The following is a 57671-nucleotide window of genomic DNA, read 5'->3' as shown; positions in this document are numbered from 1 at the left end:
CTGAGGAAAATACGGAAGAAACTGCCGGTGAAGAAGAACAAGGCAGAAAAAGCGACATGGCATCAGCTGACTTAATCGACAGCGCTGTGGCAAACAGTGAAGGCATTTCATCATACGTTGCCCAGCAATCGTTTAAAACCACAAAGCCGGATGAAGAAAGTACAATCCGTACGATTATGACGTTCGGCGGACAGAACGAATTCAAACTGTCTGTGAACAACAACGGCGACATCGTTACACACTATGTCGTCGAAGGCGATCACTTCATGTATGCCGGCAACGAAGTCGTACAGACAGAAGAAACGATGGATATTGAAGGCAACGATTATCAGACCATCGTCGCTGAACTTAAAAACTATCCGGAAGGCGAAGTCAGCGAACTCGACGAAGGCTACGCAATAACGATAAACGTCGAAAATTCTGCGGCACTCGGCGGTTTAATTGATGAAGAAACGCTGAAGCAGGTTGAAGCGGCTGACAGTATTAACGGCACAATTCAGCTTTACTTCGACGGTAAGTACAAATTTACGGGCAGTGAACTGAAAGCTGACATCGTAAGTGAAGGCGAAGACATCGCGGTACATTCTACAGTCGATTACACAAATATCGACGACGTTGAAATGATTGAAAAACCGCTGAATATGTCAGAAGAACAATAATATTAATGAGCTTGAAATCCTCCGGAGACTGCGCTGATGCAGTTTCGGGGGTTTTTTTTGTTTGTGCGGGTCTGGATGACAACAGAGAACCGCTGTTGTAAACCGGGATACCCTCCAGTAACAGCATCACAGTCTCAACCAAAACCATAACCATAACCCTTAGCTATCAACATCTACACCTATACATAACATATACTTATGATATAATATAAGATAATTAACTGATTCTTATTACACAGTACTTTATCGGTTAATTCATACGGGAATACAGCAGTATCAAAGGTTACGCTTACATTATGTATTCTTATTCACAAACATCGCGTTCAGGTAAGGGCAAACATATTTGTGACAATTTTGTTATACTTGGTTTAAAGATTCTGTTACATAACTAGGAGGGGGATTTATGACTGGAAACAGCGGTTTAGAAGGTGTTGTAATTGGGGAATCAAGAATCAGCTCAATTATCGGCACACAGCTGACTTATTGCGGTTATGAAATTGACGATTTAGCAGAAAATGCTGAATTCGAAGAAGTGGTATTTTTATTATGGCATGATCACCTGCCAAACAAAGAGGAACTGAAAGCTTTCAAACAGGAGTTATTTGACCATGCATTTTTAACTGATGAAGCTAAAGGTTTTTATACAACTTTTGTAGATAAATCAGTTCATCCTATGAGCGCGCTGCGTACTGCAGTGTCACTGCTTGCACACACGGATGCGACGGCTGAGGATCAGTCTGAGGAAGCGACATTGCGTAAAGCAATCCGCATTCAGGCGAAAATTCCTTCAATCGTAGCGGCTATCGCACGTACTCGTGAAGGTAAAGAAGTAATCGACCCGAATCCGGAGTACGGTTATGCTAAAAACTTCCTGTACATGATGAACGGTGAAGAGCCGACTGACGTTCAGGTTGAAGCAATGAACACGGCACTTGTTTTACACGCCGACCATGAAATCAACGCATCAACATTTGCTGCACGTGTTATCGTAGCGACTTTATCGGATGTATATTCGGGAGTGACAGGCGCTATCGGAGCACTTAAGGGGCCATTACACGGCGGAGCGAATGAACAGGTCATGGCTATGCTTGAAGAGATTGGTTCTCTTGAAAATGTCGAAAGCTACATTCAGAAAAAATTCGACAACAAAGAGAAAGTCATGGGAATCGGACACAGAGTTTATAAAGAGGGAGACCCGCGTGCCAAGTATCTTGAAGATATGGCCCGCCGCTTAACTGAAGAAAACGGTCAGCCTGAACTTTACGAAATGTCTGTGAAGATTGCGCAGATTATTGAAGAAGAGAAAGGCTTACTGCCTAACGTTGACTTTTTCAGTGCATCGGTTTACCATTCACTTGGAATCGCACATGACTTATTCACACCAATTTTTGCAGTCAGCAGAACTTCAGGCTGGATTGCACACATTTTCGAGCAGTATGAAAACAACAGACTGATCAGACCTCGTGCGGAGTACAACGGCCACACGAACATGAAATACGAACCAATTGAAAACAGATAATTTTTAAAAAATTAACGGGGGTTTTTACAAATGGCAGGAGCAAAAATTCAAACTAACGATGGTGTACTAAGCGTACCTAACAATCCGATTATTCCTTTCATCGAAGGTGACGGAATTGGTCCGGATATCTGGGCAGCAGCAAGCAAAGTTATCGATGCAGCTGTAGAAAAAGCTTACAACGGCGAGAAAAAAATCGACTGGCTTGAAGTATACGCGGGTCAGAAAGCATTCGATAAAACAGGCGAATGGCTTCCGCAGGATACTCTTGATAAAATCGATGAGTATTTAATCGCTATTAAAGGTCCTTTAACAACTCCAATCGGCGGCGGTTTCCGTTCATTAAACGTTACACTTCGCCAGGAACTGGACCTTTTCGCGTGCTTGCGTCCGGTAAGACACTACACAGGTGTACCTTCACCGGTTAAACATCCTGAGCACTGTGATATGCAGATCTTCAGAGAAAACACTGAAGACATCTACGCTGGAATCGAATTTAACGAAGGTACGCCTGAAGTTAAAAAAGTTGTAGACTTCCTGCAGGATGAAATGGGCGTTAAAAACATCCGTTTCCCTGAGTCTTCTTCAATTGCTATCAAACCTGTATCTAAAGAAGGTACTGAGCGTTTAGTTCGTTCTGCTATCAACTATGCAATCGAGCACAAAAAACCATCAGTTACTTTAGTACACAAAGGTAACATCATGAAGTTCACTGAAGGTGGATTCAAGAAGTGGGGCTATGAACTTGCCCGCAACGAATTCGCTGACCAGACTTTCACATGGGCTGAATACGATGAAATCGTTGAAAAAGACGGTAAAGAACAAGCTGATGCAGTACAGGACAAAGCTGTTGCTGACGGCAAAATCATCATCAAAGACTCTATTGCGGATATCTTCCTGCAGCAGATTCTTACACGTCCGAAAGAATTTGATGTTGTTGCAACAATGAACTTAAACGGTGACTACATCAGTGATGCTTTAGCAGCACAGGTTGGCGGAATTGGTATTGCACCAGGTGCAAACATCAACTACGAAACCGGCCACGCTATCTTTGAAGCAACTCACGGTACTGCACCGAAGTACGCCGGACAAGATAAAGTTAATCCTTCATCTGTATTACTATCAGGCGTATTAATGCTTGAACACCTTGGATGGCAGGAAGCTGCTGACCTGGTGAATGGCGCTATTGAAAACACAATATCGAAAAAAATCGTAACATATGACTTTGCCCGCCTGATGGACGGCGCTACAGAAGTTAAATGTTCTGAATTTGGTGACGCATTAATCGAAAATATGCAATAATTCAGATTGTAATCTGATCAACTAAATATTATAATAGTAAAAGTCGCTCTTTAAGAGCGACTTTTAATTTTGTACATATTGGGAGGACGTTTAAGCTGTGGACGAGAGTAAAAAGAAACATGGATTGTTTCAAAGGTTTTTAGATTTTGTAGAATGGCTGGGTAACAAACTGCCGCACCCGGTTACGCTTTTTGCTATTTTGGCGGTATTGACTTTAGTTTTATCATCAATTTTCGGAATACTTGGAATTTCAGTCACACATCCAGGCGAAGGTAACGAAGAAGTTGCAGTAAAAAACTTATTAAATGCCGAAGGTATTAGTTATATATTCGAAAGTATGACGGATAACTTCATTAACTTCGCACCGCTTGGCGTTGTACTTTTAACAATGCTCGGTATCGGAGTAGCGGAGCGTTCCGGTTTAATCGGCGCTGCTTTAAAAGCGTTTGTACTTGCAATTCCAAAAAACCTGATCACTGCAGGTCTCGTATTTGCAGGGATTATGTCATCGGTAGCATCTGATGCAGGTTACGTAGTATTACCGCCGCTTGGTGCACTTCTGTACCTGGCACTTGGCAGACATCCCCTTGCGGGTCTGGCTGCAGCATTCGCCGGTGTATCTGCAGGGTTCTCTGCGAACTTACTGCTGAGCGGAACGGACGTTATGCTTGCTGAACTTACTGCTGCAGGCGCGGCATTAATCGACCCTGCATATGCAGATTCAATTAACGTTGCAATGAACTGGTACTTCATTATGGTCAGTGTATTCCTGCTGACATTTGTCGGCTGGTTCGTATCTGCTAAAATTGTTGAACCGCGTTTAGGTTCATTCAAAATGTCTAAAGAACAGGAAGAAGATTTATCAGGTGAAGATGTTGAAGGAATTCAGACACTTGAGCCTGTAGAGAAGAAAGGTCTGATTCTGGCGTTTATTTCTGTTATTATCGGACTAATACTTGCAGCACTGTTAGTAGTGCTTCCGAACTCGCCGATGCGCGGATCTGACGACATCGGATCTTACATGGATACGATTATTCAGTCACCGTTCATGAGTTCACTTGTACCGATTATTGCGATTTTATTCTTTATTCCGGGTATTGTTTACGGTATTGTAACAAAATCAATTAAAAACGATAAAGATGTCGCAGGACAGATGTCTGACACAATGGCTTCTATGGGAATGTTTATCGTCTTAGCATTCGCAGCAGGTCAGTTCGTCGCTTACTTCACTGAGTCTAACCTTGGTCTTGTAATCGGGGTTTACGGTGCGCAGCTTCTGGACAGCATGAGCTTAACCGGTGTACCGCTGTTAATCGGCTTTATGCTTGTAACTGCTGTAATCAACTTATTCATCGGTAGTGCGAGTGCGAAATGGGCTTTAATGGCTCCAATTTTCGTACCGATTCTGATGCAGCTTGGATACTCTCCGGAGCTGACGACGATGGCATACCGTGTAGCAGATTCAAGTACGAATATTATTACACCGCTCATGACTTACTTTGCAATCATCATTGCATTTGCACAGAAATACGATAAAAACATCGGTATCGGTACACTGATTTCAGTAATGCTGCCGTACTCAATTTGTTTCTTTATCTTCTGGGGCTTAATGCTTATTATCTGGAGCCTTCTTGGAATTCCATTAGGTCCGGATTCACCAGTTCATTATTAAGAGAAAGTAATGGATGTAATTTTACAACACCTGACTCCCCGGATGAGTCAGGTGTTTTTTGTTTTAGGATTTTACAGGAATAACTCATCGGCCTTTTTTAATTGGCTAATATTCACTGGAACTGTATAATTTAAAGTAAGAATGAATGACTGACTAAGGAGAGTATTATGGCTAAGTTAATTCTCATGGATGGAAACAGTATTGCGTTCCGCGCATTTTACGGACTGCCGCTGTTAACGAATCAGAGCGGACTGCACACGAATGCGATTTTCGGTTATGCACGGCTGCTTGAAAAAGTAATTAAAGAAGAAGAGCCCGATTATTTTTTAGTCGCGTTTGACGCGGGTAAATCGACGTTCAGACATAAGCAGTACAAAGAATATAAAGGCGGCAGACAGAAGACTCCACCGGAGCTCGGGGAACAGTTTGCACCGATCAGAAAGTTAATCGATGCATACGGCATTAAACGTTTTGAGCACGAAGACTACGAAGCCGATGATATTATCGGTACGTGGACGAAGCTTGCTGACGAAGAGAAGTTTGAAACGATTGTTATTACAGGCGATAAAGACTTAACGCAGCTTGCAAGTGAACATACGAAAGTGTACATTACAAAAAAAGGTGTGACGGATATTGAAGTCTTTACACCTGAACACGTGGCTGACGTTTACGACGGTCTTGTGCCAAACCAGATTATCGATTTAAAAGGTCTGATGGGCGACAAATCGGATAATATTCCGGGCGTACCCGGTGTCGGTGAAAAAACAGCGGTTAAACTATTGAAGGAATACGGCAGCGTTGAAAGCGTGCTGGATAATCTGGATAAGATTACTGCAAAAAAATTAAACGAAAACCTGACGAACAATCAGGGGATTGCGCTGATGAGTAAAGAGCTTGCGACAATTTACCGCGATATGACGTTTGATTTTAAACTCGGGGACCTTAAATTCATGAACGAGGATTCTGAAGAGAAGTACGAACTGTTTAAAGAACTTGAGTTCAACTCGCTTCTGAATAATATGGAAGCAGCGGAAGTGGAAGAGGCTGCGTCATTTACAGCTGAACGTACTGATTCATTAAATGACTTCGGGGACGATATCAGTATTTACCTCGAAGTGCACGATGAAAACTATTTAAAAGCAAAACCTGAATTTATCGGTATTGCCGATAAAGATTTTGTGCTGGTTAAAGAAGCAGCTGAATTTGATGCAGACGAACTCAGCCAGTTTTTAAATACGCGTACTTCTGTAACGACATACGATCTGAAACGTCAGGTGGCACTGTTAAATCATCTGAATGTCGGGTTCGATAACTTTACAGAAGATATTATGCTCGGCAGTTTCCTGTTAAACCCGTCGAAGAAAATAATCGATGTGGCTGAAACAGCGGCCGACTTTAACGTATCGATTAACAGCGACGATTTCCATTACGGTAAAGGACGCAATAAGAAGGACCCGGATGCTGAAGAAACAAAAGATTTCGTTGCCGGTAAAGTGCAGGCCATTGAAAGAGTTGCAGAACCGATGGCGGAGAAACTACGCGCTGACGAAATGTACGGTTTATGGCATGACCTTGAGATTCCATTATCGAGAGTACTCGTTCAGATGGAACTCAAAGGAATTAAAATTAAAACAGAGCGTCTGAAAGAGATGGAAGAAGAACTCAGCGGACGTCTGAAAGAAATAGAAGAAAAGATTTATCGTCTGGCAGGGGAAGAGTTCAATATCAACTCTCCGAAACAGCTCGGTGTGATTTTATTTGAGAAGCTTGAACTGCCTGTTATTAAGAAAACGAAGACCGGCTACTCAACAGCGGTCGACGTGCTGGAACAGCTCGAGGACAAGCATGAAATTATCGAACATATTTTAACATACCGTACGATCAGCAAACTGCAGTCGACGTATGTTATCGGCCTGCAGGGTGAAGTGACTGAGGATTCGCGTATTCATACGCGCTTTAACCAGACACTTGCCCAGACGGGACGTCTATCGAGTGTGGAACCGAACCTGCAGAACATTCCGATCAGACTTGAAGAGGGACGGAAGATTCGTCAGGCATTCGTTCCTTCAAAAGAAGGCAACGTGCTGCTCGGACTCGACTATTCGCAGATCGAGCTGCGTGTACTCGCAGCAATTACGCAGGATGAATCGATGATGGAAGCATTTACGAACGATATCGATATTCATACGAAAACGGCGATGGAAGTGTACGGCGTTGAACTCGATGAAGTCACACCGTTAATGCGCCGCAACGCGAAAGCCGTTAACTTCGGTATCGTCTACGGAATCAGCGATTACGGACTCAGCCAGAACTTAGGCATTACGCGTAAAGAAGCGGGTCAGTTTATCAATACGTATCTCGAATCATTTAAAGAAGTGAAACAGTTTATGCACGACATCGTGCAGGATGCTAAACGCGACGGTTATGTCACGACAATGCTGCACCGCCGCCGCTACGTGCCTGACGTCAACAGCAGAAACTTTAATGCGCGTTCGTTCGCAGAACGCACAGCGATGAACTCGCCAATTCAGGGGAGTGCCGCTGATATTATTAAACTCGCTATGGTGAAATACGCCGGGAGCGAAGAAGCACAGAAATTCAATGCAGAATTACTATTACAGATCCACGATGAGCTGATCTTTGATATTCCGGAAAGTGAAGTGGAAGCCTTCATTCCGGTTATTAAAGATATTATGGAGCAGGCGATAGACATCGACGTACCGCTGAAAGTAGATGCAGGGTACGGTACGGACTGGTATGAAGTGAAGTAGGTGGAATAAATGCCGGAACTGCCGGAAGTTGAACTCGTTAAGCGCGAACTCACGCCCGTAATCAATTTAAAGATTACGGACGTTGAGCTGTCGCAGCATATATATAACGGACATAAATTAAATAAACGTACGATAGTAAAAGATGATCTCGACGCATTTAAGGAAATTGTAACAGGCAAAACAATTACCCATATCGGACGCCGCGGCAAGTATTTATATTTCCTGATTAACGATGAATACAAAACGACGCATCTCGTCAGCCATCTCGGCATGTCGGGTGCGTATTTTATCGTGTCGGATTTTGAAGATATTAAAGAGCATAATTTTAAGAAACACTGGCAGGTTATATTCTCGCTCGATAACGGGCAGAAGCTGGTGTATTCGGATATCCGCAGATTCGGAGAAATGCATACGCATGAGAGCCTGCAGGATTTCCCGCCGTTTCAGCGTATGGCACCGGAGTATACGGATGAGCTGGGTTTTGCGCATTATATGAAGATGCTGCGTACGAAAAAATATGAAGAGAAACCGATTAAAGCCGCGATTATGGACGGTGAGGTTATTCCCGGTGTAGGTAATATATACGCCGTTGAGGCCTTATACCTGTCGCATATTCTGCCGACTAAAAAAGTTGGTAATGTTTCCGATAAAAGGCTCCGTGAACTGTTCGACCGGATTACTGAAGTGTTCGAGCTGTCATTATCACACGGCGGCTCGACGATTTCCGACTACCGGAGTGTCACGGGCGGCAAAGGTGAAATGCAGAACAGTTTTAACGTGTATCAGCGGAAAGAATGTCCGCTCGGTCACGAACTGAAGACGAAAGTAATCAGTACACGCAATACATTTTATTGCACAATATGCCAGAGGTGATGTCCATGTATAAAATAATCGGATTGACAGGCGGAATCGCGAGTGGTAAAACAACGGTGAGCGACTATTTAAAAGAGCGCGGCTATACGGTGCTCGACGCAGACGCCTATTCAAGAAAAACGACAGCGAAGAACGGTCCCGCAATTCCTGCGATTATCGAAGCGTTCGGGAAAGATATTATTGATAACAACGGCGAGCTCGACCGCAAAAAGCTCGGCAGCATTATTTTTAACGATGCCGGTAAACGCCGCGAGCTGAATGAGATTGTCCATCCATTAATCAGAGAAATGATGAACGCGGATGAGCAGAAGTTTATCAAAGAAGGCCATGTGTTTCTGGATATTCCGCTGCTGTTTGAAAACGGGCTGGACGAACGCTGTGATCTGGTAGTGACAGTGTTCGTCGACCGCGATACTCAGGTGAAGCGGCTGATTAAAAGAAATGACCTGACTGCCGGAGAAGCAGAAGCGCGCATTAACAGCCAGATGCCGCTCACGGAAAAGGTGCAGAAAAGTGACTGTCATCTTGATAACAACGGTACTGTAGAGGAATTATATGAACAGCTTGACCGATTTACAGAAGAGTTGGAAAGTCTGTGAAAACGTGTTCAAACTTAAAGTGAACTATGGTACAATATTAATTGAAAAAGAACTTTCAAAGGAGCTCTAGTCATGAAAAAAGTTGCTATTAATGGTTTAGGTAGAATTGGAAGAATGGTGTTCCGTATTGTTGCAGAATCAAAAGAACTTGATCTTGTTGCAGTCAACGTGACATCACCTGCGGAAACAATCGCACACTTAATTAACTACGATACTACACACGGTACGTGGGATAAAAAAGTTGAAGTTAAAGGGGACAACATTGTCGTAGACGGTAAAGAAATTACTGTGACAAGTGACCGCAACCCTGCGAATTTACCATGGGCTGACCTTGGCGTCGATATCGTTATCGAAGCTACCGGTGTATTCAACCACGGTGACAAAGCACAGGTTCACCTCGATGCCGGTGCGAAGAAAGTATTATTAACAGGTCCGTCAGGCGGCGGCAACGTACAGACAATCGTACGCGGCGTTAACTGTGCAACACTGGACACGTCTTCATATGATGTATTCTCAAATGCATCATGTACGACAAACTGTCTTGCACCTGTAGCGAAAGTATTAAACGATGAGTTCGGAATTAAAAATGGTCTTGTTACGACTGTACACGCGTACACTAACGACCAGATGAACCTCGACAACCCGCACAAAGACCTGCGTCGTGCGCGTTCAGCTGCAGAAAACATTATACCTACTTCAACAGGTGCTGCAAAAGCGACAGCATTGGTACTACCTGAACTTGAAGGCAAATTAGACGGTATGGCATTACGCGTACCGGTATCAAACGTTTCATTAGTTGACCTTGTAGTAGACCTTGAAAAAGAAGTGACTAAAGAAGAAGTTAATGAAGCATTCAAGAAATTTGAAAGAGATGCAATGAAAGGTATTTTAGGCGTTAGCGATGAGCCGTTAGTATCGAGCGACTACAATACTGACCCGCGCAGCTCTATCGTGGATTCAGCATTAACAATGGTTATGGATGACAACAAAGTTAAAGTACTGTCATGGTACGACAACGAGTGGGGTTACTCTGTAAGATGTGTTGAATTAGCTGAAATGATCGCTAAAGATATTTAACAATACAGTCACAGGAGGATAGTTGATGCTATCCTCTTTTTTGATACAATAAAATTAACAATACGAACGAAGGAGTGCTGACATGAAATTAGTAAACAGCGACGGACAAAACACAGAACTGATTATCGAAGGCAACACAGCGGCGTTTAAAGGAGAAGAATACGAAATCCTGATTCACGACGGAGACGTATCAGCTGCCGGGCACGTTGCAACAAACAACTTCATCGTAAAAGAAGAGTACTTAAAAGAAATGGAAGAAAGATTTAAGAGCCGTAAAGGAAACGTCGATCAGTACGACGGATTTAAAGGCTTTATGCTGGTTAAAAAAGACAACAAAATGTCAGTGCTGACAGGCTGGGCAACAACAGGAGACTTCACGGCATGGGTGGAATCAGAAGCATTCCAAAACTCCCACGTTAAAAAAGAACAGCGCGTTAAATCACAGGGCAGCGACTACCTGGAAGCAATGCCGGTACGTGAAAGCTACAGCGTTGAAGGATAAAATTTGATTTCCGGCCGGCCGCGCCGTCTCTTACAGGGATGGGGCGGCTGTTTGTTTTGGCTGTGAGGTCCGGACGGGGTCACTGTGATTTTTACAATGACCCGGGAGAAAGATTTTCGGATACTTGTACAGATCACAATGACCCGTTATAGTCCGTCGCGGGTACTTGTGAATAGGACAATGACCCGAAAAATGATTTGCCGGATACTTGTGAATACGAGAATGACCCGGGAGCCGCGCTCCCGGGTCATTGTGGATTCCAGCACGCCGCCGGAATCAGAAACGACCCAAACATATCCCGGGCAACTGCGGAGTTTATCTCCAAATCCGCTTTCTTTTTTTATGTTTGGTGCTTTCGATGTTATAATAATTGAAACTAATCTATTACTGAATGAGGTGAACATCACATGAGATGTCCAAAGTGTCAGCATACGAATTCGAAGGTTGTGGATTCGCGTCATGCAGATGAGATGAATGCAATTCGCAGACGCCGTGAGTGCGATGATTGCCAAACGCGTTTTACGACGTTCGAGCGGATTGAATTATCACCCCTTGTCGTTATAAAAAAAGATGGAACTCGTGAAGTGTTCGACAGATCGAAAGTACTGGACGGTCTGTTAAAAGCTTGTGAGAAGCGGACAATTCCATACGATGAAATTGAAAAGCGCGCGGATAAAATCGAAGCGGCGCTGCGCAATTTAAATAAAGCGGAAATTACATCCAATGATATCGGAGAGTCGGTCATGAATGAATTAATTACTCTCGATCAGGTGGCATATGTACGTTTCGCATCGGTGTACAGAGAGTTTAAAGATATCGATCAGCTGATGGATATTCTGCAAAATTTAGAAAAAGGTAAGGCTTAACATGAAATTTAATGAACGTTTAAAACCGAATACGGAGTTTATCGTCTACCAGCCTGGGACTTTGTCGAACGATAATTACGAGATTCTGAATGCATTGTATTTACCCGTAATCGGCACAGAGGCCTTTGGTATTTACTTGTATTTGTGCGAGTCGACGAAGGTGCAAGATAAGCTTGCGGTCCGTTTCCACCGCGAACTGATGGACGAGCTGTCGCTGAACCTGACAGGTTTTGAATCGTCACTCGACAAGCTCGAGGCAATCGGTCTCGTGCGCACTTACGTATCGAACAAAGCGCACGATGACTTATTTATATACCGGTTACTGCAGCCGCTGCCGGCGGAAATGTATTTCAAGGATCCGATGCTGTCGATGTACTTATATTCGCAGGTCGGCTCGGCAAAATTTAACGATAAAAAAGACCGTCTCATATATCCGGAACTGCCGGAAGATATTACCGAAGTCACGAAGAAATTTACCGAGGTGTTTTATCATTCGAGAGATGCATCATTCCGCACGCCGAATGAGAAATTTAAGCAGGATGATGTCTCGAGAGGGCCGTCGGTTGACCTTGATGATTTCGATTTCGAAGTGCTGTTCACACATTTAAAAGGCACGCGGATCGACAAGCAGTTCTTTACGAAAGAAGTGAAGATGCTGGTCGTGCAGCTGAGCCAGCTGTTTAAACTGAACGCGTATGACATTAAACAGATTCTGCTGCAGTCGTCGAGTCCACAGTTCGGAATCGATAAAGACCGGTTGAAAACTGAAGCACGCAAGTACTATCAGAAAGAGTACGGCGAAGTGGTTCCGAGTTTCACAACTGCCGAAGAAGCGGTGAAACCGGCGGGGGATGAATCATATCTTGAGAGTCTTGATAAGGCGAGCCCGCTCGACAGAATTAACGATCTCCGCAGCTACAAACCGTCGGAGAACGATTTAAAAGTCGTGACGGAACTTATCGTAAAAACAGGTCTCGAAAACGGCGTTATCAATGTGCTGCTTGAGTACGCAATTCAGATGAAAGACGGCGAACTGCCACTCAGATACGTCATGACTATCGCTGAAAATTGGGAAAAAGAAGGCTACCGCACAGCTTCTGAAGCGTACCAGTCCATTATGGAGTTCCGTGAAGCCCAGGAAGAAAATCGCCGGAAACGCCAGTTTAAATATGCAGGTCCCGGTGAAGAGCAGCCGGCATGGCTGAAAGAAAAATCGGCTGAAAAACAGCCGCAGCAAAAAGCAGCTGAGCCGAAAGCGCCCAAAAAGAAAAACAAAGAGCCGATGAAGACGCTGAAAGATGACGAAGATTTCAGTGAACTGATTAATAAATTTAGAGAAAATTAGGTGAGGCGATGGAACCGATAAGCAGTTTCGTTAAAAATAACGAACGAATCAGAGAAAACAACGAACGTATTTATAACGAGATTATCAGTCATCCGAAGATGAAGGCGTTTATGGATGCGCATGAAGGTGAAGTTACCCGCTCCATGATTCAAAACGATCTGATGATTTTAAAACATTATATTAACCAGCCGGCGGAATGTGAAGCAGCCGGTGAGGGCAAGTGTCTGAGCCATCCGGACGGTTTCATTATTAATCTTGAAATCCGCCAGGGCCGTTTCAACATGATTTATTCGAAATGTCCGATCAAAGCGAAGCACGAAGAGTTCGTAAAACGCGAAAGTCTGATTCAGAGTTTCCACATTCCGCGGGATGTGCGTGAAGCGACATTCGATACGATATTCCTGAACGATGACCGGAGAGACATTTTAAAAAATGCGATTCAGAAAGCCGGTAAAATTGCGCGCGGTGAAGATCACCGCGGACTGTATATTCACGGTGAATTCGGTATCGGTAAATCGTACATTTTAGGATGTATCGCAAACGAGCTGAAAGAGAAATCCATTTCTTCGATGATGATTTACGTACCTGAAATACTGCGTGATTTAAAATCCGGATTTAACGACGGCACGACGAACGAGCGCTACGATGCAATCCGGAGCGCAGAAGTGCTGATTCTCGATGATCTCGGTGCTGAAGACGTGACTGCGTGGAGCAGGGACGAAGTGATTACGAGTATTTTAAACTACCGCATGGTCGAACAGCTGCCGACGTTTATCAGTTCAAACTTTGCAATTAACGAACTGAAAGGCCGCTACAGCTACACGAAAACAAACGGCAAGGAAGAAACGAAAGCGCTCCGCATGATTGAAAGAATCCGTGCGCTGTGCGAGGAAGTTGAGCTTTCCGGCGACAATTTAAGAAACTCATAGCTTGATTTTAAGGAATTGCTGGTGTACTATATAGCTATATTTCATTAATAATCCAATGGACAATACAATTTCTAAAAGTTTATTTAAGAGAGTGCATGATTTGCTGGAACATGCATATAAACCGCGGATTGTTACTACCTGATGACGGATGCTTTCCTAATCGAAAGCCGGATGGACCGATATCTCCAACTTGAGACACGGAACATTTCTGTGTAAATCAGGGTGGTACCGCGGTAAAGTCGCCCCTATTTTAATTAATAGGGACGGCTTTTTTTATTTAATTGTTATTGAAAATTGGAAACTGAGAGGATGTTCAGCATGGTTGAAAAAATCGAAGTAAGATTCCCGGACGGGAACGTAAAAGAATTTGATTTCGGTGTGACTCCGGAAGAAATCGCAGGCTCTATCAGCCCGGGACTTAAAAAAGCATCACTGGCTGCCAAAGTGGACGGGGAATATTACGACCTGACACGCCCGCTTGAAACTGACAGCGAAGTTGAACTGATTACAAACAAAAGTGAAGAGGCCATCGAAATTCTGCGCCACTCGACTGCACACTTAATGGCCCAGGCGTTAAAACGTCTATACGGCAACGTGCACTTCGGTGTCGGCCCGGTTATCGAAGAAGGGTTCTACTACGACTTTGATATGGACGAGAGCATCTCTTCTGAAGATTTCCCTAAAATAGAAAAAGAAATGAAACGCATTGTCGATGAAAACATCGAGATCGAAAGACGCGTTCTTTCACGCAACGAAGCTAAAGAATTATTCACAGATGATCCGTACAAACAGGAATTAATCGAGGCGATTCCGGCTGACGAGCAGGTGACTGTGTACTCGCAGGGCGAGTTTACCGATCTCTGCCGCGGCGTGCACGTGCCGAGAACGTCCAAGATTAAAGTATTTAAATTGTTGTCAACAGCAGGTGCTTACTGGCGCGGAAACTCTGACAACAAAATGCTGCAGCGTATTTACGGTACTGCATTCTTCGATAAAAAAGAGCTTGCAGCCTACATGCAGCTGCTGGAAGAACGCCGCGAACGTGACCACCGCAAGATCGGTAAAGAGATGAAACTCTTTGAAAATAACCAGCTGATCGGTGCAGGTCTGCCGTTATGGCTGCCGAACGGTGCGACAATCCGCCGCGAAATCGAACGTTATATAGTAGATAAAGAAATTTCGCTTGGATACAATCACGTGTATACACCGATTATGGCAAACGCTGAGCTGTACAAAACAAGCGGACACTGGGAACACTACCAGGACGACATGTTCCCGCCGATGGAAATCGGTAACGAAGAATTAGTTCTTCGTCCGATGAACTGCCCGCACCACATGATGATTTACAAAAACGAACGCCACTCATACCGTGAGCTGCCGATCCGTATCGCGGAACTCGGTACGATGCACCGTTACGAAGCGAGCGGTGCCGTGAGCGGCCTGCAGCGTGTACGCGGCATGGTATTAAACGATGCACACGTATTCGTCCGCCCGGATCAGATTAAAGAGGAGTTTATCCGCGTAGTGGAACTCATTCAGGAAGTGTACAAAGACTTCGGTCTTGAAGACTACTCATTCCGTTTAAGCTACCGCGATCCGGAAGATAAAGAAAAATACTTCGATGACGATGAAATGTGGCAGCGCGCTGAAAGCATGCTTAAAGAAGCCGTTGATGAAATGGGCCTTGAGTATGTTGAAGAAGAGGGCGAAGCAGCATTCTACGGGCCGAAACTTGACGTCCAGGTTAAAACGGCGCTCGGCAAAGAGGAGACTTTATCGACTGTACAACTGGACTTCCTGCTGCCTGAACGCTTTGACTTAACTTATATCGGAAAAGACGGCGAAGAGCACCGTCCGGTCGTAATTCACCGCGGCGTTGTATCTACAATGGAACGTTTCGTTGCATTCCTGACTGAAGAATACAAAGGGAACTTCCCGTTATGGCTTGCACCAAACCAGGTGGAAATCATTCCGGTAAACCTTGACCTGCACTACGATTACGCTCGTGAAATTCACGACGAAATGAAGAGCCAGGGCATCCGCGTTCATATTGATGACCGCAACGAGAAGATGGGTTACAAGATCCGTGAAGCCCAGATGAAGAAAATCAAGTATCAGGTCGTTGTCGGCGATAAAGAAAAAGACGAGTCGCTCGTTAACGTCCGCAAGTACGGTGAAGAGAAACAGGAAAGCTTTGACAAAGAAGACTTCCTGTATCAGCTGATCGATGAAATAAGATTGAAGAAATAAGTTTGACAAAAGATATTTAGTGCTGTATAGTATTAAGAGTTGAAAGAAACGGACAAGTTGAGGCTCCCGCTTCACACCCGCGAACGCTTTTAGTTGTGACCGGGTAAATTGGGAAATGCTGGCTCAGTAACTATTGAGCCGGCAACTTCTAAGGCGGGTGCAGTAATGCTCCCGCCTTTTTTGTTCGTTAAATATTTTTGGAGGTGCTAAACATAGCTAAAGATCAAACATTGATCAATAATCGTATTCGCGCAAAAGAAGTTCGTTTAATCGGAGAAGATGGTTCACAGCTAGGTATTAAAGCAACGAGAGATGCAATTGAGATGGCAGAAAATGCCAACTTGGATGTAGTGCTTGTTGCACCGAACGCTAAGCCGCCTGTTGCACGTATTATGGATTACGGTAAGTTTAAGTACGAGCAGCAGAAGAAAGATAAAGAAGCTCGTAAGAAACAAAAGGTTATCAGCCTTAAAGAAATTCGTTTGTCACCGACAATCGAAGAGCATGACTTTAACACTAAGTTAGGTCACGCTAAAAAATTCCTGTCTAAAGAAGACAAGGTAAAAGTATCAATTCGCTTTAAAGGCCGTGCAATTACGCACAAAGAAATCGGACGTAAGGTACTTGAGCGTTTCGCTGAAGCCCTTAAAGAAGATGGCCAGATTGAACAGCGACCGAAGATGGAAGGACGTTCCATGTTCCTTGTTGTTGCACCATTTGCAGAGAAAAAATAAAAATTAATCGGAGGACTTTATCATGCCAAAAATGAAGACGCATAAAGGTTATGCTAAACGAGTTAAAAAAACTGGTACAGGCAAATTCAAACGCTCACAAGCGTTCACTAGCCACTTATTCGCTAACAAAACTACTAAACAGAAACGCCAATTAAGAGGATCAGCTTTAGTTGCTAAATCAGATGCAAGAAGATTAGTTCACTTATTAGCTAAATCTGCTAAATAATATAAAAGGAGGAGTTAGAAATGGCTCGCGTAAAAAATGGATTAACATCTCGTAAGAGACGTAAAAAAGTATTAAAACAGGCAAAAGGTTATTTTGGTGCCAAGAGCACTTTATATAGAACAGCTAAACAAGCTGTAATGAAATCAGGTCAGTACGCATACCGTGACCGTAAACAGAAGAAACGTGAATTCCGTAAATTATGGATCTCACGTATTAACGCTGCTGCACGTCAGCACGACATCAGCTACAGCCGTCTGATGAACGGACTTAAAGTTGCAGGAATCGATATCAACAGAAAAATGCTTTCTGAAATTGCTATCGCTGACGACGCTGCTTTCGGTCAAATCGTAGACCAGGCTAAAAAAGCTTTAGACAAATAAGTTATTTTGAAGGGCACCCATAAAGTTGGGTGCTCTTTTTTTGTTTTTACGCTTCGGAAATTTATTCCAGTTATTTTCGTTTTGTTAAGTATATAAAATAACTTGTACAATAAAAAAATAAAACGGCGATTTTCCCTATATATAGGTAAAGAGGTATTTTATTCAGGGAGATGAAAACCATGATTCTGAGTGAAAGATTTATTGGCGGCGAATTAGCATATTATCGTGCGTTGGGATTTAGAACAAAACTCAGCAGTTCAGACGCGAGAAGTCTGGCTGTACAGGAAAAAGGATTTAGCGGTGAATGCGAATACGATCGGGTATTCGACGAAGCTGGCCACGGTTCGGTGCTCGTATTCCGCGATATTTACCTGCGGATTGACGGGAGGACTGCACAGTACGATTGTTTGATCGTCAGCGATGACGGGATCATCGTCAATGAAATTAAAAACTACTCCGGTCTTTACCGGTACGAAGGAGGAAAATGGTTTATAGGACAATCCGAAGTTTCTGAAGACGCGCTGTCCCAATTGCGCCGGGCGATTGGCGGCTGGTCAAGATGCGCTACGATGTGAGGGGCGCGTTCGATATCTCCGGGAAAATCATATTCCCGAATATCGAGTTCCGACTGCAAAGCGCAGACGACGAACTGTGGAACAACATAATCATGCGGGCCGGCCTCCGGAATTACCTCATGCAATTCAAGAATATGTATGCCGGCCGCGACGCTGAAAATATCGCTGATGTAATCCGCCGGCATATCATCCCGAATCCGTTTCTCGATAAAAGTGCTGATTTTGATACGGTGCGTAAAGGCCTGTATTGCGGCGGGTGCGGCAGATTTGATTTGGAGAACCGCAAGTACCATCTTGTCTGCGAATCGTGCGGTTCCAAAGAAACAAAAGAAACGCATATCATCCGGGCGATTAGTGATTATAAAGCATTGTTTTTAAATGAGAAGCTTACGAAACGAAGATTTCAGGAGTTTATCGATTACCAGGTCAGCCGGAAAACAGTATTCCTGCTTCTGAATAAATATTGCAATCGGCATATGAACGGATCTGGAAGTTATTACACATTTAAATATAGAAGCTTTGAAGATGCTTATAATCAAAGCGAACGTTTATGGAGGTATAAGGACTATCCAGCTGAGTAATTGCAGTTAATAGATAAAGAATTTTTCTACAATGACCCGATAATTAGCTTTCCGGGTCATTGTGACTTCCACAAGTATCCGGTATGCAACCTCCCGGGTCATTGTGGCATCCACAAGTATCCGGCACGTAAACTCCCGGGTCATTGTGGCATCCACAAGTATCCGGCACGTAAACTCCCGGGTCACTGTGAGTTCCACAAGTATCCGGTACGCATCCTCCCAGGTCACTGTGAGTTCCACAAGTATCCGGCAGGCATCCTCCCGGGTCATTGTGACTTCCACAAGTATCCGGCAAAGCTCCTCCTGGGTCGCTGTGCAGACGACAACGACCCGGGAACGGAATCCCCGGGTCATTGTGGAACACACCAATCACAAAACCCGATAAACACCATTGCTCCTCCCCAAAATTACCGATACAATATTAACAAAAGGGGCGTGTAAACTATGACTCCACAGTCGGAAATTATAATTATGGCAGTAACGGGCATACTGGCGGTGCTGCTGCCGTTTATTTTTATGTTAATACTGAGCAGAAAGTTTAAAATCAGATGGATACCGCTGATTCTGGGTATCGCGGTCTTTATTTTGTTCGCATTAATACTGGAACAGCTGATGCATCTTTTCGTGCTCAAACCGCAGCCGGACGGATCAATCGCACTGATCAGCAGCGCACCGTGGCTGTACGTGCTGTACGGGGTTTTCGCAGCGGGGATATTTGAAGAAACCGGCCGCCTGCTCGCATTCCTGATTACAAAACGTCATTACAAAGATATCGACAGTGCCGTTTCGTACGGCATCGGACACGGCGGCATTGAGGCTGCGGCAATTGTCGGGCTCGGCATGCTGAACGGTATCATATTCGCAATTCTCATCAACTCGGGAGCGGAGGCACTCGATGCTATCCCGGTTCCGAAAGAGGAACTTATCGCCAGCCAGCCGTGGTATATGTACACAGTTGCAATCGGTGAAAGAATTCTCGCGATGAGTCTGCATATTTCACTGTCGGTTATCGTTTTTGCATCGGTAATGATGAAAGGGAAGTGGTGGCTGTTCCCGGCAGCGATTATTCTTCATGCACTGGCAAACACAACGGCGGCGATGATGCAGGCGGGTCTCTTAACGAATATCTATTTAATGTATTCGGGATTAATTGTCATGACAATCGTCACAGTTGCTATAGCTGTCCGTCTTGTTAAAGAGTACAGAAAAACTGTTTATTCACTGTAGGGTATATTCACCCGAAAGTGCACTAAATCACACACTCATATAAATATACAGATAATTCAGCCTTATCCAGTTAATGGATAAGGTTTTTAATTAAGCTTTATCCTTTATGCACCAACGGTTATAGAGTTTAATGCTGATATATCAACGTTGTAAGCGGTAACATATTTTTAAAAAAGGATAGACAAGGTCAGAAAAATAGACTATATTTGAGTGGTAATTTCTTATTATATAAAGAAAACAAAGGGGAATCATTTAATGGAGACAGTTGTAACGTTTTTTAACGACATCGTCTGGAGTGCGGCACTCGTCATACTTCTCGTTGTCACAGGGTTGTACTTCTCAATTCGCATGAGATTGTTTCAGGTGCGATACATAGTCGACATGGTCCGTTTAATGTTTAAAGGCGGAAAATCGCAAGAAGGAATTTCCAGTTTCCAGGCCATTGCCGTTTCACTGGCAGGACGTGTCGGAACAGGTAACATCGTCGGGGTGTCTACCGCAATCTTTATCGGGGGCCCGGGTGCAGTATTCTGGATGTGGCTGATCGCCTTCCTTGGTGCAGGTAGTGCATTTGTAGAGTCAACGCTGGCGCAGATTTACAAACAGAAAGAAGACGGGCAGTACCGCGGGGGACCGGCGTACTACATCGAAAAGGGGATCGGTGGAACGTTTGGTAAATATTACGCATTACTGTTTGCAGTCGTCACAGTACTTGCTTGCGGACTTTTACTTCCGGGTATCCAGGCTAACTCAATTTCGGGAGCGGCAACTAACGCATTCCCGGCACTTGAAGGCTGGATGATTGGTGCATTCGTAGTCGTAATTCTTGCAGTAGTTATTTTCGGCGGTATCCGTTCAATCGCAAACGTTGCGACAGCGGTAGTTCCATTTATGGCAATTGCATACATCATCGTTGCAGTTATTATCGTTATTATGAACATTTCAGAAGTACCGGCTTTAATCGGCTTAATCTTCAGAAGTGCATTCGGTCTTGAACAGCAGTTCGCAGGTACAGTGGGTGCGATGATTATGATCGGTGTAAAACGCGGACTTTATTCAAACGAAGCAGGTCAGGGGACAGGTGCTCATGCAGCTGGTGCTGCCGAAGTATCTCACCCGGCTAAACAGGGTCTGGTTCAAGCGTTCTCAGTATACATCGATACATTATTCGTATGTACAGCAACAGCACTGATGATTTTAATGACAGGTATGTATAATGTCTCTGATGGCGACGGCGGACTCATTATAGATAATGGCGTTTACCAGGTAAACGCTGACGGCGAGAAAGATGTTTCCGGAACGGTAACATTTACTCAGGCCGGTATTGATAATGCATTCCACGGAATGGATAACTTCCAGGAAGGCTTTATCGGATTCGGTTCATACTTTATCGCATTCGCGCTTCTGTTCTTCTGTTATACGACTATGCTCGCGTATTACTATATAGCAGAGACGAACCTTGTCTACATGCTGAAGGGACGACTGCCGTGGATGAAGATAGTACTTGGGCTTGCCCTGATCGCTTCTGCATACTACGGTACAGTTTCAACAGCTGACCTCGCATGGCAGATGGGTGACCTCGGTGTTGGTCTGATGGCGTGGATTAACGTTATCGCAATACTTATCCTGCAAAAACCGGCGCTCAAAGCATTCCGGGATTACGAACGTCAGTACAAGCTTCAAAAACAGGGCAAAGTGGACGAAATTGTCTATACACCTGAGCGTGAAGAGTTTAAAGATCATAACTTCTGGGTGGATGAATATCCAAGAAGAGATGAAGAAGGCTATTCGTATCCCGATAGAAACTAATTATTATAAAGCACTCTCTTAATAGAGGGTGCTTTCTTTCGCAGTATTATTATTTCGAAAGCTGAAATACTTTGTGGTAAAATAAATTTAACATCAATTTTAAAGGGGATATTTAAATGGATAAACAGCTTGAAATGCTTAAAGACTTAACAGATGTAAACGGGATCGCAGGATTTGAAAGTGAAGTAAAACATAAGATGAAAAACTACCTCGAACCGGTCAGCGATGAAATTATAGAAGATAACCTCGGCGGCGTGTATGGTAAAAAGAATGCAGCCAGCGGCAGCAAAACAATTCTTGTTGCAGGCCATCTGGATGAAATCGGCTTTATGGTTACTGAAATTGACGATAACGGCTTCCTTAAATTTACGCCGGTCGGCGGCTGGTGGAATCAGGTGATGCTGTCACAGCGCATGCATATCACAACTGGCGACGGTAAAGTTATTACAGGTGTAATCGGTTCAAAACCGCCGCACGTACTGTCTCCTGAAGAGCGCAAGAAGCCGGTTGAAATTAAAGATATGTTTATCGATATCGGTGTGGCATCTAAAGAAGAAGTCCTTGAAGCGGGCATTATGCTCGGCGACATGGTCACACCGGCATCTGAATTTGAAGAGATGACGAACAAAAACTACCTGCTCGCAAAAGCATGGGACAACCGTTACGGCGTGGCATTATCGATCGACGTAATGAAGAATCTTGAAAAAGAAAACATCGATATTAACTTTGTCGGCGGTGCGACAGTACAGGAAGAAGTGGGGCTCCGCGGTGCGAAAGTCGGCGCCAACAAAGTAAAACCTGATCTCGCGATTGCAGTTGATGTTGGCCTTGCAATGGATACACCGGGAATGAAATCGTCAAACGGTACAGGTGATCTTGGTAAAGGACCGCTTGTATTATTAATGGACGGTTCAATGATCGGGCATGTTCCTTTTAGAAAACACGTGATGGCAGTTGCCAAAGACAAAGATATCCCTGTACAATTACAAGTGATAACGGGCGGAGGTACAGACGCCGGTTCATTCCACGTGGCACATGACGGAATTCCGTCAGTAGTCGTTGGTGTTCCGGTACGCTACATGCATTCAAACGTATCGATTATGCATAAAGAAGACTACAACAATGCGGTTAAACTCGTAACGGAAGTAGTAAAATCATTAAACGACGATAAGGTGGACGAAATCATTTGGTAAAAGAAGTAATTTCTTCAAAAGATAACACGCGCATTAAAAATTACCGTAAACTGCATACGGCAAAAGGACGCAAAAAGTCAGACCAGTTTTTAATCGAAGGTGTTCATTTAGTTGAAGAAGCGGTTAATTATAACCAGCCGGTCGATACGATTATTATCGAAGACGGTTTTCAGCACGATTTAAATATTGATAAATTTAAAGTGTTATACGTGTCACATGATGTTATGAAAACTTTATCAACACTCGACACGCCGCCTGGCATTGCTGCTGTTGTGAACAGGCAGAAACCGGGCAAAGTGGATTACAACAGAGTGCTGCTGCTTGAAGGCATTCAGGATCCCGGCAACCTCGGAACGTTAATCCGTACAGCCGATGCATTCGGTTTTAAGACCGTACTGATTACGCCGAAAAGCGCAGATCCTTATAATCCGAAAGTATTGCGCAGTGCGCAGGGGAGCCATTTCCATCTGAATATCTTACAGCGCGAAGCAGCTGAAGCGGTCGCAGGCTTTAAAGGTATTAAAATTGGTACGTCACTGAACGACGCAGTATACATCGATGACTTCAACAAGCCGGAAGGTGACATCATGCTCGTACTCGGCAACGAAGGTCAGGGGCTGTCAGAAGAAACGCTCAATCTGATGGACATCAATGCGAAGATTAATATGCCCGGTTCAAGCGAAAGTTTAAACGTCGCAATCGCCGGTGCCATCATGATGCATCATTTTAAATCTTGATTTTAAGCGGATTTCAGCTATAATGAATGTAACAATATTATAAATCTGCTTCGGTTGAAGTTAGGAATAAATGATTATCGAGACCAGTCACAGAGAACATTAATATCAGCTGAAAATTAATGTATGGTTTTAATCAGTGTTCACCTGATTGATGAAGTATACGGGACATGCGTCACCATATAGACGCAGTAAGTGTCTGCATATGCAGAAAATTAGGTGGTACCACGGAACTCCGTCCTTTTATTCAGGACGGGGTTTTTTTGTTTTTAAAATATTAAACTTTAAAATATGAGGAGTGACGGGCATGACACAGGTGATGGAAGCAATGCAGCTTGAATTTAACGATAAATTAAGCACAATCGATAACAGTAAAGCACTTAACGATCTGCGTGTTGAATATTTAGGTAAAAAAGGTAAAGTAACGGGATTAATGAAAGAGATGAAAAATCTCTCAAACGAAGAACGTCCGGCTTACGGACAAAAGGTCAATGAACTGCGCAATGCGATTGAGGGCAAAATCAGTGAACTTGAAGCTGACCTGTCTAAAAAAGCACTTGAGGCAAAACTTGCTGCAGAAACAATTGACGTGACTTTACCGGGCCGCACGCTTGAAATCGGCGGTTCAAACCCGATTGACCGTATCGTTGAAGATATCGAGGATTTCTTTATCGGTTTAGGCTATGAAATTAAAGAGGGTTACGAAGTCGAGCAGGATTACTACAACTTCGAGGCGCTGAACTTACCGAAATCACACCCGGCACGCGATATGCAGGACAGCTTCTATATTTCAGAAGATATACTGCTCCGCACGCACACATCCCCGGTTCAGGCGCGTACGCTTGAAGCGCAAAAAGGTGAGGGTCCGGTTAAAATTATCTGTCCCGGTAAAGTGTACCGCCGCGACAGCGATGATGCGACGCATTCACACCAGTTCACACAGATTGAAGGGCTTGTAGTCGATAAAAATATTCACCTCAGCGATTTAAAAGGAACGCTTGAATTATTTGCCAGAGAAATTTTCGGCAGCGAAAGAGAAGTCCGTCTCCGTCCAAGTTACTTCCCGTTCACTGAGCCGAGTGTTGAAGTCGATATTTCATGCTTCAAATGTAAAGGTTCGGGCTGTAACGTGTGTAAACAGACAGGCTGGATTGAAATTCTTGGTGCAGGAATGGTTCACCCGAACGTGCTTGAAATGGCAGGATTCGATTCAAAAGAATACTCCGGATTTGCATTCGGAATGGGACCTGACCGCGTAGCGATGCTGAAATACGGTATCGAAGACATCCGTCATTTATATACGAACGATTTAAGATTTATTGATCAATTTATTTCGACAGAAGATGGAGGCGAACAGTAATGAGAGTATCCAGAGAATGGCTTGAGACTTTTATCGATATTAATGTTCCGACTGACGAACTTGCTGAAAGCATTACGCGCGGGGGAATTGAAGTAGACGACATTATCGACTACACAGCAGATATTAAAAAACTTGTTGTCGGCTATGTGAAGTCGGTTAAACCGCATCCTGAAGCGGACCGTTTAAACTTATGCGAAGTTGATACAGGCGAAGAAACAACGCAGATTGTCTGCGGTGCACCAAACGTTAAAGCGGACAGCTACGTTATCGTTTCGAAAGTCGGCGGCAGACTGCCGGGCGGCATTAAAATCAAACGTGCGAAACTCCGCGGTGAAGTATCTGAAGGAATGATTTGTTCACTTGAAGAAATCGGCGTTAAAGAAGAATATGTACCGGCGGAATACCAGGGCGGAATTTTCATGTTCAATTCAGAGCCTGCACCCGGCACTGAAGCGCTTGAAGCATTGTATTTAGACGACCAGGTGCTTGAGTTCGACTTAACACCAAACCGTAAAGATGCATTATCGATGATCGGTGCAGCATACGAAGCACGCGCATTATTCGGCGGTGAAGTGGAAACACCGGAAACTGCAGTGTCGGAAATCGACGATACTGTAACTGTTGCGATTGAAAACGAAGATGCTGAAGCGGTGCCGTTTTACGCAGCGCGCGAAGTCCGCGGTGTTGAAATTAAACCTGCGCCGTTATGGATGCAGATCCGTTTAATTAAAGCGGGTATCCGTCCGATTAACAACGTCGTTGATATTTCAAACTACGTGTTAATGGAATACGGTCAGCCCCTGCACATGTTCGACCGCGATCAGATCGGTTCGGACCAAATCGTTACACGTACAGCGCGTGAAGATGAGAAGTTCACGACGCTAGACGGTAAAGAACGCACTCTGAATACAGACGATATCGTTGTAACAAACGGCGAAGTACCGATCGCACTTGCAGGTGTGATGGGCGGTCTTGATTCAGAAGTTACAGATAAAACGGTCAACGTTGTAATTGAGTCTGCATTATTCGAACCGGTTAAAATCCGTAAAACAAGCAGCCGTCTGAACATGCGCAGTGAAGCATCACAGCGTTTCGAAAAAGGGGTATCACACGAATTCATTTTACCGGCAGTTAACCGTGCAGCTTATTTACTTGAAAAATATGCAGGCGGGAAAACGCTTAAAGGTATCGCATCAGAAGGCGAACTTAACCTGAAACCGGGTGTTATCCAGACATCGGCGGACTTTATCAATAACCGTCTTGGAACTGAACTGACAGCAGCTGAAATTTTAGGCACGCTGCAGAAACTTGGTTTAGGTGCAGAGGAAAAAGACGGTGCAATCGATGTGATTGTCCCATCCCGCCGCGACGACCTGAAAATTCCCGAAGACATTTCTGAAGAAGTAGCGCGTATTTTCGGTTACGACAACATTCCGTCAACACTGCCCGAATACTCGGTTATTACACCGGGTCGTTTATCGGATGAGCAGGCTGAAGTCCGCGTAATTAAACGCCAGCTGAATGCCCAGGGATTCTCACAGGCGATTAACTACGCATTAACGAGCAAAAAACGCATCGGCGAGTTTTCAACGCTCACTGATTCACTTGCACTGTTAATGCCGATGAGTGAAGACCGCGCTGTGCTTCGCACATCGCTCATTCCGCACCTGGTGGATAATGCGACGTACAACGTGAACCGCCAGCAGAAAAACGTTTCACTATTTGAAATCGGTAAGATTTTCGATACGAACGGACAGGATCAGCTGCCGGACGAAATTGAAATGCTTGCAGGAATCGTTACCGGCGAACAGCACAAGACAGCATGGACAAACACGTCAGTGCCGTCTGACTTCTACACTGTAAAAGGTGTGCTCGAGGCGTTGTTTACGAAACTCGGTTTAGTCGGCCGCGTGACTTACAAACAATCGGCCGCACACGATGAACTTCACCCGGGCCGTACAGCAGAAGTTCTATTAGACGATAAAGTTATTGGATTCGCAGGGGAACTTCACCCGCAGTATGCCGAAGACCATGACCTTGGCCAGACAGCGGTATTCGAAATTAATTTAGCAGAAGTACTGAAAGTTAAAACGGGAAGTATCCTTTACGACTTCCTGCCTAAATACCCGTCAGTATCACGCGATGTTGCGCTTGAAGTAGACAGTAACGTGAACGTGTCTGAGATTATTGGACAAATCCGTGCTGCAGCACCTGAATATTTAGAAGACGTTTATCCGTTTGATATTTATGAAGGCGAGCACATTGCAGACGGCAAGAAATCAGTTGCGCTGCACTTAACATATTTAGACAGAGAAAAAACGCTGACGGACAAAGACATCGAAGCACTTCACACTCCGGTGGAAGACGCATTGAAAACGGCGGGTTATATTTTAAGAGGATAGTTTGAACAGATGATTGATTGAGGCAGGGACGCTTGAGGGCGTCCCTGCTTTTTTTGGTGGTGGGCGATGAGGGTTTTATAACTTTGACTGAAGTATTTTCTATCTGACAAATTTATTTATATGAGCATGATTCATTTCAAAACGATAATCCTGCACATAGTATGTGCAGGATCGGTTAAAAATGAGACAGATGCTTGCAAATTGTTTAATCCGTCTCGTAAAAGGGTTCAAAATGAGACAGATCCTTTAAAAAATATCAATCTGTCTCAAAAAGAGGGCAATTATGGGATAGTTCATTAAAAAAATAATAATCTGTCTCATAATCGCATGAGAAATGAGACAGATCTTTCGATATTGATCAATCTGTCTCATTATCGGTGATAAGTCCCGTAAAAAGAACCGGCTTATCACCAATCCACCAACCCCAGCCACCTGAAACCTCCCATAAACTCAATACTCTCAACATTTTAATTGCTTGTATTCACATTGGGGGATAAGTATAATAAACTATTGAAATAGGTAAATGTGTGAGAAAATTTAATGACATGGGGGCAATGTAATATGGGCGGAAGAAAAACACGCATTGCTGTAAAGATTTATAATGAACATTATACGCTTGTCGGCGCTGACAGTGAGGATCACCTGAGACGGGTGGCGGACGAGGTCGACAAAAATATTACAGCGATTGCTTCAAAGAGCCCTGGGCTCGATACGACGAGAAAAGCGGTGCTTACGGCTTGTAATATCATGGATGATTATATAAAGTTAAAAGAAAAATATGAGGCACTGGAAAAAGAGCACAGTGCGCTTAAAAAGGAAACTAGTTTATGACTTTAATACTTCTAATTATACTTATAATCGGGCTGATTGCCGGTTATCGCCGCGGTGCAGTGCTGCAGTTTATGCACCTCATCGGTACGGTATCTGCGATTGTTATTGCTTCATTAAATTATGAAGCGCTCGGCAGCAGGTTTTATTTAGTGATGCCGTATCCGTCAACTGCACAGGCAAATGCTGTGCTGACTGATGTCGGTAATCTTGAATATGCATATTATTATATGTTTGCTTTCTTTCTTATTTTTCTCGTCAGCAAAATTGTTATTCAGATTATCGTCAGCGGATTCGATTATCTGCAGCAGGTGACATCGGATGGAATGATCCAAAGCATCACCGGTACAGTTCTCGGCTTAATAGAAGCCGTGTACGTCCTCGTTGTTATATTATTTTTCGTTGCTACGATTCCATATCAGCCGGTTCAGGAAGCACTGGCGGAGTCGGGCATTGCTTCATTTATCATTGAACACACATTTATAGTATCGGACAAATTAATAGAATGGATACAAGTAGAGTCATAGAGATATGGCTCTTTTTTCGGAGGTAGGACATGAATAAAAAAGATGTTATCAGACTGCTCGAGAAAATCGCAGTATATATGGAATTAAATTTAGATAATCCTTTCAAAGTATCTGCATACCGGAAAGCAGCTGCGTCACTTGAAACCGACGGGCGTACACTCGATGAAATCCGGGATTTCAGTGAACTTAAAGGCATCGGTAAAGGGACAAACGAAGTGATTACGGAATTCGTCCGGACGGGCGAATCATCAGTATTAAAAGAGCTGGAAGATAAAGTCCCGGGCGGCCTGATTCGCATGTTGAAACTGCCGACACTCGGACCGAAAAAAATTGCGAAGATTCACGATGCACTTGGCATCAGCACGCTTGAAGATTTAAAATCGGCTTGTGAAAAACAGGAAGTCAGCGCACTCCCGGGCTTTGGCAGGAAAACAGAAGAGAACATCCTGAAATCGATTGAAACGGTATTGAACAGACCGGAACGTTATCCAATCGCACGCGTATTGAAATTCCAGAAAGTTATTACGGATGTTATCAATACAATACCAGGCGTTGAACGTTACGATATGACAGGCAGCGGCCGCCGGACGAAGGAATCGTCACGGGATCTGGACTTTATCGTTAAAGTGGAAGATTATGAGCTGTTCACGGAAACGATGGTGAACCAGGACTTCGTCACGAGTGTAGTGGCACGAGGTGATAAAAAGCTCTCGGTGGAAATTGAGCATGACTTTGATGAGATTAACGTCGACTTCAGATTTGTAAACGGAGACGAATATATTTCAACGCTGCAGCATTTTACAGGGTCGAAAGATCACAACGTAAAAATGCGCCAGCTCGCAAAAGCGCGCGGTGAGAAAATCAGCGAATACGGTGTGGAAACTTCAGAAGGTATGAAAACGTTCAATTCGGAAGAAGAGTTTTACAACTACTTCGACCTGTCTTACATTCCGCCTGCAATGCGTGAGACAGGTAAGGAAACGGATATAGACGTGAACGAAATCGTTACACAGGAAGATATTAAAGGCGACCTGCACATGCACACAGTTTACAGTGATGGTGCGTACAGCGTGCGCGACATGGTCGAAGCGGCGCGCAAAAAAGGCTATGAGTATATCGTCATTACCGACCATTCGAAAAGTCTGCGCGTGGCAAACGGCTTAAGCGGCGAACGTCTCCTCGAACAGCTCGGAGAAATCAGAGCAATTGATGCAGAGTACGACGATATCGATGTATACAGCGGAACGGAAATGGACATTCTGTCAGACGGCACGCTCGATTATCCGGACGACATCCTGAAGCAGCTCGATTACGTTATCGCAGCTATCCACTCGAGTTTCCAGCAGTCGGAAGAAGACATTATGAAACGTCTGAAATTGGCAATGGACAACCCTTACGTGCGTCACATTGCACACCCGACAGGACGTTTAATCGGTGTGCGTGAAGGCTATCCGGTTAATGTGGATGAGCTGTTCGATTACGCGAAACAGACGAACACTGTTTTAGAAATCAACGCGAATCCGCAGCGTCTCGACTTATCGAGCGATGTTATCGCAAACCGCGACGTAATGTTCACGGTGAACACGGACGCGCACCATACGGATCACCTTGATTTCATGAAGTACGGCGTCGCAACACTGCAGAAAGCATTTGTGAAAAAATCACAGGTGCTGAACGCATTTACAAGAGAAGAATTTAAAGCATTTATTAATAAAGGTAAGCAGAGTGATATAAATGAATGACAAGACATTCACCAAACTGGAATTCGATAAAATTCTCGAATCCGTAAAAGTATTCGCAGTCAGTGATAAAACGAAGGCGGAGTTAAACTTTTCCATCGTCGAAACTGATCGCGATACAGTAGTAAAGAACATAGAAGAAGTCGACGACGCTTCATCAATGCTGCGTTACCGCCACGTGGAACTCGGCGGCATCAGCGACATTAAACCGTTCGTCAAACGTGCGGAAATCGGCAGCATTTTAGGTGTCAGCGATTTTAATAAAATCAAATCGGTGCTGAACAGAAAACAGATGCTTCATACTTTAATCAATGCGTTTGAAGAAGATGATGTATTCCTGCCGAACATTAAACCGTACATTACTGAACTTGAAGATATTCATTTTCTGTACAAACGCATTACAGAAACTGTCGATGAAGTGACAGTGCTGGACCATGCGTCACCGGAACTGCTCCGTATCCGACGCAAAATCGGTTCGGAAGAGCAGAAAATCCGTGAACGCCTAAACGATATCGTCAGAAAAAATCAGCGCAAGCTGAGCGACAGCATTATTACGATGCGTAACGGGCGCTATGTCATTCCCGTTAACGTGGATTACCGCAGCGAGTTTAAAGGGATTATTCACGATTCATCACAGAGCGGGCAGACGATTTACGTCGAGCCGACAGCAATTGTTGATATGACTAATAACATTACGCGCCTGAAAGAGTCGGAAGAAGCGGAAATCACGCGCATCCTGAGTGAACTGACAGAAAGAGTCAACGAAGTTGCGCATGATTTATATGAATACAACATTAACCTGCACCATATCGATTTTGTCTTTGCCAAAGCGAAGTACGGTGCGCACATAAAAGGAACAAAGCCAATCATTTCGGATGATGATTCCATCCGTCTGATCGGTGCATACCACCCGTTAATCGACAGCGAGACAGTCGTAAAAAACGATATCGTTGTCGAACCGGAAACAAAAGCGGTGATTATTACCGGACCGAATACCGGCGGTAAAACCGTCACGATTAAAACGGTCGGACTGTCAGTATTAATGGCACAGGCGGGAATTCCGATTCCCGCACGCGACGGTTCATCCATCGCCATCTTTAAAAACGTTTATGCCGATATCGGGGACGAGCAGTCAATCGAACAGTCGCTGTCGACGTTTTCGAGTCATATGACGAATATCGCCGATATTCTAAAACGCGTCGACAGTGAATCACTGGTGATTCTCGATGAGCTTGGAGCGGGGACGGATCCTGAAGAGGGTGCGGCACTGGCAATCAGTATTATCGAATACCTGCTCGATAAGGATGCGAAGATTATTTCAACGACACACTATCCGCAGCTGAAGTCGTTCAGCTATACACGCGACGACGTGATTAATGCGAGTGTAGAATTCGACGTGAGCACTTTATCGCCGACGTACAGATTATTAATGGGCATTCCCGGTAAATCGAATGCCTTTGAAATTTCCAATAAGCTCGGTCTGGATTTAGGCGTCATCGACCGCGCGCGCAGCTTAACCGGCCGCGATAATATGGAAGTCAATGAAATGATTACGGCACTGGAGCGCCATACGACACTCGCGCGCGAACACGAGCAGGATACGCACGAGTTGATGCGTGAAGCGGAGTTATTACAGAAAGAACTGAAAGCATCGAACGACCAGTTTACGAATTTTAAAGATAAACTGATCCGTAATGCAGAAGACGAAGCGAACCGCATCGTTAAACAGCGCGAACTGGAAGCGGCGGAAATTATTAAAGAACTTGAAATGATGAAGGAACTTGGTGCGGACAGCATTCAGGAACACGAAATCATTAAAGCGAAAAAAGAACTTTCCGACAGTTATTACCAGCGCGATATTAAAAAAGATGTCCGCAATGAAAAAGTGGAAACACTTAAAACCGGCGATGAAGTCGACGTGCTGACTTACGGTCAAAAAGGTGAGATTATCGGACTGAACGGTGACGAAGTGACTGTGCAGATGGGTATCATTAAAATGAAACTCGACAAATCCGAAGTGAAGAAACGAAAAGCATCCAAACCGCAGAAGCCGGTGACGATCCGCCAGAACAAAACACAAATCAACCGTACGCTTGATTTACGCGGCGAACGTTATGAGGACGCGCTGATCCGTCTTGAACATTACCTTGACCAGGTGCTGTTATCGAACTTCTCGGATGTCGAGATTATTCACGGTAAAGGTACCGGAGCACTGCAAAAAGGTGTGCAGCAGTATTTAAAACGCCATCCGAAAGTATCATCATTCAGAGGCGGCATGCCGAGTGAAGGCGGCTTCGGTGTAACGATAGTCGAAATGAAGTAGGTGAGCCCCTGTGGATAACTTTGATATGTATAAACTTGCGAAGGTACTTATCGTGATTAGTGTGATAATGTTTATAAGCGGCATTGTCTATCTGATGTATTTCGCATAAGCAATACCGTTGAGTGACAAAATGAATTGTTGTATAATAAAATCAATACAATTATGGAGGTAGTTTTATATGGCATTATATGATGTGAACGATGCAGGATTTAAAGAAGAAATTGGTAGTGGACTAACATTAGTAGACTTCTGGGCACCTTGGTGCGGGCCTTGTAAAATGATTGCTCCAATTCTTGAAGAATTAGCTCCTGAAATTGAAGGCAAAGCTAATATTGCTAAATTAAATGTTGATGAAAACCAAGCTACAGCAAGTGAGTACGAAGTGATGAGTATTCCAACTCTAATTCTTTTCAAAGACGGCGAGCCTGTTGATAAAGTTGTTGGATTCCAGCCTAAAGAGCAGCTTGCTGCATTAATAGAAAAACACGCTTAATTTTTTAAAGCCGCCATTTTGGGCGGCTTTTTTTATAGAAGAAGGGATATATCATGTCAGAACTTAAACTGAAATTATCAGTTCTGCCCGTTGAACCCGGGTGCTACCTGATGAAAAATAAAGACGGGGAAATTATATATGTAGGGAAGGCGAAAAACCTCCGGAGCAGGGTGCGTTCGTACTTTACCGGTGCGCACGATGAGAAGACGATGCGTCTCGTTGCTGATATCGTCGACTTCGACTTTATCGTTACGGGCTCTGAAATCGAGTCGCTGCTCCTCGAAAATACATTAATTAAGAAACACCTCCCGCGCTATAACATCTTATTAAAAGACGATAAAAGCTATCCTTTCATAAAAATTACAAAGGAGAAGCATCCGAAACTTGTCGTCACACGGACGGTTAAGCCGAAGACGGGCAGACATTTCGGACCGTATCCGAATGCCTACAGCGCCCACGAAACGAAAAAGCTGCTGGACCGCATTTATCCGCTCAGAAAATGCAACACGATGCCGGACAAATTATGTCTGTACTATCATATCGGGCAGTGTCTCGGCCCGTGCGTCTTTAATGTGACGGAAGAACAAAACCAGAAGATGATTGACGGGATCACTAACTTTTTAAACGGCGAAACCGATGAAGTTATGAATCAACTGAAAGAAAAAATGCACGCAGCCGCAGAAGAACTCGAGTTTGAAAAGGCGAAAGAATACCGCGACTTAATGGGTCATATTGAAAACACGATGCTGAAGCAGAACATGCTGACGTCGGATATGACTGCGCGCGACTGCTTCGGCTACGCGGTGGATAACGGCTGGATGTCGGTGTCTGTGCTCTTTATCAGAAGCGGTAAATTAATCGAGAAAAAAGCGGAAATGTTTCCGATGAATGACTCACCGGAAGAGGAGTTTTTCAGATTTATTGTGCATTTTTATGATCTCAGTTCCAACCTGATGCCGAAAGAAGTGCATATTCCGAAAGAGTTCAATGCCCAACTGCTGAATGAAGCACTGGCGGCAAACGTTAAAGCGCCGCTCCGGGGCGGGAAGCGTGAAATGGTTGAACTTGCGACGAAGAACGCGGGTATCGCGATCGAAAACAAATTTGAAATCATCGCACGCGATGAAGCGCGCACAATTAAAGCAATCGAAACGCTGGGCGATGTTATGAACATCGAAACACCGCGCCGCATCGAGGCGTTTGATAACTCGAACATTCAGGGGGCGGACCCGGTAAGTGTGATGGTGTCCTTTATCGACGGCAAACCGTCCAAAAAAGATTACCGCAAATATAAAATTAGAACCGTTGAAGGTCCGGATGACTATGCATCGATGGCAGAGGCGGTCAGACGGCGCTATACACGCGTGCTGAAGGAGCGCCTGCCGCTCCCTGACCTGATTATCGTCGACGGGGCAGTCGGGCATATGAACACGGTTAAAAACGTGCTGCTGAACGAACTGTCGCTGGATATTCCTGTCGCAGGACTGGCAAAGGACGATAAACACTCTACGGCGGAACTGCTGTACGGGGATCCGGCCGAAATCATCCCGATGAAAAAGAACTCGCAAAGCTTCTATCTGCTGCAGCGCATTCAGGATGAAGTGCACAGATTCGCAATTTCATTTCACAGAAATACGCGCCGCAAAACATCGATTGTTTCCCAGCTCGATAATATAGAAGGGCTGGGGCCGACCCGGAAACGAAAGTTACTTTCAAAATTCGGCTCAATCAAACGGATGAAAGAAAAGAATGTGACCGATTTCACAGAGATTGGCATTCCGAAAAACGTTGCGGAGAATATAGTTCGAAAGCTAAGCGAACAGGCATAACGCTGCGAATGTATAAGAAAAGTGTAAAAGATTAAACGCTGTCTTGATTTGTAAAATTATTACGGGTAAAATAAGAGTTAAAGTTTGTTGAAAAATAGTTAGGGGGGGTCTTTTGTGTCGAATCAAGATTCAGGTTTTTACATTCGCAGATTACATTCATTGCTCGGAGTTATTCCGCTGGGGGTCTTTTTAATCCAGCATTTGCTTGTTAACTTTACAGCTACATACAGTGAGGAAGCATTCAACTTCGCTGCAGGTATTATGGGTAACCTGCCATTCGTTATTCTGCTTGAAATTTTCATCATTTACTTACCAATTCTGTTCCACGGTATCTACGGTATTTATATCGCTTTTACTGCTAAAAATAATGTGGGCAGATACGGAACATACCGTAACTGGATGTTCCTGTTACAAAGAATTTCAGGTGTCATTGCATTTATATTCATCGCGGTGCACGTTTACCAGACGCGTATCCAGGTGTTTTTAGGTGAAGAAGTAAACTTCCAGATGGTTGAGCAGATTGTTGCCAATCCGTTCTGGCTGGTATTTTGGATTGTCGGTGTTGTTGCGACAGTATTCCACTTTGCCAACGGTTTATGGACATTCATGATTACCTGGGGTATTACACAGTCACCAAAATCACAGCAGATTATGAGTTACGTAGCAATTTTTGTATTCTTAGTAATTTCTACAATTGGATTAATGGCAATTTTTGCGTTTGTATAAAAGGAGTGTAAATAATGGCGGATAATAAAGTAATCGTTGTCGGCGGCGGACTTGCCGGTTTAATGGCGACGATCAAAGCAGCAGAATCTGGTGCTAACATAGATTTATTTTCAATCGTTCCGGTTAAGCGTTCACACTCAGTGTGTGCGCAGGGCGGAATTAACGGTGCAGTAAACACGAAAGGTGAGGGAGACTCACCGCTGATTCATTTTGACGATACAGTATACGGCGGGGACTTCTTAGCGAACCAGCCGCCTGTTAAGGCAATGACTGAAGCAGCACCGAAAATCATCCACCTTCTTGACCGTATGGGTGTAATGTTCAACAGAACACCTGAAGGTCTTTTAGACTTCCGACGTTTCGGCGGAACGCTTCACCACCGTACAGCATACGCAGGCGCTACAACAGGCCAGCAGTTACTGTATGCGCTTGACGAGCAGGTAAGAAGCTTCGAAGTTAAAGGTCAGGTTGACAAGTACGAAGGATGGGAATTCCTTGGAGTAGTTGTAGACGACGACGGCAGAGCACGCGGTATTACAGCACAGGAAATCACAAGCGGAGAAATTAAAACTTTCAAAGCTGACGCTGTAATTATGGCGACAGGCGGCCCCGGCATTATCTTTGGTAAATCGACGAACTCAATGATCAACACTGGATCAGCGGCTTCGATCGTTTATCAGCAGGGTGCAGTTTACGCTAACGGCGAGTTCATCCAAATTCACCCGACAGCAATTCCCGGAGACGATAAACTTCGTTTGATGAGTGAATCTGCACGCGGTGAAGGCGGACGTGTCTGGACGTATAAAGACGGTAAGCCGTGGTACTTCCTTGAAGAAAAATATCCGGACTACGGTAACCTCGTACCCCGTGATATCGCAACACGTGAAATCTTTGACGTGTGTGTGAACCAGAAGCTCGGTATTAACGGCGAGAACATGGTTTACCTTGATTTATCACACAAAGATGCACACGAGCTTGACATTAAGCTTGGCGGAATCATTGAAATCTATGAGAAATTCACAGGAGACGACCCGCGTAAAGTACCAATGAAGATTTTCCCGGCGGTACACTACTCAATGGGCGGTCTGTATGTGGACTACGATCAGATGACATCAATTCCGGGGTTATTCGCAGCAGGTGAATGTGATTACTCACAGCACGGCGGTAACCGCTTAGGTGCCAACTCATTACTATCAGCTATTTACGGCGGTATGGTTGCAGGACCGAAAGCGATTGACTACGTGAAAACACTTGAGACTTCATACGAAGATCTTGATGAAGAACTTTACGACAGACATGCTAAAGCAGAACAGGATAAATTCGATAACATCCTTGCGATGGACGGAACGGAAAACGCATATGTTATCCATAAAGAACTTGGTGAAATTATGACTGCCAACGTAACAGTTGTACGTCATAACGACAGACTTTTAGAAACGGACAAGAAAATCTTAGAGTTAATGGAACGCTACAAGCAGATCAACATTAACGACACTAAGAAATGGAGTAACCAGGCGGCATTCTTTACACGCCAGTTATGGAACATGCTTGTCCTTGCACGAGTGATTACTATTGGTGCATACAACAGAAACGAATCACGCGGCGCACACTACAAACCGGACTTCCCGGATCGTAACGACGAAGAATGGCTGAAAACTACCAAGGCATTCTATGAAGGACCGCTTGAAGCACCAAGATTCGAATACGAAGACGTTGACGTAAGCTTAATTCCGCCGCGTATTCGTGACTATTCAGCTAAACATTAGTAGAAGGGATGGCTAAATATAAATGAGTACTACAGCAACTGAAACAAAAACTATAAAGCTAAGTATTAAACGCCAGGAAAATCCGGAAGCTAGCAGCTATTGGGAAGAATTCGAAATTCCATACCGCCCGAACATGAACATCATCAGTGCACTTATGGAAATCCAAAGAAACCCGGTTAACGCAAAAGGCCAGAAAACAACTGCAGTAACTTGGGACGCAAGCTGTCTTGAAGAAGTCTGCGGAGCGTGTTCAATGGTAATCAACGGCAACGCGCGCCAGTCATGTACTGCGCTTGTTGACCAGTATCAGCAGCCGATTAAATTAGAACCAATGAGCACTTTCCCTGTAGTCAGAGACTTACAGGTAGACCGTTCATTCATGTTCGACAACTTAAAACGCGTACAGGCGTGGGTACCTATCGATGGTACATACGACCTTGGACCCGGACCAAGAATGCCTGAGAAAAAACGTCAGATCGCTTATGAATTATCAAAATGTATGTCATGCGGCGTATGTTTAGAAGTTTGTCCCAACGTTAACAACAAATCTAAATTCATGGGTGCAGCACCAATTTCACAGGTACGCCTTTTCAACCTTCACCCGACAGGCAGCATGACGAAGAACGAACGTCTTGACGCTTTAATGGGTACAGGCGGAATCGCAGAATGCGGAATGGCACAAAACTGTGTTGAAGCATGTCCAAAAGGAATTCCTTTAACGACATCAATCGCATCAATGCAGCGCGAAACAACATTCCACATGTTCAAATCATTCTTTGGCAGTGACCACGAAGTTAACTAATACATTTATCCGGCAGGACCCTCATTTGAGGGTCCTGTTTTTTTGGGGCTGGGTGGATTGTGGATGGCGTTCGTGGGGTTGGCTGGGTGGTGAATGAGACGGATGCATGTGCCGGCGTTGATCTGTCTCATTTATGAGTGTGAAACGCGACAGAAAGGGATGTGAACTGTAAACTGTCTCATAATTGGCACTGAAATGAGACAGAACGTGTTGGAATTCTTCATCCGTCTCATAATTGGCACTGAAATGAGACAGAACGTGTGAGAATATCTCATCTGTCTCAAAAAAGACTATAAAACGAGCTGATTTGTCACAAAATTTATAAACTGTCTCATAAATGTGCAGGATTGAAGTTTTCACGGGCATCCTGCTCATTTTAGCAGTCATTGTGTGCAGGATTGAAGTTTTCACGGGCATCCTGCTCATTTAAGCTGTCATTATGAGCAGGATTGAACTTTTCACAGACATCCTGCTCATTTAAGCTGTCATTATGTGCAGGATTGAAGTTTTCACAGGCATCCTGCTCATTTTAACTGTCATTATGAGCAGGTTTATCGTTTTGATGTAAATCCTGCTCACATCAATGCATTAGCCCCAAAAAATCCGACAAAAAATGCAAATTTACCGGCACGCCTGTATTTTCTCCCCAATCTGCGGTACTATTTTCATAAGAAACCAACTCACTCTTAATAAAGGTCGTGTTTTCGCAATGATTATGAGATTAACTTATTTAATTATAGGTCTCACAATAACAGGCGCTCTGCTGATCATCTCGATCCCTCTCTTATTCAACAATCCAATAGGAAATACTTTGTATTTTATAATGGCCGTTCTTGCAGTCGCATTAATAATTTTCACCATTTCATCCATCAGAGCCCGCCGCAAATTAGACGATGAATTTAATAAGAAATTCCATTAAAGAGCAGACAATCACATCTGTTCTTTTTAATTTTTCCGGACAAACCACAACCATCACCCCATCTTCCTATTTTTTTCTTTCGATTTACGTTATTATATTTATAAAGGATTTTTAAGGGGACTGGCTACTATGTATGATGAGCATGAGACTAAATCAATTGAAAAATCATTGCGTTACATTGCGTCGCACGTCAGGGTGAACGGCAGGGAGATTTTAAAGCATCACGATATTTCTCCGCTGCAGTTTGTGGCGCTGCAATGGGTGGGTGACAAGGACGGCATTACAATCGGAGAGCTTGCGAACAGATTATATCTCGCACATTCAACGACGACAGATATTGTCGATAAGCTTGAGGCCGGTAATTACGTGAGGCGCGACCGTTCTGACAAGGACAAACGTCTCGTGCTTGTCAGCATGGAGGAGAAGGGCAAGGAAATTATTCAGCAGGTAATCGATAAACGTATCGATTACATTGCGAAGATTACTAAAAATCTGGGAGAAGAGGAACGGAAAATTCTCCCTGCAGCACTTGAACATGTTCTCGGGGAAAGTGAGAGAATGACTTATGAATAAACCAATCGGCATTATGGACTCGGGCGTCGGCGGGCTGACAGTGATGAAGGAAATTATTCACGCACTGCCGGGCGAGGAAGTGTATTACTTCGCGGACAGTCTGCGCTGCCCGTATGGGCCGAAGAGTCAGGAAGACGTTAAACGCTACACGACAGAAGCTGTGCAGTTTTTAATCGATAAAGGCGTGAAAGCCGTCATTATCGCATGCAACACAGCAACAGCAGCAGTAATGCCGGCACTCCGCGATGAAATCGATATTCCGGTATACGGTGTCATTAACCCGGGATCCCTCGGGGCACTCCGTAAAAGTGACAACAACGAACTGCTGCTCCTGGCTACCGAAGGCACGATAAAATCAGGGGCTTATGAACATGGAATACTGAGCCTGGATTCAGAAGTGAAAATTCACAATCTTGCATGCCCGGAGTTCGTGGAATTAATCGAAGGTCTGGATTATAAAAATCCCGACATTACTAGAAAAGCGGTCGCGGATAAACTTGGACCGTATAAAGATACGACGGCAGATACAGTCATTTTAGGCTGTACGCATTTCCCGATTATCGAAAAGTATATCGATGAGTTTTTCAATGGAGAGAAACATATCATTGATGCAGGCTTTGAAGCGGTGACGATTGCACTCGTGCAATTACATAAGAAGAAACTGCTGTCGGCACACGATAAACACCCGGAGCACCGGATTTTTATCCACGGAGAAAATAATACGTTTGAAAAAACGTTAAACAGCTGGATGCCGGATACAGAATATACAATAGAGAATATTTATTTACAGGAGAGCTAATAATGACAAAAATTGTAATAGCAAGCGGCAACAAGGGAAAAATCAACGACTTTAAAGCGATTTTTGAAGACTTTGACGTCGTCGGAATTAAAGAAATTCTGCCTGAATTTGACGTTGAAGAAACAGGAACAACGTTCAGGGAGAACGCAATTTTAAAATCAGAAGCAGCGGCAAAAGCGTTAAATCTGCCGGTAATCAGCGATGATTCAGGATTATCAGTTGAAGCACTTGAAGGCAGACCGGGCGTATACTCAGCGCGCTACTCAGGAGAACACGCAACGGACGAAACGAACAACGCAAAATTATTAGAAGAATTAAAAGGCGTTGAAAACCGCGCGGCATACTTCACATGTGTGCTGGCTTTATCGATTCCGGGAGAAGAAACGATTACTTACGAAGGTACTTTGGCCGGTGAAATTTTAAGTAAACCGCACGGTGCGAACGGCTTCGGCTACGATCCTCTGTTCAAAACGCTGAAAGGAATTTACCTCGGCGAGATTACTTCTGAAGAAAAAGGGGAAATCAGTCACAGAGGGAAAGCACTGGAAAAACTAATGAATGATACGGCAGTATTCAATAAGCTGAAAAAATAGGGGGATTTACAGATGAGAGTTTTAGTCATTAGCGACAATCACAGTGAAAGAAATATTTTAACTGAAGTGTATGACACGGTAAAACCGGATGCGGCGATTCATCTCGGCGACAGCGAATTTCCGTACGACGATCCTGACATGGAGAAATTTCTGCGTGTAAGAGGAAACACTGACCGCGACAAAACGTATCCCGAAACGGGGCTGTTTGAAGAAGCGGGCATATTCTATACACATGGTCACCTGTTCGGCATTAAATCAGACCGCAATACGCTGGCAGAAAAAGCAGCTGAAACAGGCGCGAAATATGCTTTATACGGACATTCACATGTTGCGAAGATCGAAAAAGTCCAGGGTATTTACGCGATAAACCCCGGCAGCATTACATCTTCAAGAAACGAATACCCGGAAAGCTATTTAGTCATCGACACGGATACCGAGATTGCATCTTACTACAGCCGGAAGCACAAACTGATGGATGAATTTAACCTCAGCATTTAAACATAATAAAGGAGCTGGACATCATGACGATCAAAATTGATGATACGCTGGAATTAAAGCAGGTTCAGACAAATGAATATCAGGCACTGTACGCACTTGTCGACAACAACAGAACACAGCTCCGCGAATGGCTGCCCTGGGTGGACTACATGACGGCACCGGGGCAGTACGTTCCAATTATTAAAGACTGGATTGAAATGAACGATGCGCTTGAATCGCTGACGCTCGGAGTTTACTCCAACGGTGAACTTGCAGGCATGTGCGGATTCAACAGAATCGTCGGTATGAGCAGAAGAGCGGAAGTCGGTTATTGGCTGGCGGAAGAATATACCGGCACAGGGATGATGTCGAAAGCGGTAACGGGATTAATCAATTACGGATTCGATGAACTTGGACTGCACCGGATAGAAATTATTGCAGGTGTGGAAAATAAAAAGAGCAGGAAAATTCCGGAACGGCTGAAATTTACGGAAGAAGCTGTTATGAAAGATTATGAATTTTTATACGACCATTACCATAACTGCGCGCTTTATCGCATGCTGAAAAAGGACTGGTTAACGTTAAATTAACATTTTATTAAAAAAACCGAAAAATGCATTGACTTTATATATGCATCCTGGTTATAATAACTATTGTGTTAATTAAGTCCTGGTAGCTCAGCTGGATAGAGCAATGCCCTTCTAAGGCATCGGTCGGGGGTTCGAATCCCTCCCAGGACGTCAATGTTTAAAAGGTAAGCTCCTGCATCTGAAAATGATGCGGGAGCTTATTTTTTTATGTGAATGTTAAAATTGTAAATATTCAACGGCATTAATAATGGTGTATATTTTGTGATTACAGAGGAGGACTCCTCATTATGGAAATTACATAAATAGATATATAAATTTGGAAATAAAAAGTTATAGAAAAAATGAAGCTGAAGATGAACTAAACAGCGATGTATTGTTATAATAAAAATATTAAATCATGTCCCGGTAGCTCAGCTGGATAGAGCAGCGCCCTCCTAAGGCGCAGGCCGCGGGTTCGACTCCCGCCCAGGACGTTATATTTCCTAACTAACCTGATTTTCTGGAACAATTAAATCATCTGATAAAATCTTTTATTATTAACAATGAACAAAGTTTTTATTAAATTTTGTAAATTCCAACAATTCTGCATCCAAATCTACTATAATGAGTAAGAATACACTTTTATGGAGGTAGAAAAATGAAATACAAAAATCGTTTAATTGTACCGACACTCGTTTCGACGAGTCTGCTGGCCTCAGCAATGGTGGCTAATGCAGAAGAAGTAGATCAGGATGAACAATATTCCGGACAGAGCACAGAGGAATACGCGGTTAATGATGAAACATCAGAAACAGACTTAGACCTTATTGAATCAGAAGAAGCGTCTGAGGAAGAAACGGAAGACGAAGAATCAGAAGATAAAAATTCAGAAGATGACAGTGAAGAAAAAGAATTAGAAGAAGATGTCGAAGAAACTGATGAACTTGAAGAAGCAGAAACGACTGAATCAGAAGATATCACTGTAGAAGATACTGCTGTTGAATCAGAGGATCAGCAAACTGCTGAGCAGAATGATGAGTCTGAAGTCGCTGCACCGGTTGAGGAAGAATCAACACCAGTTGAAAAAGCCGGGACAGAAGAGTTCGATGAGAACAATGTTGAGGAAGTAATTACGGAATCATCAGAAGAGCCTGCTGAAGAAGTAGAAGAACCTGCTGAGAGTGAACAGAATACAGAAGCTCCGGCAGAAGCAGCTGAATCTGAAGATATTATTGAAGAAGATGCTGCTGTAGAATCAGACGTTCAGGAAGCTGTGGAGCAGGTTGAAACAGCTGACCAGGAAACTGAAGAGCAATCTGACGAGGCTGAAGAAGCAGCACCATCTGAAACAGTCGAAGAACCAGCTGAGGAAGCAGAGACAGAAGAAAGCGATGAAAAGGCTGCAGCTGAAAACAACACTGAAGAAGAACCTGCAGAGAGCGAACAGAATACAGAAGCCCCTACATCAGAAGAACCTGTTGAAGAAGTTAGCGCTGAAGAGCCGGTTGAATCAGATGAAAAAGATGCTGTAGAACAGGAGAGTGAAGTTTCTAATTCAGAAGAAGATGCTACATACAAATATGATTCTGAATCCCTGAAAGAGGAGCTCGAAAGTTTATCTGAAAAAGAACAAACTGCATTTTTAGAAGAAAATGCTGATGATATTGAAGTGGACGAAGAGATGTTAAGTGATTTAACTGAAACTCTTGCCAAAGAGAATGAAGAGCTAAATGCAGAAGAGGTTTATGCTGCAACAGCAAGTACGCTAAGCACAATGTCATTGTCTCAGGCAATCACAGACATCAACCAGTATATAGCTGACAATAATTTTGATGTTGCAGAGATTAAGTATGATTACATACCTGGTCTGCCTGAGTATGCATATCATTCAAATCACGGTTGGAATCCTGAGAATGGTGTCGTAGGTAAACCTGAGGGTGTTGTTCTTCACGATGTTGGTAACGATAATTCGACTATATATGGTGAAATCGAATATATGACGAGTAACCAGGATAATGCTTTCGTTCATGCGTTTGTCGATGCAAATAGCATTATCCAGGTGGCAGATACTGATTACCTTGCATATGGTGCAGGTCCTGTTTCAAACCAGCTGCATATGCACGTGGAATTAGTCCGTCATGATAATGCGCATGACTTTGCGAAATCGATTAACAACTATGCAGACTACATTGCGAATTTATTATACAAATATAAATTACCTGCAGTAAGTGCTGACGAAACAGGCGAGGGGACATTATGGTCTCACGTTGCAGTTTCAAATCATTTAGGCGGGACGGCTTCACCTGATCCGTATGAATACTTTGCACGTTTCAATTATGAATATAATGATGTGATCAGTTTAATTACTGATCGTTATAATGATATGTACAATAAACGCACAAACCCGCAGATTTCTATGCCGATTGAGCAGGGTACAACAGATCTGATGGCTGAAGTGAATTCAAATAATCTGGGCTTATATGAAAGTGTGACGGATGTCAGAACTAAAAATGCAAACGATCTTTTAGGTCAGCAGTTCCGTGTGGTCCGAACAGCGACTTATAACTATGATGATTATTATCTTCTTGAAGACGCGAACGGTGTGTCACTCGGCTGGATGTATGCCGGTGACTTAACGACATCGGAATATGTACCAGAAGATGAAGATAAGAAACCGGAAGCGCCAAAAGAACCTGCAGAACCTAAAGAACCGGAAGAAGACAAATCTGAGGATGACAAGCAGGATAAAGAACCAACGCCTGAAAAAGATTCAGAAGATGAAAACCGGGAACAGGAGAAACCGGCAAAACCTGAAACTCCAGAAGAACCGGCAGAGAAAGAAGACAGCACTGAAGACAACAACAAAGAGCCTGCCGATAATTCAGATAACAAAGATGAAGATACTGCAGATAAAGAAACAGAGAATGACCCGGCTAATGAGCCAGAAGAAAATAACAATGCAGTAACTGATGACTCTGACGGGGAATCATCTGAACCGGAAACAGAAGTTTCAGATGAAGATACTGAGGACGCGGATCAGGATTCAGAAGCGAACGAAGAAACAACTGAAGCGGATACTGTTACGGATGGAGAAGTTTCATCTTCTTTAGCAGACGCTGCGACGGGCGTAAGAGTGGTGAGTGCGACTGATGAACTTGACGGCAAGTCACTGGTTGTTACAGCGTTGAACCCTTCAGGTGCAATTAATGCAGCTCATGATCTGTATGACATCCATATTCTTGATGAAAATGGATTACTGTACAACCTGCAAAACCCGGCGACAGTTTACTTACCAGCAAACGGGTATGTATCGAATGTTTACTACCTGGGTGACATCGGTGAGACATTAGAAGCGGTGAATTACACAACAGCAGACGGCTATGCAGTGTTTGGAGTGAACAGTTTCAGTCAGTATGCTGTGGTTTACGGTAACGAAAACGAAGGCAATACAACAATGCCGGTACTGACAGGCGATAATGGTACTGGTGGAGAAGAAGGTACAGCTGACAAGGCGAATGAACATCAGACTGTTTACACTGAAACAGATGTGAATACAGAAGATGAAGCGGCCCCTGCCGGTTCGGATGATGCGAATCAGGGCGGATCTGGTGAAGAAGCGGAACCGGAAATGCTGCCTGATACAGGCGTACCGGAACAAAGCACGACAATTTTTGCCACAATCCTGGCAGCACTTGGACTGGGATTCCTGGTGAAAAGAAGAAAAACAACAGAAAAATAATTGATTGAATAAAGCCTCCAGACCGGTTGATGAGGTGTGTCCTGACAGATGCACCTCATCGCTGGTTTGAGAGGCTTGTTTTTGCGTGAATTAGATTACATAAAAAAAGAGCCACACTAATGAAAGTGTGACCCAGTAAAACTAACCGAACGGTTAAGTTCAGCGAGGAACAATGTCCTCTTTCCTTAATTCTTATTATAGGCTCAACAATTATAATTGTCTATGATTGCGGATAGGTTTTTAAAAAATGTTTTAATATCGTCATAATTTGAATAATAGTCTATATTTCTATTATATCTATTCTTAACATCTTCTAACTCCTGTTTTCTATACATCTTTAATCCTTCACTGCAATATTTGTTATGTAATGAGATAACAGCAGCAATATCTATTAAAGGTCTTGATTGCCAACGACCTAAGAAAATGTTTTTTGAACTTAAATACCTATCATAAAACTTAAGCTTTATGAAGCAGTTTAATAAACAATCTTACGAAATCATCTCTCTGGCAATACCATTCTCATCTTTCCCTTGAATAATATCCATGATTCGTCTACAATTACTTCTCGAGAGACAACCGAATAATCTTGGAGAATACTGTTTATTCGAGTCAGACGTGTGCCGTTCGGGTTAAGAAATTAACCTTTAACTTCCCGGTGCAATTCAGGGAGCGGGATATTGATTTCCGCTCCTGTTTAATCCTATAGACATCCAGTAACTCTCTAAGTGATTTAGAGAGTTTTATTATTACTATATTAAATATAGAAAATTTTTCAGCCTGCGAGGAGATTAATCATGAGTAAATTTGATGAACAGATTTTAGTTGTAAATCGCGATACTTTATTTGACGGGGAACAGAATGCGTTTAACGGTTTTATTTCCAAAGATGATAATCGCTATAAAGAGATTGTGAAGTCATTCGGCGGGTTCGAAGTGAAGCGCCGCGGTGATATGGAGGAAGATCCGGGCTATAAGCAGCTGATCAGCTACTGTATTATTACGAACGGTGATGAGACGCTTGTTTACAAACGTCTTGCGGGCGGCGGGGAGTCCCGACTGCACGGTCTTCTTTCTATCGGTGTCGGCGGCCATATGAACGATGTTGAGTCTGAAGCGGATATCAACGGCAAGCTTCGTGTTAACGCTGCGCGTGAGCTTGAAGAAGAAGTGGGTCTTACAGATGACGATGTGAAGAATATAGAGATCCACGGTCTGATTAACGACGATGATAATGAAGTGGGCCGCGTGCACATCGGTCTCGTTCTTAAAATTGATGTTGAAAAAGAAAAAGTGATTAACAACGAAGAGGACACGATTGCGCTTGAGTGGGTTAAGAACGATATTTTAGAAACGATGTCGCCTTACGAATCATGGAGTGAATTAATTATCCGGGATGCTTATGGACAATAAGGTTACGACGCACCACAGATTTATTCAGAAGTTCGAACGCGATCTCAAAGCACATTACGATGCAGGCGATGATACGCGTTTCCTGAAAACGTTCAGTAAGTATACTGAGCTCTCGGAACCGTCGGAGCTCGCTGAAGAGATGCTGTATGAAACGTTGCTGCGTGCGCAGCGTCCGGGTGAACTGGTTGATTATTCGCTGGAGCAGATGAACAACGGTGACGGCGATTACGAAACGCATATGGTCTATATGCTGCAGGCATTGTCTGACATGGGCAACTACGAAGAGGTGCTTGAGTTTTCAGGCCACCTGCTCGAAGAACCGATTCCGCAGGGTTTCCGCGTCGATATTTTAAGTTTAAGACAGAATGCGGCGAACAAGCTCCGCGGCATGTTGACGGAAGCGGAGCCTGCAGTAAGTAAAGATGATTTTGATAAAATGAATCTCTTTCAGCAGCTTGAATTCGTAGAGAAAATTACACAGACACATGACCTGGCATATATGAATCTTATTATGGAAGTATTCAGTGAAACCGGGCGTAATGAATTGCAGACTGCAATGCTTTTATATTTGCGAAGCGTGCGTGCTAATGGTACGCTAACCATTGAGAAATGCGGCGTGGAGATGACGGTTAAGCCGTCCGGTCTCAGCAGTCTGGAAGAGTATTTTATCGTCAGGGATGTACTGCCAAAAGTGATTGATGAAGTTGAACAGTTCAACCCGTCATTTACGGAGGCTGCAACCGAGCTCATTATGGGCCATGCGATATATATGTATCCGGTACAGCCCGATTTCACGACTGAAGCGGTTATTAAGGCTTATGCTGAACGCATTGAAGAAATGCTCGGTATGCCTGCATCGTACGGTGCAGAAACAGAAGTCAAAAACTGGCTCGCTGAAATCGAACTGGATATTGCCCGGAACTCGCTGTAAATCAATCATTTGAATCAATATTTGTATGTGTTATAATATACAGGTTAATTGAAAAAACGACTTAATGGAGGAAAATGTATTATGTCTCAAACATGGGAAAAACAAGAAGGTAACGAAGGAATTCTAACTATTACAATTCCAGCTGAAGAACTGGACACTGCTTTGGATGAAGCATTTAAAAAAGTATCTAAGGACATTAACATGCCTGGATTCAGAAAAGGTAAAGTACCGCGTCAAATGTTCGAAAAACGTTTTGGTGTAGAATCTCTTTACCAGGATGCATTAGACATTCTTTTACCTGCACACTACGGTAAAGCTGTAGACGAAGCTGGCATTACGCCGGTTGCTCAGCCGGATGTAGATGTTGAACAGATCGAAAAAGGTAAAGAAGTTATTCTTAAAGCAACTGTTACAGTTGAGCCTGAAGTTAAACTTGGCGAATACAAAAACCTTGAAGGTGAAGAAATCGATACAGAAGTGACTGACGAAGAAGTTGATCACCAGATCGATCACATCCTTACAGAGTACTCTGACTTAGTTGTTAAAGAAGAAGGTACTGTTGAAGAAGGCGACGTAGCGACTATCGACTTCCACGGATTTGTTGACGGAGAAGCTTTCGAAGGCGGACACGCGCACGACTACGAAATCGAAGTAGGGTCAAACTCATTCATCCCTGGATTTGAAGAGCAGATGGTGGGCATGGAAATCGGCGAAGAGAAAGACGTTAACGTTACTTTCCCTGAAGAATACCACGCTGAAGAATTAGCTGGTAAAGAAGCTGTATTCCAGGTTAAAGTGAATGCACTTAAAGTTAAAGAAACTCCGGAATTAACTGACGAGTTTGTTGCTGACCTTGAAGGCCGTGAAGCCAACACTGTAGCTGAGCTTAAAGCTGAACTTACAGAACAGGTTAAAGCACAGAAAGAAAACGACTACGAAGTTACATTAAAAGAAAGCTTGGTTGCTAAAGCAGCTGACAACGCTGACATTGATGTACCGGATGCAATGGTGGACACTGAAACTGACCGCATGCTTCAGGAATTCGAACAAAACTTATCACAACAGGGCTTAAACCTTGAACTTTACACACAGCTGTCAGGTCAGGACGAAAATGCTCTGCGTGAACAAATGAAAGAAGATGCGCTTAAACGTGTCCGCACGAACTTAACGTTAAGACAAATCGCTGAAGACGAAAACATTGAAGTCACTGACGAAGATGTAGAAGCAGAACTTAACCGTTTGGCTGAACAGTTCGGCATGCCTCTTGACGATGTTAAGAAAGCACTTGGCGATGCAACGATGATTAAAGAGGATGTTAAAATCCAAAAAGCTTTAAACGTACTGGTAGACAACCGTAAAAAAGCTGAGTAATTTATAAATTGAACCACATACATGAAAAGCTCTGCACGTCTGTGTAGAGCTTTTCATCAATATGCAGCTCAATTGATTTACGATAGATTTTCTAGTATATTTTATTGGAAGTATATAATGAGGTGTATATAAATGTTTAAATTTAACGAAGATGATACAGATTTAACCTGCTCTTTCTGCGGTAAAGATCAGGAACAGGTCAAGAAACTTATTGCCGGCAGCGGTGTGTACATTTGTAACGAATGTATTGAACTCTGCTATGAAATTATAGAAGAAGAACTCAAGATGGATACGACTGCAGTTTTCGATTATATTCCGAAGCCTCAGGAAATCCTTGAGTCGCTTGATGAGTATGTCATCGGCCAGCTGAACGCGAAACGTGCACTCAGCGTAGCTGTATACAACCACTACAAGCGTATTAACAACATGAACGAAGAAGAAGTTGAAATTGCGAAAAGCAATATCGCTTTAATCGGACCGACAGGAAGCGGTAAAACGCTTCTTGCCCAGACACTTGCGCGTTCACTTAACGTGCCGTTTGCAATCGCAGACGCAACGAGCCTGACAGAAGCAGGTTATGTCGGTGACGATGTTGAGAACATTCTTCTCCGTTTAATCCAGGCTGCGGACTTCGATGTTGAACGTGCCGAGCAGGGTATTATTTACGTCGACGAAATCGATAAAATCGCACGGAAGAGCGAAAATACTTCGATTACAAGAGACGTATCAGGTGAAGGTGTGCAGCAGGCACTTCTTAAAATTCTTGAAGGAACGACAGCAAGCGTACCGCCGCAGGGCGGACGCAAGCATCCGAATCAGGAATCGATTCAAATCGATACGACGAACATTCTGTTTATTCTCGGCGGAGCATTCGACGGAATGGATGATATCATTAAACGCCGCCTCGGCGACAAAGTAATCGGTTTCGGCGGAGCATCAGAAGACTTCACGGATAAAGACGCGCTAATGGCGAAAGTCCGTCCGGATGACCTTCAGAGCTACGGTCTGATTCCTGAATTCATCGGCCGTGTGCCGATTATCAGCTACCTTGAAGAGCTGGATGTTGACGCATTGAAATCTATTTTAACCGAGCCGAAAAATGCGCTCGTTAAACAGTACACGAGAATGATGGACATCGACGACGTTGAACTTGTCTTCGAAGAAGATGCGCTCGATGCAATTTCAGAACTTGCTATCGAGCGTAAAACAGGTGCCCGCGGACTGCGTTCCATTATTGAAGAACGCATGGTGGACATTATGTTTAAAGTACCTTCAAACGATGACATTAAGAAAGTCGTTATTACACGCGAAACAATTATCGACGAAAAAGATCCGCTGATTTACGATGCGGAAGGTAAAGAACTGACTGAAGATCAGAAAAGTGCATAATAACTAAAGGCTGTCATTGCGACAGCCTTTTTTAAAGGAAGTGACCAATATGAAAATTAATCCAAGTAACGTAGATATAATTACCTCTGCGGTGAGTCCGGAACATTATCCGGCAACAGGCTTAAAAGAGATAGCATTAAGCGGACGCTCAAACGTAGGGAAGTCATCATTTATTAACGCAATGTGCGGACGTAAAGGTGTCGCACGTACATCATCGAAACCGGGTAAAACAATTACGCTGAACTTCTACAACGCAGATAACAAGTTCGTCTTCGTCGACGTGCCGGGATACGGTTACGCAAAACAGTCGAAGTCTGAACGCGAAAAGTGGGGCGGCATGATCGAAGGCTACCTGAAAGAACGCCCGACACTGACATGTGTTGTACAGCTGGTGGATCTCCGTCACCCGCCGACAGCTGATGATATTTCAATGTACGATTTCCTGAAATATTATGAACTGCCCGTAATTATTGTTGCGACGAAGGCGGATAAAATTGCCCGCGGTAAAATACAGAAACACATCAGCATTATTAAAAGAGAGCTGGAAATGGAAGCTGAAGACCAGATTTTCCCATTTTCTTCCCTGGACAAGCGGAATTTGCCTGAAATTATGACAGCTTTACAAAAGTTTGTCTAAACGCTTGATATATCGCTAATTTATAATTAGTATAAATAGGGAATAGATAAAGAGGTTCAAATGAGATCCTTTATTTGTGAGTTAAGTTTTGAGGGGGCATTATAGTGCATATTATTGCATTAAGTCTAAATTATAAAAAAACCGGCGTAGAAGAACGCGAGCAGGTTACATTCCAGGACGATGAAGTCGTTGAGGCACTGCATAAATTACGCGAACAGAAGAGTATATTGGAAGCGGCGCTGTTATCGACGTGCAACCGTACAGAACTGTACGTCGTCAGTGATCAGGAGCATACGGGGGCGTATTACTCCAGAAAATTCCTTGCAGACTGGTTCGATATTGAATATGAAAAAATTAAAGATATGACGGATATGAAAGTTGCGGACGAAGCAATTTCGCATCTGTTTAACGTTACTGCGGGACTTGATTCCATGGTGCTTGGCGAAACGCAAATTCTCGGTCAAATCAGGGACGCGTTTTTAACTGCACAGGAAGAACATACGACAGGAACGATTTTTAACAAGCTGTTCAAAGAAGCGATTACTGTCGCTAAACGCGGTCATAATGAAACGGATATTTCGAAAAATGCAGTATCCATTTCATATGCCGCAGTTGAACTGGCTAAACGTATTTTTGCGAACGTTAAGAAAAGCCGTGTACTTGTTATCGGTGCAGGTGAGATGGCAGAAGAGTCATTACTTAACTTAACGTCAAACGGCATTGAAGACGTTGTCGTGTTAAACCGTTCACTTGAAAAAGCAGAAGACTTAGCTGCGCGCTTTAACGGCCGTGCAGAAAACCTTCATGCACTTGAGTCTGAATTAAAAGAAGCAGACATCGTGATTTCAAGTACATCGTCACCGGATTATGTCATTAAAAAAGATATGATTGATAATGTTAACAAAACGCGCGGCGGCTCACCGCTTATCTTAATCGATATTGCGATGCCGAGAGACATTGATCCGGCAATCGATACGAGCGACAACGTATATATGTACAACGTCGATGATCTGCAGGGACTTGTCGACTCGAACCTCGCATCACGCGAACAGGAAGCCGAAAAGATTAAAGCAATGATCGACGGCACGACTGCAGAGTTCGAAGAGTGGCTCAGAGTGCAGGGTGTCGTGCCTGTTATTCAGGCAATGCGTACGAATGCATTGAAAATTCACGACGAAACGTTTGATTCACTGGAGCGCAAGCTGCCGGATATGTCCGAACGCGAACGCACGGTAATCTCAAAACACATGAAGAGTATTATTAACCAGATGCTGCGCGATCCGATTATCTTTACGAAAGAAATCGCAGGCGATAAAAAGCGCGATGAAAAACTCGAGGATATTATGAAGATGTTCCACATCGAAGAAGAAGTGGAAGCAGCACGCGAAGTTTCAACGGTTAAACAGAGAGAGAAACTGAAAGCACGTAAAGAACAGCTTAACCTTAATTAGCAAGGTGGATATCTTATGGATATGATGTTCCGCATTCAAGAAATTATATTACTTTTATATTTTATCAGCCTTTCTGCACTGTCATACGATTTGTTTTTAAGAAATCGACAAGTCAGAAAGGTTTCTCTGTATGTGCTCACACCGGCTGTTATACTGCACTTTTTGTCAGTCGTACAGCTCGGTGTCCAGCTTGGCAGAATTCCGATTCTGACACTTGCTGAGAGTATATTTACGCTTAGCCTGATATTTATACTGCTCGGAATTATTCATTTTATAAAGACGAAATCCGAGTTTATATTACTGTTTTACTTAATTATTACTATATTTTTAATGACGTTCTACACATTTTCATCGCTGAACTTCAGTTCGACGGCGCTGACGCTTGAAATTGTCAACGAGCTCTTAATCGTCCATGTGGGCAGTGCGCTCGCAGCATATGTCATGTTCTTTATCAGCATGCTGAATGCTGTTATATACTTAGTTCAGCGCCGCAATTTAAAGCAGAAGAAATTCAACAGAAGTTTCTTTTCGCTGTTCAGTATCGGCACCGCAGAAAAAGTTATGCTCAGACTGACCTTTATCGGTGTGATTTTGATGAGTATAAGTATTATAATAGGAATCGTCTGGGGACTTCAGATTATCGGTCTGAATGTCCTCTATGATTCGAAAGTTATCGGTACCGTATGTGTTATTATTATGTACAGCATTATTCTGGCAATGGTTAAATTAAAACATGAGACGACGAAGTTTGCCGTATACAGCATCGCAATTTTTGTCCTCGTTATGCTGAATTATTTAATTCTTTCAGAAATATCGAATTTTCATTTCTGGTCACTTTAAGGAGAGTATAAATTATGAGAAAAATTATTGTAGGTTCTAGGAGAAGCGGTCTTGCTTTAACGCAGTCGAAACAATTCATTAAAAAACTGCAGGCACAGTTCCCGGAAGCGGAAATTGAAATAAAGGAAATCGTCACTAAAGGTGATCGCATCGTCGATGTACAGTTATCGAAAGTCGGCGGTAAAGGACTTTTCGTTAAAGAAATCGAAGAAGCACTTAAAAACAAAGAAATCGATATGGCAATTCACAGCTTAAAAGACGTACCGAGCGTACTGCCTGAAGGATTCGTTATCGCATGTGTACCTGAACGTGAAGATATGCGCGATGCGTTCCTGTCGAACAACAAAGTATTATTCAAAGATCTGCCGAAAGACAGCATCGTCGGAACTTCAAGCTTACGCCGCGGCGCACAGCTCTTATCAATGCGCGATGATATTACTGTTAACTGGGTGCGCGGAAACATCGATACCCGCATTAAGAAAATGGAGGCGGGCGAATACGACGCGATTTTACTTGCTGCTGCAGGACTTAAACGCATGGGCTGGAGCGACAACGTGGTAACTGAATACTTCGACCCTGAAGAGTTCATTCCGGCAATCGCACAGGGTGCATTGGGTATTGAAGTGCGTGAAGACGACGCTGAACTCATTGAAATGCTGCAGACTGTGCATTCAGTAGATGATGCGACATGTACAACAGCGGAACGTACTTTCCTTAAACGCATGGACGGCAGCTGTCAGGTGCCGATCGGCGGATATGCAACACTTGAAGACGGAGAGTTATATTTAACAGGATTAATTATGTCTGAAGACGGCAACGAACGTTATGTCGTTAAAAAATCACACCAGGATCCGGTAAAACTTGGAAATCTCGTTGCGGATGAAATGGAAAAAATCGGTGCGAAAGATATTATCGACATGATTAACGAGAATAATGCCGGCAAATAAACCGGTAGTTTACGTTACGCAGTCGACGTTTGAGCTTGATGTGGACGAGGACTTAACCCTCGTCCATGCACCGCTCATTACGACTGAAATTCTGCCATTTGACGAAACGGTTTTAAATACACACTATACTTGGCTCGTAATGACGAGCAAAAATACGGTGAAGCACTTTCGCACCTTTTTTAAGCATGTCAAAACGGACAACATTTCGAGCATCGGCGTGAAAACGACCGAAGCTTTAAATGCCCTCGGCATCGATGTGGACTTCGAACCGTCAACGTATACGCAGGAAGGGTTTATCGAGGAATGTACAATTAATCCCGGCGATAAAATACTCTATCCCGCGAGCAGCAAAAAGCGTCCGTTAATGCGCGACTATATGAGAGAATCAGGCGCAGAGGTGACTGAAATCGATCTCTACTACCCGAAAGTGCACGACGGTTCCATTAAACGGATCAGAGAGAATTTAGGGCAGATCGATTACCTGACATTGTCATCACCGTCTGCGGTCGACAGCTTAATGGGGCATTTTACGGTTAGCGAGTTAAAAAGTATTCATTTTATCGCAATCGGTCATGTAACTGAATCGAGATTAAAGCAGTACGGACTGCGCGCTTCGACGCCGGAGCATGAAACACTTGGACATATGATTAATTTTATTAAGGAGAGTATTCAATAATGAACTTTGACAGACATCGCCGTTTAAGACAAAGCGGTTTTATGCGCGACATGGTGCGCGAAACGAAACTATCAAAAGATGATTTAATCTATCCGATTTTTGTCGTTGAAAAACCGGACGTAAAACAGGAAGTGTCATCGATGAAAGGTGTATACCAGATTTCATTAAACCTGCTTAAAGAAGAGCTGGATGAAGTGGTTGCACTTGGCATTAAAAGCGTTATTTTCTTCGGTATTCCGAATGAAAAAGACGCTGAAGGCACAGGCGCTTACCACGATCATGGTATCGTGCAGGAAGCATGCCGACTGTCGAAGGAACATTATCCGGAACTGCTCGTCATTCTGGATACGTGCCTGTGCGAATACACAGACCACGGCCACTGCGGCTTAATCGATCCGAAGACACAGGATGTCGACAATGATTCAACATTGCCATTACTCGTACAGACTGCTGTATCACAGGCGAAAGCAGGCGCAGATATTATTGCACCGAGCAACATGATGGACGGTTTCGTTACTGAAATTCGCCAGGGACTGGACAGAGCGGGCTACGCTCATATTCCAATTATGAGCTACGGCATTAAATATGCGTCCAAATTCTACGGTCCGTTCAGAGATGCAGCGGAATCAACACCGTCATTCGGCGACCGCCGCACGTATCAGATGGATCCGGCCAACCGTCTGGAAGCACTCCGCGAACTGGAAAGTGACACACTTGAAGGTGCGGACATGATGATTGTTAAACCGGCATTATCGTATCTCGATATTATCCGTGACGTGCGTAATAATTCGAATATGCCGATTATTGCATATAACGTGAGCGGCGAGTATGCAATGACACGCAGCGCAATCGATCAGGGACTTGTAGATGAAGAAGTGATTGCTGAACAGATGATTTCAATGAAGCGCGCAGGCGCAGATATGATTATTACTTATTTCGCAAAAGATCTTGCGGAAAAAATTAATAAGGGAGAAATTTAAGATGTATAATAAGTCAAAAGAACTTTATGCAAAAGCGGTTAAAGTAATGCCGGGCGGAGTAAACTCTCCGGCACGCGCCTTTAAATCGGTCGGCGACCACCCGTTATTTATCGATCACGCTAAAGGTTCACGTCTTTACGATGTGGACGGCAATTCCTACATCGACTATTCATTAAGCTTCGGTCCGTTAATTCTTGGCCACGCAGACGATAAAGTCGTGAAAAGCGTTCAGGACGCAGCGGTTAAAGGGACATCATTCGGTGCACCGACGGAGCTTGAGACGACAATGGCTGAACTTGTTATGGAACGTGTACCGTCAATCGAAATGGTGCGTATGGTGTCTTCAGGAACAGAAGCAACACTGGCGGCACTTCGTTTAGCCCGCGGGTACACAGGTAAAAACAAAATTCTTAAATTTGAAGGCTGCTACCACGGCCACAGTGACTCGTTATTAATTAAAGCAGGTTCAGGTGTTGCGACACTTGGTCTTCCGGATTCTCCGGGCGTTCCTGAAGGAACTGCTAAAAACACAATTACTGTCCCTTACAACGACGAAAGAAGTCTGACAGAAGCATTCGATAAATTCGGCGATGACATCGCTGCAGTCATTATGGAACCTGTCGCAGGCAACATGGGTGTAGTGCCGCCGGTTGAAGGATACCTTCAGTTTGTGCGCGACATTACAGAGAAAAATGATTCACTGTTAATCTTCGACGAAGTAATGACAGGATTCCGTGTCGGCTACAACTCGGCACA

51 protein-coding genes and 2 tRNA genes (2 of these 53 only partly in view) are annotated in these 57671 nt (G+C 43.8%); 52 read left to right on the top strand and 1 reads right to left on the bottom strand.

Annotated elements, in window-relative coordinates:
• The 18 genes from HNR41_RS05230 to HNR41_RS05145 all read left to right on the top strand — a co-directional run.
• Positions 1 to 659: the 3' portion of a hypothetical protein gene (locus HNR41_RS05230; protein WP_184282408.1), read on the top strand. The gene continues 109 nt to the left of window position 1, outside the view; only the last 659 of its 768 coding nucleotides appear in the window; its start codon lies off the left edge, out of view; its stop codon occupies positions 657 to 659.
• A gap of 403 nt (positions 660 to 1062) precedes the next feature.
• Positions 1063 to 2178, top strand: coding sequence for a citrate synthase (locus HNR41_RS05225; RefSeq protein ID WP_184282407.1), 1116 nt, complete (start codon positions 1063 to 1065; stop codon positions 2176 to 2178).
• A gap of 30 nt (positions 2179 to 2208) precedes the next feature.
• Complete coding sequence (gene icd / locus HNR41_RS05220) at positions 2209 to 3477, top strand: NADP-dependent isocitrate dehydrogenase (protein ID WP_184282405.1); 1269 nt, start codon at positions 2209 to 2211, stop codon at positions 3475 to 3477.
• A 97-nt stretch (positions 3478 to 3574) separates the two neighbouring features.
• Positions 3575 to 5149 (top strand): AbgT family transporter, encoded by a 1575-nt coding sequence (locus tag HNR41_RS05215; RefSeq protein ID WP_184282403.1) that lies wholly within the window; start codon positions 3575 to 3577, stop codon positions 5147 to 5149.
• A gap of 167 nt (positions 5150 to 5316) precedes the next feature.
• Positions 5317 to 7920 (top strand): DNA polymerase I, encoded by a 2604-nt coding sequence (gene polA / locus HNR41_RS05210; RefSeq protein ID WP_184282401.1) that lies wholly within the window; start codon positions 5317 to 5319, stop codon positions 7918 to 7920.
• 9 nt (positions 7921 to 7929) lie between these two features.
• A complete protein-coding gene (gene mutM, locus HNR41_RS05205; protein WP_184282399.1) occupies positions 7930 to 8793 on the top strand; it encodes a bifunctional DNA-formamidopyrimidine glycosylase/DNA-(apurinic or apyrimidinic site) lyase in 864 nt (287 codons plus the stop codon).
• A 5-nt stretch (positions 8794 to 8798) separates the two neighbouring features.
• The gene (gene coaE / locus HNR41_RS05200; protein ID WP_184282396.1) at positions 8799 to 9392 is read left to right on the top strand and encodes a dephospho-CoA kinase; all 594 of its coding nucleotides are present in this window, start codon (positions 8799 to 8801) and stop codon (positions 9390 to 9392) included.
• Positions 9393 to 9464: 72 nt separating this feature from the next.
• The gene (gene gap, locus HNR41_RS05195) at positions 9465 to 10469 is read left to right on the top strand and encodes a type I glyceraldehyde-3-phosphate dehydrogenase (protein WP_184282394.1); all 1005 of its coding nucleotides are present in this window, start codon (positions 9465 to 9467) and stop codon (positions 10467 to 10469) included.
• A gap of 82 nt (positions 10470 to 10551) precedes the next feature.
• The gene (locus HNR41_RS05190) at positions 10552 to 10971 is read left to right on the top strand and encodes an antibiotic biosynthesis monooxygenase family protein (protein WP_184282392.1); all 420 of its coding nucleotides are present in this window, start codon (positions 10552 to 10554) and stop codon (positions 10969 to 10971) included.
• A 407-nt stretch (positions 10972 to 11378) separates the two neighbouring features.
• Positions 11379 to 11837 (top strand): transcriptional regulator NrdR, encoded by a 459-nt coding sequence (gene nrdR, locus HNR41_RS05185; RefSeq protein ID WP_184282390.1) that lies wholly within the window; start codon positions 11379 to 11381, stop codon positions 11835 to 11837.
• A gap of 1 nt (position 11838) precedes the next feature.
• Positions 11839 to 13182, top strand: a complete 1344-nt coding sequence (locus tag HNR41_RS05180) for a replication initiation and membrane attachment family protein (RefSeq protein WP_184282388.1) — start codon at positions 11839 to 11841, stop codon at positions 13180 to 13182.
• Between the two features lie 8 nt (positions 13183 to 13190).
• Positions 13191 to 14111: a primosomal protein DnaI gene (dnaI, locus tag HNR41_RS05175; RefSeq protein WP_184282386.1), complete on the top strand. Its 921-nt coding sequence runs from the start codon at positions 13191 to 13193 to the stop codon at positions 14109 to 14111.
• A 318-nt stretch (positions 14112 to 14429) separates the two neighbouring features.
• Positions 14430 to 16361 (top strand): threonine--tRNA ligase, encoded by a 1932-nt coding sequence (thrS, locus tag HNR41_RS05170; protein WP_184282384.1) that lies wholly within the window; start codon positions 14430 to 14432, stop codon positions 16359 to 16361.
• 203 nt (positions 16362 to 16564) lie between these two features.
• A complete protein-coding gene (gene infC, locus HNR41_RS05165) occupies positions 16565 to 17095 on the top strand; it encodes a translation initiation factor IF-3 (RefSeq protein ID WP_184282382.1) in 531 nt (176 codons plus the stop codon).
• A 22-nt stretch (positions 17096 to 17117) separates the two neighbouring features.
• On the top strand, positions 17118 to 17321 hold the full coding sequence (rpmI, locus tag HNR41_RS05160; RefSeq protein WP_135098050.1) for a 50S ribosomal protein L35: 204 nt from the start codon (positions 17118 to 17120) through the stop codon (positions 17319 to 17321).
• Positions 17322 to 17341: 20 nt separating this feature from the next.
• The gene (gene rplT / locus HNR41_RS05155; RefSeq protein ID WP_035809172.1) at positions 17342 to 17701 is read left to right on the top strand and encodes a 50S ribosomal protein L20; all 360 of its coding nucleotides are present in this window, start codon (positions 17342 to 17344) and stop codon (positions 17699 to 17701) included.
• Positions 17702 to 17880: 179 nt separating this feature from the next.
• On the top strand, positions 17881 to 18276 hold the full coding sequence (locus HNR41_RS05150; RefSeq protein WP_184282380.1) for a nuclease-related domain-containing protein: 396 nt from the start codon (positions 17881 to 17883) through the stop codon (positions 18274 to 18276).
• Between the two features lie 119 nt (positions 18277 to 18395).
• The gene (locus HNR41_RS05145; RefSeq protein WP_184282378.1) at positions 18396 to 18857 is read left to right on the top strand and encodes a hypothetical protein; all 462 of its coding nucleotides are present in this window, start codon (positions 18396 to 18398) and stop codon (positions 18855 to 18857) included.
• 6 nt (positions 18858 to 18863) lie between these two features.
• On the opposite strand, the gene HNR41_RS05140 is transcribed toward HNR41_RS05145, so the two are convergent.
• Entirely contained in the window at positions 18864 to 19211 is a 348-nt protein-coding gene (locus HNR41_RS05140; protein WP_184282376.1) for a hypothetical protein, read from the bottom strand.
• A gap of 90 nt (positions 19212 to 19301) precedes the next feature.
• Between HNR41_RS05140 and HNR41_RS05135 the strand changes: the two genes are divergently transcribed.
• From HNR41_RS05135 to hemL, 34 genes are all read left to right on the top strand, one after another.
• Positions 19302 to 20084 carry a YhfC family intramembrane metalloprotease gene (locus HNR41_RS05135; RefSeq protein ID WP_184282374.1) on the top strand — a complete coding sequence of 261 codons (783 nt, stop codon included), beginning with the start codon at positions 19302 to 19304 and terminating at the stop codon, positions 20082 to 20084.
• A 255-nt stretch (positions 20085 to 20339) separates the two neighbouring features.
• Positions 20340 to 21893, top strand: a complete 1554-nt coding sequence (locus HNR41_RS05130) for an alanine/glycine:cation symporter family protein (RefSeq protein WP_184282372.1) — start codon at positions 20340 to 20342, stop codon at positions 21891 to 21893.
• Positions 21894 to 22009: 116 nt separating this feature from the next.
• On the top strand, positions 22010 to 23086 hold the full coding sequence (locus tag HNR41_RS05125) for a M42 family metallopeptidase (RefSeq protein ID WP_184282370.1): 1077 nt from the start codon (positions 22010 to 22012) through the stop codon (positions 23084 to 23086).
• Entirely contained in the window at positions 23080 to 23823 is a 744-nt protein-coding gene (locus tag HNR41_RS05120) for a TrmH family RNA methyltransferase (RefSeq protein WP_184282368.1), read from the top strand. The genes HNR41_RS05125 and HNR41_RS05120 overlap by 7 nt, the downstream gene beginning before the upstream one ends.
• Positions 23824 to 24127: 304 nt before the next feature.
• Positions 24128 to 25180 carry a phenylalanine--tRNA ligase subunit alpha gene (gene pheS, locus HNR41_RS05115; protein ID WP_184282366.1) on the top strand — a complete coding sequence of 351 codons (1053 nt, stop codon included), beginning with the start codon at positions 24128 to 24130 and terminating at the stop codon, positions 25178 to 25180.
• Entirely contained in the window at positions 25180 to 27582 is a 2403-nt protein-coding gene (pheT, locus tag HNR41_RS05110) for a phenylalanine--tRNA ligase subunit beta (protein ID WP_184282363.1), read from the top strand. The genes pheS and pheT overlap by 1 nt, the downstream gene beginning before the upstream one ends.
• A 561-nt stretch (positions 27583 to 28143) precedes the next feature.
• Complete coding sequence (gene zapA, locus HNR41_RS05105) at positions 28144 to 28413, top strand: cell division protein ZapA (protein WP_184282361.1); 270 nt, start codon at positions 28144 to 28146, stop codon at positions 28411 to 28413.
• Positions 28410 to 28937, top strand: a complete 528-nt coding sequence (locus HNR41_RS05100) for a CvpA family protein (protein ID WP_184282360.1) — start codon at positions 28410 to 28412, stop codon at positions 28935 to 28937. Before zapA ends, HNR41_RS05100 begins: the two co-directional genes overlap by 4 nt.
• A 29-nt stretch (positions 28938 to 28966) precedes the next feature.
• Positions 28967 to 30679 carry a DNA polymerase/3'-5' exonuclease PolX gene (gene polX, locus HNR41_RS05095; RefSeq protein WP_184282358.1) on the top strand — a complete coding sequence of 571 codons (1713 nt, stop codon included), beginning with the start codon at positions 28967 to 28969 and terminating at the stop codon, positions 30677 to 30679.
• On the top strand, positions 30672 to 32999 hold the full coding sequence (locus HNR41_RS05090; RefSeq protein WP_184282356.1) for an endonuclease MutS2: 2328 nt from the start codon (positions 30672 to 30674) through the stop codon (positions 32997 to 32999). The genes polX and HNR41_RS05090 overlap by 8 nt, the downstream gene beginning before the upstream one ends.
• 178 nt (positions 33000 to 33177) lie before the next feature.
• The gene (trxA, locus tag HNR41_RS05085; protein ID WP_184282354.1) at positions 33178 to 33492 is read left to right on the top strand and encodes a thioredoxin; all 315 of its coding nucleotides are present in this window, start codon (positions 33178 to 33180) and stop codon (positions 33490 to 33492) included.
• 53 nt (positions 33493 to 33545) lie between these two features.
• A complete protein-coding gene (gene uvrC / locus HNR41_RS05080) occupies positions 33546 to 35321 on the top strand; it encodes an excinuclease ABC subunit UvrC (RefSeq protein WP_221432848.1) in 1776 nt (591 codons plus the stop codon).
• 114 nt (positions 35322 to 35435) lie between these two features.
• Positions 35436 to 36047: a succinate dehydrogenase cytochrome b558 subunit gene (locus tag HNR41_RS05075; RefSeq protein WP_184282352.1), complete on the top strand. Its 612-nt coding sequence runs from the start codon at positions 35436 to 35438 to the stop codon at positions 36045 to 36047.
• Between the two features lie 14 nt (positions 36048 to 36061).
• Positions 36062 to 37813, top strand: a complete 1752-nt coding sequence (sdhA, locus tag HNR41_RS05070; protein WP_184282350.1) for a succinate dehydrogenase flavoprotein subunit — start codon at positions 36062 to 36064, stop codon at positions 37811 to 37813.
• Positions 37814 to 37835: 22 nt separating this feature from the next.
• Positions 37836 to 38615, top strand: coding sequence for a succinate dehydrogenase iron-sulfur subunit (sdhB, locus tag HNR41_RS05065; protein ID WP_184282348.1), 780 nt, complete (start codon positions 37836 to 37838; stop codon positions 38613 to 38615).
• Between the two features lie 1048 nt (positions 38616 to 39663).
• Positions 39664 to 40107 (top strand): MarR family winged helix-turn-helix transcriptional regulator, encoded by a 444-nt coding sequence (locus HNR41_RS05060; RefSeq protein ID WP_184282346.1) that lies wholly within the window; start codon positions 39664 to 39666, stop codon positions 40105 to 40107.
• A complete protein-coding gene (gene murI, locus HNR41_RS05055; RefSeq protein WP_184282344.1) occupies positions 40100 to 40906 on the top strand; it encodes a glutamate racemase in 807 nt (268 codons plus the stop codon). The genes HNR41_RS05060 and murI overlap by 8 nt, the downstream gene beginning before the upstream one ends.
• A 2-nt stretch (positions 40907 to 40908) precedes the next feature.
• The gene (locus HNR41_RS05050) at positions 40909 to 41499 is read left to right on the top strand and encodes an XTP/dITP diphosphatase (protein WP_184282342.1); all 591 of its coding nucleotides are present in this window, start codon (positions 40909 to 40911) and stop codon (positions 41497 to 41499) included.
• Positions 41500 to 41511: 12 nt separating this feature from the next.
• On the top strand, positions 41512 to 41997 hold the full coding sequence (locus HNR41_RS05045; RefSeq protein ID WP_184282340.1) for a metallophosphoesterase family protein: 486 nt from the start codon (positions 41512 to 41514) through the stop codon (positions 41995 to 41997).
• Positions 41998 to 42020: 23 nt separating this feature from the next.
• Positions 42021 to 42566, top strand: coding sequence for a GNAT family N-acetyltransferase (locus tag HNR41_RS05040; RefSeq protein WP_221432847.1), 546 nt, complete (start codon positions 42021 to 42023; stop codon positions 42564 to 42566).
• Positions 42567 to 42642: 76 nt separating this feature from the next.
• A tRNA-Arg gene (locus HNR41_RS05035) sits at positions 42643 to 42716 on the top strand.
• Between the two features lie 249 nt (positions 42717 to 42965).
• Positions 42966 to 43039, top strand: a tRNA-Arg gene (locus HNR41_RS05030).
• Between the two features lie 164 nt (positions 43040 to 43203).
• Complete coding sequence (locus HNR41_RS05025; RefSeq protein ID WP_184282338.1) at positions 43204 to 46284, top strand: N-acetylmuramoyl-L-alanine amidase; 3081 nt, start codon at positions 43204 to 43206, stop codon at positions 46282 to 46284.
• Positions 46285 to 47078: 794 nt separating this feature from the next.
• A complete protein-coding gene (locus tag HNR41_RS05020; protein WP_184282336.1) occupies positions 47079 to 47693 on the top strand; it encodes an NUDIX domain-containing protein in 615 nt (204 codons plus the stop codon).
• Positions 47683 to 48624 (top strand): hypothetical protein, encoded by a 942-nt coding sequence (locus HNR41_RS05015; RefSeq protein ID WP_184282334.1) that lies wholly within the window; start codon positions 47683 to 47685, stop codon positions 48622 to 48624. Before HNR41_RS05020 ends, HNR41_RS05015 begins: the two co-directional genes overlap by 11 nt.
• 81 nt (positions 48625 to 48705) lie before the next feature.
• Positions 48706 to 49995: a trigger factor gene (gene tig, locus HNR41_RS05010; protein WP_184282332.1), complete on the top strand. Its 1290-nt coding sequence runs from the start codon at positions 48706 to 48708 to the stop codon at positions 49993 to 49995.
• A gap of 132 nt (positions 49996 to 50127) precedes the next feature.
• Positions 50128 to 51384, top strand: a complete 1257-nt coding sequence (gene clpX / locus HNR41_RS05005; protein WP_184282330.1) for an ATP-dependent Clp protease ATP-binding subunit ClpX — start codon at positions 50128 to 50130, stop codon at positions 51382 to 51384.
• Positions 51385 to 51433: 49 nt separating this feature from the next.
• A complete protein-coding gene (gene yihA / locus HNR41_RS05000) occupies positions 51434 to 52021 on the top strand; it encodes a ribosome biogenesis GTP-binding protein YihA/YsxC (protein WP_184282328.1) in 588 nt (195 codons plus the stop codon).
• A gap of 104 nt (positions 52022 to 52125) precedes the next feature.
• Entirely contained in the window at positions 52126 to 53472 is a 1347-nt protein-coding gene (gene hemA, locus HNR41_RS04995) for a glutamyl-tRNA reductase (protein ID WP_184282326.1), read from the top strand.
• A 15-nt stretch (positions 53473 to 53487) separates the two neighbouring features.
• A complete protein-coding gene (ccsA, locus tag HNR41_RS04990; RefSeq protein WP_184282324.1) occupies positions 53488 to 54312 on the top strand; it encodes a cytochrome c biogenesis protein CcsA in 825 nt (274 codons plus the stop codon).
• A gap of 14 nt (positions 54313 to 54326) precedes the next feature.
• A complete protein-coding gene (gene hemC, locus HNR41_RS04985; protein WP_184282321.1) occupies positions 54327 to 55259 on the top strand; it encodes a hydroxymethylbilane synthase in 933 nt (310 codons plus the stop codon).
• Positions 55246 to 55935: a uroporphyrinogen-III synthase gene (locus HNR41_RS04980; RefSeq protein WP_184282319.1), complete on the top strand. Its 690-nt coding sequence runs from the start codon at positions 55246 to 55248 to the stop codon at positions 55933 to 55935. Before hemC ends, HNR41_RS04980 begins: the two co-directional genes overlap by 14 nt.
• Positions 55935 to 56915, top strand: coding sequence for a porphobilinogen synthase (gene hemB / locus HNR41_RS04975; protein WP_184282317.1), 981 nt, complete (start codon positions 55935 to 55937; stop codon positions 56913 to 56915). The genes HNR41_RS04980 and hemB overlap by 1 nt, the downstream gene beginning before the upstream one ends.
• Position 56916: 1 nt before the next feature.
• A protein-coding gene (hemL, locus tag HNR41_RS04970) for a glutamate-1-semialdehyde 2,1-aminomutase (RefSeq protein WP_184282315.1) crosses the window boundary here: on the top strand, positions 56917 to 57671 show its 5' portion. Its footprint extends 532 nt past the window's final position; 755 of the gene's 1287 nt are visible here — the first part of the coding sequence; it begins with the start codon at positions 56917 to 56919; its stop codon lies off the right edge, out of view.

The sequence above is a fragment of the Jeotgalicoccus coquinae genome (assembly GCF_014207425.1).
In the GTDB taxonomy this organism is placed as follows: domain Bacteria; phylum Bacillota; class Bacilli; order Staphylococcales; family Salinicoccaceae; genus Jeotgalicoccus; species Jeotgalicoccus coquinae.
The sequence above is the reverse complement of the archived record's forward strand: the minus strand, read 5'-3'. Positions and strand labels throughout refer to the sequence as shown.

Excerpts from the sequence above, each read along its gene's own strand:
- HNR41_RS05225 (WP_184282407.1), top strand. The coding sequence starts at position 1,063 with ATGACTGGAAACAGCGGTTTAGAAGGTGTTGTAATTGGGGAATCAAGA.
- icd (WP_184282405.1), top strand. The coding sequence starts at position 2,209 with ATGGCAGGAGCAAAAATTCAAACTAACGATGGTGTACTAAGCGTACCT.
- polA (WP_184282401.1), top strand. The coding sequence starts at position 5,317 with ATGGCTAAGTTAATTCTCATGGATGGAAACAGTATTGCGTTCCGCGCA.
- mutM (WP_184282399.1), top strand. The coding sequence starts at position 7,930 with ATGCCGGAACTGCCGGAAGTTGAACTCGTTAAGCGCGAACTCACGCCC.
- coaE (WP_184282396.1), top strand. The coding sequence starts at position 8,799 with ATGTATAAAATAATCGGATTGACAGGCGGAATCGCGAGTGGTAAAACA.
- gap (WP_184282394.1), top strand. The coding sequence starts at position 9,465 with ATGAAAAAAGTTGCTATTAATGGTTTAGGTAGAATTGGAAGAATGGTG.
- HNR41_RS05190 (WP_184282392.1), top strand. The coding sequence starts at position 10,552 with ATGAAATTAGTAAACAGCGACGGACAAAACACAGAACTGATTATCGAA.
- nrdR (WP_184282390.1), top strand. The coding sequence starts at position 11,379 with ATGAGATGTCCAAAGTGTCAGCATACGAATTCGAAGGTTGTGGATTCG.
- HNR41_RS05180 (WP_184282388.1), top strand. The coding sequence starts at position 11,839 with ATGAAATTTAATGAACGTTTAAAACCGAATACGGAGTTTATCGTCTAC.
- dnaI (WP_184282386.1), top strand. The coding sequence starts at position 13,191 with ATGGAACCGATAAGCAGTTTCGTTAAAAATAACGAACGAATCAGAGAA.
- thrS (WP_184282384.1), top strand. The coding sequence starts at position 14,430 with ATGGTTGAAAAAATCGAAGTAAGATTCCCGGACGGGAACGTAAAAGAA.
- rpmI (WP_135098050.1), top strand. The coding sequence starts at position 17,118 with ATGCCAAAAATGAAGACGCATAAAGGTTATGCTAAACGAGTTAAAAAA.
- rplT (WP_035809172.1), top strand. The coding sequence starts at position 17,342 with ATGGCTCGCGTAAAAAATGGATTAACATCTCGTAAGAGACGTAAAAAA.
- HNR41_RS05150 (WP_184282380.1), top strand. The coding sequence starts at position 17,881 with ATGATTCTGAGTGAAAGATTTATTGGCGGCGAATTAGCATATTATCGT.
- HNR41_RS05145 (WP_184282378.1), top strand. The coding sequence starts at position 18,396 with ATGCAATTCAAGAATATGTATGCCGGCCGCGACGCTGAAAATATCGCT.
- HNR41_RS05140 (WP_184282376.1), bottom strand. The coding sequence starts at position 19,211 with ATGACCCGGGGATTCCGTTCCCGGGTCGTTGTCGTCTGCACAGCGACC.
- HNR41_RS05135 (WP_184282374.1), top strand. The coding sequence starts at position 19,302 with ATGACTCCACAGTCGGAAATTATAATTATGGCAGTAACGGGCATACTG.
- HNR41_RS05130 (WP_184282372.1), top strand. The coding sequence starts at position 20,340 with ATGGAGACAGTTGTAACGTTTTTTAACGACATCGTCTGGAGTGCGGCA.
- HNR41_RS05125 (WP_184282370.1), top strand. The coding sequence starts at position 22,010 with ATGGATAAACAGCTTGAAATGCTTAAAGACTTAACAGATGTAAACGGG.
- pheS (WP_184282366.1), top strand. The coding sequence starts at position 24,128 with ATGACACAGGTGATGGAAGCAATGCAGCTTGAATTTAACGATAAATTA.
- pheT (WP_184282363.1), top strand. The coding sequence starts at position 25,180 with ATGAGAGTATCCAGAGAATGGCTTGAGACTTTTATCGATATTAATGTT.
- zapA (WP_184282361.1), top strand. The coding sequence starts at position 28,144 with ATGGGCGGAAGAAAAACACGCATTGCTGTAAAGATTTATAATGAACAT.
- HNR41_RS05100 (WP_184282360.1), top strand. The coding sequence starts at position 28,410 with ATGACTTTAATACTTCTAATTATACTTATAATCGGGCTGATTGCCGGT.
- polX (WP_184282358.1), top strand. The coding sequence starts at position 28,967 with ATGAATAAAAAAGATGTTATCAGACTGCTCGAGAAAATCGCAGTATAT.
- HNR41_RS05090 (WP_184282356.1), top strand. The coding sequence starts at position 30,672 with ATGAATGACAAGACATTCACCAAACTGGAATTCGATAAAATTCTCGAA.
- trxA (WP_184282354.1), top strand. The coding sequence starts at position 33,178 with ATGGCATTATATGATGTGAACGATGCAGGATTTAAAGAAGAAATTGGT.
- uvrC (WP_221432848.1), top strand. The coding sequence starts at position 33,546 with ATGTCAGAACTTAAACTGAAATTATCAGTTCTGCCCGTTGAACCCGGG.
- sdhA (WP_184282350.1), top strand. The coding sequence starts at position 36,062 with ATGGCGGATAATAAAGTAATCGTTGTCGGCGGCGGACTTGCCGGTTTA.
- sdhB (WP_184282348.1), top strand. The coding sequence starts at position 37,836 with ATGAGTACTACAGCAACTGAAACAAAAACTATAAAGCTAAGTATTAAA.
- HNR41_RS05060 (WP_184282346.1), top strand. The coding sequence starts at position 39,664 with ATGTATGATGAGCATGAGACTAAATCAATTGAAAAATCATTGCGTTAC.
- murI (WP_184282344.1), top strand. The coding sequence starts at position 40,100 with ATGAATAAACCAATCGGCATTATGGACTCGGGCGTCGGCGGGCTGACA.
- HNR41_RS05050 (WP_184282342.1), top strand. The coding sequence starts at position 40,909 with ATGACAAAAATTGTAATAGCAAGCGGCAACAAGGGAAAAATCAACGAC.
- HNR41_RS05045 (WP_184282340.1), top strand. The coding sequence starts at position 41,512 with ATGAGAGTTTTAGTCATTAGCGACAATCACAGTGAAAGAAATATTTTA.
- HNR41_RS05040 (WP_221432847.1), top strand. The coding sequence starts at position 42,021 with ATGACGATCAAAATTGATGATACGCTGGAATTAAAGCAGGTTCAGACA.
- HNR41_RS05025 (WP_184282338.1), top strand. The coding sequence starts at position 43,204 with ATGAAATACAAAAATCGTTTAATTGTACCGACACTCGTTTCGACGAGT.
- HNR41_RS05020 (WP_184282336.1), top strand. The coding sequence starts at position 47,079 with ATGAGTAAATTTGATGAACAGATTTTAGTTGTAAATCGCGATACTTTA.
- HNR41_RS05015 (WP_184282334.1), top strand. The coding sequence starts at position 47,683 with ATGGACAATAAGGTTACGACGCACCACAGATTTATTCAGAAGTTCGAA.
- tig (WP_184282332.1), top strand. The coding sequence starts at position 48,706 with ATGTCTCAAACATGGGAAAAACAAGAAGGTAACGAAGGAATTCTAACT.
- clpX (WP_184282330.1), top strand. The coding sequence starts at position 50,128 with ATGTTTAAATTTAACGAAGATGATACAGATTTAACCTGCTCTTTCTGC.
- yihA (WP_184282328.1), top strand. The coding sequence starts at position 51,434 with ATGAAAATTAATCCAAGTAACGTAGATATAATTACCTCTGCGGTGAGT.
- ccsA (WP_184282324.1), top strand. The coding sequence starts at position 53,488 with ATGGATATGATGTTCCGCATTCAAGAAATTATATTACTTTTATATTTT.
- hemC (WP_184282321.1), top strand. The coding sequence starts at position 54,327 with ATGAGAAAAATTATTGTAGGTTCTAGGAGAAGCGGTCTTGCTTTAACG.
- HNR41_RS04980 (WP_184282319.1), top strand. The coding sequence starts at position 55,246 with ATGCCGGCAAATAAACCGGTAGTTTACGTTACGCAGTCGACGTTTGAG.
- hemB (WP_184282317.1), top strand. The coding sequence starts at position 55,935 with ATGAACTTTGACAGACATCGCCGTTTAAGACAAAGCGGTTTTATGCGC.